Annotated in this window: 55 protein-coding genes and 2 tRNA genes (2 of these 57 only partly in view); 14 read left to right on the plus strand and 43 right to left on the minus strand. The window is 67.5% G+C overall.

The features are described 5' to 3' along the window. A protein-coding gene (locus DW306_RS15425) for a glycine C-acetyltransferase (protein WP_136056468.1) crosses the window boundary here: on the minus strand, positions 1-927 show its 5' portion. Its footprint begins 252 nt before the window's first position; only the first 927 of its 1,179 coding nucleotides appear in the window; it begins with the start codon at positions 925-927; its stop codon lies beyond the left edge, outside the window. Beyond that, positions 927-1,970 carry an L-threonine 3-dehydrogenase gene (tdh, locus tag DW306_RS15430; protein WP_136056469.1) on the minus strand — a complete coding sequence of 348 codons (1,044 nt, stop codon included), beginning with the start codon at positions 1,968-1,970 and terminating at the stop codon, positions 927-929. Before tdh ends, DW306_RS15425 begins: the two co-directional genes overlap by 1 nt. A gap of 82 nt (positions 1,971-2,052) precedes the next feature. Here tdh and DW306_RS15435 point away from each other — a divergent pair, with 82 nt between their 5' ends. Next, positions 2,053-2,970, plus strand: a complete 918-nt coding sequence (locus DW306_RS15435; RefSeq protein ID WP_136056470.1) for a LysR family transcriptional regulator — start codon at positions 2,053-2,055, stop codon at positions 2,968-2,970. Positions 2,971-3,002: 32 nt separating this feature from the next. Beyond that, entirely contained in the window at positions 3,003-5,054 is a 2,052-nt protein-coding gene (locus tag DW306_RS15440; RefSeq protein ID WP_136056471.1) for a M3 family metallopeptidase, read from the plus strand. Between the two features lie 29 nt (positions 5,055-5,083). On the opposite strand, the gene clpX is transcribed toward DW306_RS15440, so the two are convergent. The 11 genes from clpX to DW306_RS15495 form a co-directional block, all read right to left on the minus strand. After that, on the minus strand, positions 5,084-6,352 hold the full coding sequence (gene clpX / locus DW306_RS15445; RefSeq protein WP_136056472.1) for an ATP-dependent Clp protease ATP-binding subunit ClpX: 1,269 nt from the start codon (positions 6,350-6,352) through the stop codon (positions 5,084-5,086). 186 nt (positions 6,353-6,538) lie between these two features. Beyond that, positions 6,539-6,991 (minus strand): DUF4304 domain-containing protein, encoded by a 453-nt coding sequence (locus tag DW306_RS15450; protein WP_136056473.1) that lies wholly within the window; start codon positions 6,989-6,991, stop codon positions 6,539-6,541. A 21-nt stretch (positions 6,992-7,012) separates the two neighbouring features. Further along, the gene (locus tag DW306_RS15455) at positions 7,013-7,864 is read right to left on the minus strand and encodes an aldehyde dehydrogenase family protein (protein WP_136056474.1); all 852 of its coding nucleotides are present in this window, start codon (positions 7,862-7,864) and stop codon (positions 7,013-7,015) included. Beyond that, complete coding sequence (locus tag DW306_RS15460) at positions 7,861-9,303, minus strand: aldehyde dehydrogenase family protein (RefSeq protein ID WP_136056475.1); 1,443 nt, start codon at positions 9,301-9,303, stop codon at positions 7,861-7,863. The genes DW306_RS15455 and DW306_RS15460 overlap by 4 nt, the downstream gene beginning before the upstream one ends. 12 nt (positions 9,304-9,315) lie before the next feature. Next, positions 9,316-10,317, minus strand: coding sequence for a deoxyribose-phosphate aldolase (deoC, locus tag DW306_RS15465; protein WP_136056476.1), 1,002 nt, complete (start codon positions 10,315-10,317; stop codon positions 9,316-9,318). Further along, positions 10,314-11,249, minus strand: coding sequence for a sugar-binding domain-containing protein (locus DW306_RS15470; RefSeq protein WP_240747219.1), 936 nt, complete (start codon positions 11,247-11,249; stop codon positions 10,314-10,316). The genes deoC and DW306_RS15470 overlap by 4 nt, the downstream gene beginning before the upstream one ends. Positions 11,250-11,401: 152 nt before the next feature. After that, entirely contained in the window at positions 11,402-12,043 is a 642-nt protein-coding gene (locus DW306_RS15475; protein ID WP_136056477.1) for an ATP-dependent Clp protease proteolytic subunit, read from the minus strand. Between the two features lie 20 nt (positions 12,044-12,063). Continuing rightward, positions 12,064-12,660: an ATP-dependent Clp protease proteolytic subunit gene (locus DW306_RS15480; RefSeq protein WP_116636734.1), complete on the minus strand. Its 597-nt coding sequence runs from the start codon at positions 12,658-12,660 to the stop codon at positions 12,064-12,066. A gap of 79 nt (positions 12,661-12,739) precedes the next feature. Next, complete coding sequence (locus tag DW306_RS15485; protein WP_342670862.1) at positions 12,740-13,240, minus strand: tetratricopeptide repeat protein; 501 nt, start codon at positions 13,238-13,240, stop codon at positions 12,740-12,742. Between the two features lie 77 nt (positions 13,241-13,317). Next, positions 13,318-14,802 carry a trigger factor gene (gene tig, locus DW306_RS15490; protein ID WP_136056479.1) on the minus strand — a complete coding sequence of 495 codons (1,485 nt, stop codon included), beginning with the start codon at positions 14,800-14,802 and terminating at the stop codon, positions 13,318-13,320. Positions 14,803-14,864: 62 nt separating this feature from the next. Beyond that, positions 14,865-14,938, minus strand: a tRNA-Pro gene (locus DW306_RS15495). A gap of 140 nt (positions 14,939-15,078) precedes the next feature. Between DW306_RS15495 and DW306_RS15500 the strand changes: the two genes are divergently transcribed. After that, positions 15,079-15,149: transfer RNA gene (locus tag DW306_RS15500), tRNA-Gly, on the plus strand. Positions 15,150-15,267: 118 nt separating this feature from the next. Then, positions 15,268-16,500, plus strand: coding sequence for a hypothetical protein (locus DW306_RS15505; RefSeq protein WP_136056480.1), 1,233 nt, complete (start codon positions 15,268-15,270; stop codon positions 16,498-16,500). Positions 16,501-16,571: 71 nt separating this feature from the next. On the opposite strand, the gene DW306_RS15510 is transcribed toward DW306_RS15505, so the two are convergent. The 11 genes from DW306_RS15510 to DW306_RS15560 form a co-directional block, all read right to left on the minus strand. Then, complete coding sequence (locus DW306_RS15510; protein ID WP_116636738.1) at positions 16,572-16,925, minus strand: RNA polymerase-binding protein RbpA; 354 nt, start codon at positions 16,923-16,925, stop codon at positions 16,572-16,574. Next, entirely contained in the window at positions 16,925-17,173 is a 249-nt protein-coding gene (secG, locus tag DW306_RS15515; RefSeq protein WP_029261623.1) for a preprotein translocase subunit SecG, read from the minus strand. The genes DW306_RS15510 and secG overlap by 1 nt, the downstream gene beginning before the upstream one ends. A gap of 81 nt (positions 17,174-17,254) precedes the next feature. Continuing rightward, positions 17,255-18,046, minus strand: coding sequence for a triose-phosphate isomerase (tpiA, locus tag DW306_RS15520; RefSeq protein ID WP_136056481.1), 792 nt, complete (start codon positions 18,044-18,046; stop codon positions 17,255-17,257). After that, entirely contained in the window at positions 18,037-19,251 is a 1,215-nt protein-coding gene (locus tag DW306_RS15525) for a phosphoglycerate kinase (RefSeq protein WP_136056482.1), read from the minus strand. Before DW306_RS15525 ends, tpiA begins: the two co-directional genes overlap by 10 nt. Before the next feature lie 10 nt (positions 19,252-19,261). Further along, positions 19,262-20,272: a type I glyceraldehyde-3-phosphate dehydrogenase gene (gap, locus tag DW306_RS15530; protein ID WP_136056483.1), complete on the minus strand. Its 1,011-nt coding sequence runs from the start codon at positions 20,270-20,272 to the stop codon at positions 19,262-19,264. A 103-nt stretch (positions 20,273-20,375) separates the two neighbouring features. Further along, positions 20,376-21,002: a superoxide dismutase gene (locus DW306_RS15535; protein WP_116636742.1), complete on the minus strand. Its 627-nt coding sequence runs from the start codon at positions 21,000-21,002 to the stop codon at positions 20,376-20,378. 183 nt (positions 21,003-21,185) lie between these two features. Next, the gene (whiA, locus tag DW306_RS15540) at positions 21,186-22,163 is read right to left on the minus strand and encodes a DNA-binding protein WhiA (RefSeq protein ID WP_136056484.1); all 978 of its coding nucleotides are present in this window, start codon (positions 22,161-22,163) and stop codon (positions 21,186-21,188) included. Positions 22,164-22,230: 67 nt separating this feature from the next. Next, a complete protein-coding gene (rapZ, locus tag DW306_RS15545; protein WP_136056485.1) occupies positions 22,231-23,100 on the minus strand; it encodes an RNase adapter RapZ in 870 nt (289 codons plus the stop codon). 34 nt (positions 23,101-23,134) lie between these two features. Further along, entirely contained in the window at positions 23,135-25,039 is a 1,905-nt protein-coding gene (gene uvrC, locus DW306_RS15550) for an excinuclease ABC subunit UvrC (protein ID WP_136056486.1), read from the minus strand. Next, positions 25,039-27,927: an excinuclease ABC subunit UvrA gene (uvrA, locus tag DW306_RS15555; protein WP_136056487.1), complete on the minus strand. Its 2,889-nt coding sequence runs from the start codon at positions 27,925-27,927 to the stop codon at positions 25,039-25,041. Before uvrA ends, uvrC begins: the two co-directional genes overlap by 1 nt. A 220-nt stretch (positions 27,928-28,147) precedes the next feature. Further along, a complete protein-coding gene (locus DW306_RS15560; protein ID WP_240747220.1) occupies positions 28,148-28,591 on the minus strand; it encodes a MarR family transcriptional regulator in 444 nt (147 codons plus the stop codon). Positions 28,592-28,635: 44 nt separating this feature from the next. Here DW306_RS15560 and DW306_RS15565 point away from each other — a divergent pair, with 44 nt between their 5' ends. Further along, positions 28,636-28,878: a hypothetical protein gene (locus DW306_RS15565; protein WP_136056488.1), complete on the plus strand. Its 243-nt coding sequence runs from the start codon at positions 28,636-28,638 to the stop codon at positions 28,876-28,878. Positions 28,879-28,898: 20 nt separating this feature from the next. Here DW306_RS15565 and DW306_RS15570 read toward each other — a convergent pair whose 3' ends face one another. From DW306_RS15570 to DW306_RS15580, 3 genes are read right to left on the minus strand one after another with little or no spacing between them, the layout of a single operon-like run. Continuing rightward, the gene (locus DW306_RS15570) at positions 28,899-29,237 is read right to left on the minus strand and encodes a TfoX/Sxy family protein (RefSeq protein WP_240747221.1); all 339 of its coding nucleotides are present in this window, start codon (positions 29,235-29,237) and stop codon (positions 28,899-28,901) included. Between the two features lie 14 nt (positions 29,238-29,251). Then, on the minus strand, positions 29,252-31,324 hold the full coding sequence (gene uvrB / locus DW306_RS15575; RefSeq protein ID WP_136056489.1) for an excinuclease ABC subunit UvrB: 2,073 nt from the start codon (positions 31,322-31,324) through the stop codon (positions 29,252-29,254). Positions 31,325-31,361: 37 nt separating this feature from the next. Further along, positions 31,362-31,901, minus strand: coding sequence for a hypothetical protein (locus DW306_RS15580; protein ID WP_136056490.1), 540 nt, complete (start codon positions 31,899-31,901; stop codon positions 31,362-31,364). A 106-nt stretch (positions 31,902-32,007) separates the two neighbouring features. Here DW306_RS15580 and DW306_RS15585 point away from each other — a divergent pair, with 106 nt between their 5' ends. Next, on the plus strand, positions 32,008-32,625 hold the full coding sequence (locus DW306_RS15585) for a DUF4126 domain-containing protein (RefSeq protein WP_136056491.1): 618 nt from the start codon (positions 32,008-32,010) through the stop codon (positions 32,623-32,625). Here the strand turns inward: DW306_RS15585 and DW306_RS15590 are convergent. The 10 genes from DW306_RS15590 to rpsA all read right to left on the minus strand — a co-directional run bounded on the left by DW306_RS15590 (position 32,598) and on the right by rpsA (position 43,516). Continuing rightward, positions 32,598-33,386: a GNAT family N-acetyltransferase gene (locus tag DW306_RS15590; protein WP_136056492.1), complete on the minus strand. Its 789-nt coding sequence runs from the start codon at positions 33,384-33,386 to the stop codon at positions 32,598-32,600. The genes DW306_RS15585 and DW306_RS15590 overlap by 28 nt on opposite strands. A gap of 25 nt (positions 33,387-33,411) precedes the next feature. Further along, positions 33,412-34,623 (minus strand): MFS transporter, encoded by a 1,212-nt coding sequence (locus tag DW306_RS15595; protein WP_136056493.1) that lies wholly within the window; start codon positions 34,621-34,623, stop codon positions 33,412-33,414. Next, positions 34,620-35,219 (minus strand): dephospho-CoA kinase, encoded by a 600-nt coding sequence (coaE, locus tag DW306_RS15600; protein WP_136056494.1) that lies wholly within the window; start codon positions 35,217-35,219, stop codon positions 34,620-34,622. The genes DW306_RS15595 and coaE overlap by 4 nt, the downstream gene beginning before the upstream one ends. 32 nt (positions 35,220-35,251) lie before the next feature. Next, on the minus strand, positions 35,252-35,833 hold the full coding sequence (locus DW306_RS15605) for a CoA-binding protein (protein WP_240747222.1): 582 nt from the start codon (positions 35,831-35,833) through the stop codon (positions 35,252-35,254). After that, complete coding sequence (locus DW306_RS15610; protein ID WP_136056495.1) at positions 35,830-37,134, minus strand: O-acetylhomoserine aminocarboxypropyltransferase/cysteine synthase family protein; 1,305 nt, start codon at positions 37,132-37,134, stop codon at positions 35,830-35,832. The genes DW306_RS15605 and DW306_RS15610 overlap by 4 nt, the downstream gene beginning before the upstream one ends. 21 nt (positions 37,135-37,155) lie before the next feature. Further along, the gene (acs, locus tag DW306_RS15615; protein ID WP_136056496.1) at positions 37,156-39,174 is read right to left on the minus strand and encodes an acetate--CoA ligase; all 2,019 of its coding nucleotides are present in this window, start codon (positions 39,172-39,174) and stop codon (positions 37,156-37,158) included. Next, complete coding sequence (locus DW306_RS15620) at positions 39,165-40,025, minus strand: ABC transporter permease (protein ID WP_136056497.1); 861 nt, start codon at positions 40,023-40,025, stop codon at positions 39,165-39,167. Before DW306_RS15620 ends, acs begins: the two co-directional genes overlap by 10 nt. Continuing rightward, entirely contained in the window at positions 40,022-41,068 is a 1,047-nt protein-coding gene (locus DW306_RS15625; protein ID WP_136056498.1) for an aliphatic sulfonate ABC transporter substrate-binding protein, read from the minus strand. The genes DW306_RS15620 and DW306_RS15625 overlap by 4 nt, the downstream gene beginning before the upstream one ends. After that, the gene (locus DW306_RS15630; RefSeq protein ID WP_136056499.1) at positions 41,065-41,916 is read right to left on the minus strand and encodes an ABC transporter ATP-binding protein; all 852 of its coding nucleotides are present in this window, start codon (positions 41,914-41,916) and stop codon (positions 41,065-41,067) included. Before DW306_RS15630 ends, DW306_RS15625 begins: the two co-directional genes overlap by 4 nt. Before the next feature lie 145 nt (positions 41,917-42,061). Next, a complete protein-coding gene (gene rpsA / locus DW306_RS15635; protein ID WP_136056500.1) occupies positions 42,062-43,516 on the minus strand; it encodes a 30S ribosomal protein S1 in 1,455 nt (484 codons plus the stop codon). Positions 43,517-43,753: 237 nt separating this feature from the next. On the opposite strand from rpsA, the gene DW306_RS15640 reads away from it, so the two are divergent. The 3 genes from DW306_RS15640 to DW306_RS15650 all read left to right on the plus strand — a co-directional run bounded on the left by DW306_RS15640 (position 43,754) and on the right by DW306_RS15650 (position 46,070). Further along, the gene (locus tag DW306_RS15640; protein ID WP_136056501.1) at positions 43,754-44,293 is read left to right on the plus strand and encodes a hypothetical protein; all 540 of its coding nucleotides are present in this window, start codon (positions 43,754-43,756) and stop codon (positions 44,291-44,293) included. Positions 44,294-44,700: 407 nt separating this feature from the next. Next, on the plus strand, positions 44,701-45,096 hold the full coding sequence (locus DW306_RS15645; protein WP_136056502.1) for a hypothetical protein: 396 nt from the start codon (positions 44,701-44,703) through the stop codon (positions 45,094-45,096). A gap of 50 nt (positions 45,097-45,146) precedes the next feature. Next, entirely contained in the window at positions 45,147-46,070 is a 924-nt protein-coding gene (locus DW306_RS15650; RefSeq protein WP_136056548.1) for a 5'-3' exonuclease, read from the plus strand. A gap of 13 nt (positions 46,071-46,083) precedes the next feature. Here the strand turns inward: DW306_RS15650 and DW306_RS15655 are convergent, their stop codons facing one another. Both DW306_RS15655 and trpD read right to left on the minus strand, forming a co-directional pair. Further along, positions 46,084-47,070 (minus strand): PHP domain-containing protein, encoded by a 987-nt coding sequence (locus DW306_RS15655; RefSeq protein WP_205814191.1) that lies wholly within the window; start codon positions 47,068-47,070, stop codon positions 46,084-46,086. 2 nt (positions 47,071-47,072) lie between these two features. Beyond that, positions 47,073-48,143: an anthranilate phosphoribosyltransferase gene (trpD, locus tag DW306_RS15660; protein ID WP_136056504.1), complete on the minus strand. Its 1,071-nt coding sequence runs from the start codon at positions 48,141-48,143 to the stop codon at positions 47,073-47,075. Between the two features lie 192 nt (positions 48,144-48,335). On the opposite strand from trpD, the gene DW306_RS15665 reads away from it, so the two are divergent. The 5 genes from DW306_RS15665 (at position 48,336) to DW306_RS15685 (ending at position 53,290) form a co-directional block, all read left to right on the plus strand. Further along, positions 48,336-48,989, plus strand: a complete 654-nt coding sequence (locus DW306_RS15665) for a heme-copper oxidase subunit III (protein WP_136056505.1) — start codon at positions 48,336-48,338, stop codon at positions 48,987-48,989. Positions 48,990-49,009: 20 nt separating this feature from the next. Then, the gene (locus tag DW306_RS15670) at positions 49,010-49,813 is read left to right on the plus strand and encodes a cytochrome c (protein ID WP_136056506.1); all 804 of its coding nucleotides are present in this window, start codon (positions 49,010-49,012) and stop codon (positions 49,811-49,813) included. Between the two features lie 36 nt (positions 49,814-49,849). Beyond that, on the plus strand, positions 49,850-50,926 hold the full coding sequence (locus DW306_RS15675; protein WP_136056507.1) for a Rieske 2Fe-2S domain-containing protein: 1,077 nt from the start codon (positions 49,850-49,852) through the stop codon (positions 50,924-50,926). Next, on the plus strand, positions 50,923-52,737 hold the full coding sequence (locus tag DW306_RS15680; RefSeq protein WP_136056508.1) for a cytochrome bc complex cytochrome b subunit: 1,815 nt from the start codon (positions 50,923-50,925) through the stop codon (positions 52,735-52,737). The genes DW306_RS15675 and DW306_RS15680 overlap by 4 nt, the downstream gene beginning before the upstream one ends. A 133-nt stretch (positions 52,738-52,870) precedes the next feature. Next, positions 52,871-53,290 (plus strand): rhodanese-like domain-containing protein, encoded by a 420-nt coding sequence (locus DW306_RS15685; protein ID WP_136056509.1) that lies wholly within the window; start codon positions 52,871-52,873, stop codon positions 53,288-53,290. A gap of 5 nt (positions 53,291-53,295) precedes the next feature. Here DW306_RS15685 and DW306_RS15690 read toward each other — a convergent pair whose 3' ends face one another. From DW306_RS15690 to coxB, 4 genes are all read right to left on the minus strand, one after another. Then, a complete protein-coding gene (locus tag DW306_RS15690; protein ID WP_136056510.1) occupies positions 53,296-54,762 on the minus strand; it encodes a PQQ-binding-like beta-propeller repeat protein in 1,467 nt (488 codons plus the stop codon). A 138-nt stretch (positions 54,763-54,900) separates the two neighbouring features. Further along, entirely contained in the window at positions 54,901-55,335 is a 435-nt protein-coding gene (locus DW306_RS15695) for a cytochrome c oxidase subunit 4 (protein WP_136056511.1), read from the minus strand. Between the two features lie 3 nt (positions 55,336-55,338). Then, positions 55,339-57,072, minus strand: a complete 1,734-nt coding sequence (ctaD, locus tag DW306_RS15700) for a cytochrome c oxidase subunit I (RefSeq protein ID WP_205814192.1) — start codon at positions 57,070-57,072, stop codon at positions 55,339-55,341. 3 nt (positions 57,073-57,075) lie between these two features. Then, positions 57,076-57,107 carry the 3' portion of a cytochrome c oxidase subunit II gene (coxB, locus tag DW306_RS15705; protein WP_136056513.1) on the minus strand. Its footprint extends 865 nt past the window's final position, so only the last 32 of its 897 coding nucleotides appear in the window; the start codon falls outside the window, past its right edge — the gene reads right to left on this strand; it ends in the stop codon at positions 57,076-57,078.

The raw sequence follows: 57,107 nt of genomic DNA on the forward strand, positions 1-57,107 counted from the left end.
CCGCTCGCGGAACAGCGCGGCGTTCTCGCGCAGCTGGGCGCGCAGGTCGGCAGACCCCTCGACGAGATCGAGAGCGGTCAGCGTGCCGGCGACGATCGCAGGCGCGAGAGTGTTGGAGAACAGGTAGGGCCGCGACCGCTGACGCAGAAGGGCGACGATCTCGGCGTGCGAGGCGACGTATCCCCCGGACGCGCCGCCGAGCGCCTTGCCGAACGTGCCGGTGTAGATGTCGACGCGGTCCGCGACCCCGCAGAACTCGGGGGTGCCGCGTCCGTTCTCTCCGACGAAGCCGACTGCGTGCGAGTCGTCGACGAAGACGAGCGCGTCGTAGCGCTCGGCCAGGTCGCAGATCTCGGCGAGCGGAGCGATGTAGCCGTCCATCGAGAAGACACCGTCCGTCACGACCACGCGGAAGCGGGCATCCGACGCGGAACGCAACTGCTCCTCGAGATCCGCCATGTCGCGGTTGCGGTAGCGCAGCCGCCGGGCCTTCGACAGGCGGATGCCGTCGATGATCGACGCGTGGTTCAGCTCGTCGGAGATGATCGCGTCCTCGGCGCCGAACAGCGTCTCGAACACGCCGCCGTTCGCGTCGAAGCACGACGAGTACAGGATCGCCGCCTCCGTGCCGAGGAAGCCGGAGAGACGTCGCTCCAGTTCCAGGTGCTGCTCCTGCGTGCCGCAGATGAAGCGCACGCTGGCGAGGCCGTACCCCCACTCCTGCAGAGCGGAGGTGGCGGCATCCAGGATCCTGGGGTCGTCGGCGAGGCCCAGGTAGTTGTTCGCGCAGAAGTTCAGCACCTCTGCGCCGTCCGCCGTGATCTCGGCACTCTGCGGACCGCGGATTCCGCGCTCGTGCTTCGTGAGCCCGGCCTCCTCGATTCCGGCGAGCTCCGCTTCCACATGATTCTGGAATGTCCCGTACATCACAGCTCCGTCCAATCGAGGATGATCTTGCCCGTTCCTGCCGACTCCGCCGCGGCGAAGCCCCGCTCCCAGTCGCGCGCCGGGATCACGTCGGCGATCACGCGGCCGATCGCGTCCCGCAGAGGTGCGCTGGTCTGCAGCATCGCCCCCATCGCGTTCCAGGTCTCGAACATCTCGCGACCGTAGATGCCCTTGATCGTGAGCATGTGCGTCACGATCTTGCCCCAGTCGACCTCGAAGCCCGAGCTCGGCAGCCCCAGCATCGCGATGCGACCGCCGTGGTTCATGTTGTCGATCATCGCCGGAAGAGCGGATGCCGAGCCGCTCATCTCGAAGCCGATATCGAAGCCCTCGCGGAGTCCGAGCACGCGCTGCGCATCGCGGATGTCGCGCACCGAGACGTCGACGACCTCGTCGGCGCCCATCAGACGGGCCATCTCCAGGCGCGGGGCGCTGACGTCGGTGGCCGTGATGAAGCGTGCTCCGGCATGCCGGGCGACGGCGATCGCCATCAGTCCGATCGGTCCGCATCCGGTGACGAGCACGTCCTCTCCGACGAGCGGGAACGTGAGCGCGGTGTGCACGGCGTTGCCGAGCGGGTCGAAGATGGCACCCAGCTCCGGGCTCACCTCGGCATGATGGACCCAGACATTCGTGGCGGGCAGGGAGAGGTACTCGGCGAAGGCGCCGTCGCGCTGCAGGCCCAGGCCGACCGTGCGGATGCACATCTGTCGGCGCCCGGCTCGGCAGTTCCGGCACGTGCCGCACACGATGTGCCCCTCGCCGGAGACGCGGTCTCCGACGGCGATGTCGTGCACGAGCGGCCCGACCTCGACGACCTCTCCGTAGAACTCGTGCCCGGGGATGAGCGGCGCCTCGATCGCCGATGCCGCCCAGTCGTCCCAACGGAGGATGTGCAGGTCGGTGCCGCAGATGCCGGTGCGGAGCACCCGGATGATCACCTCGTCCGCGCCGGCGACAGGATCGGGGCGTTCCACGAGATCGAGACCTGCACCGCGTGCGCCTTTGAACAGTGCCTTCATGGTTCTGATCCCACCTCATCCGACCATGAAGAACAATCGCCACCTTCTGCAGTGGTGTTGTAGCCGTCACTAAACTGATCGGGTGGAACTCCATCAGTTGCAGATACTGCGCGAGCTGCGTGCGCTCGGAAGCGTCACCGCCGTGGCCGAGGCCCTGCGTGTGACCCCCTCGGCGGTGTCGCAGCACCTGTCCGCGCTGCAGCGCGGCTTCCGTACGCCGCTCACGCGCAGAGAAGGCAGGACACTCGTGCTCACCCCCGCCGGGGAGGTGCTCGCTGCCGCCGGGGCCGAGGCGATCGATGCGATGGCGGCGGCGAGGAACGCGCTCGACGAGTTCGAGACCACGGTGACCGGTGTCGTGAGCCTCAGCGGGTTCCACAGCGTCGGTCAGGCCCTGTTCGGGCCGCTGCTGCGCGAGCTCTCCGCGACGCCCGACGCCCCGACCGTCCAGCTGACCGACGAAGACGTCGCGCAGAGCGAGTTCCCCGGCCTCACATCCCGCTACGATCTCGTGCTGGCGCACCGGATGGAGCATTCGGATCCGTGGCCCGCGCAGGGCGTGCGCAGTCTGACACTCGTCCGCGAGCCGCTCGACGTCGCCGTTCCGGCATCCCACCCGCTCGCGTCCCGTACGAGCCTCGCTCCGCGCGACGTCGCCGGCGAGCGGTGGGTGACCAGTCGCGTCGGGTACTCCCCCGACGACGTGCTGCGTGCCGTGTCGGCGGTCGCGAGACGTCCCATCGAGGTGCATCACCGCATCAACGACTATGGCGCCGTCTCCGCCGTCGTCGCGGCGGGCGGCGTGCTCGGGATGCTGCCCCGGTTCACGTCCCGAGGAGTCGATGACCGCGACATCGTCCGCGTTCCGCTGCGGGGCGTCAGCACCCATCGGATGATCGACCTGCTCGCCCGGCCCGAGAACCTGCGGCGTCGATCGGTCCGACTCACCGTCGATGCGCTGCAGCGGGTGATGACGCGCCTGAGCGAATCCCCGACCTGATCGCGGCAGCCTCCGATGGCTAGGCTCGGAGCATGACCGACGCCTCGAACCCGCTCCTCCAGCCGTCCTCGCTCCCCTACGGCCTCCCGGACTACAGCGCGATCCGTCCCGAGCACTATCTGCCGGCCTTTCGGGCGGCTTTCGAGGAGCACCTCCGCGAGGTCTCCCGGATCACGATGGTGCGCTCGATGCCGACCTTCGAGAACACCATCGAGGCCCTCGAGCGCTCGGGCGAACTGCTCGATCGGGTGTCGCACGCGTTCTACACCGTCAGCTCCGCAGACGCGACTCCCGCGATCCAGGCCGTCGACGAGCACCTCGCTCCCCTGATGGCCGCCCACCAGGATGCTGTCGCTCTGGACAGTGCGCTGTACTGGCGGGTGCAGCAGGTCCACGATCAGCTCGATCATCTCGACCTCGACGCCGAGCAGCGATACCTCGTGGAACGCCACCATCGTGAGATGACTCACGCCGGCGCGGCGCTCGACGACGAGGCCAAGGCCCGCCTCACGCTCCTCAACCAGCAGCTCTCCACCCTCAGCAACACGTTCGAGCGGAACCTGCTGAACGACACGAACGACCTGGCCGTGGTGTTCGACTCGGCGGCCGAGCTCGAGGGCCTGAGCGCGGGCGAGCTCTCCGCGGCGGCGCGCGCGGCAGAGGATCGCGGGCTGCAGGGCAAGCTCCTGATCGCCCTGCCGCTCTTCACCGGTCACCCGTATCTGGCCCAGCTGCGCGATCGGGAGTCGCGGCGGCGCATCCTGGCAGCATCCCGGGCACGCGCCTCGAGGGACAACGCGAACGACAACCGTCCGGTGCTCGTCGAGATCGTCCGCCTCCGCGCGGAGCGCGCTCGGCTGCTCGGGTACTCGTCGCATGCCGCCTACGTCACCGCCGATGAGACCGCCGGGAGCCCGGAGGCCGTCGAGCGGATGCTGCGCCAGCTCGCTGCCCCCGCTGCACGCAACGCCAGGGCGGAGCGCGAGGCGCTCCAGGCGATCGTCGATGAGACCGAGAAGGCACCGTTCCCGATCGAGGCGCACGACTGGGCGTACTACACCGAGAAGGTCCGCAGCGCCCGCTACGACATCGATTCCGGTGCCCTCCGCCCGTGGTTCGAGGCGGAGCGAGTGCTGCAGGACGGCGTCTTCTTCGCCGCCACCCGGCTCTACGGGGTGACGTTCACCGAACGGGTCGACCTCGTCGCCTACCACCCCGGTGCGCGCGTGTTCGAGGTCAGCAACGCCGATGGCAGCCGCCTCGGCCTGTACATCCTCGACCTCTACACCCGCGACTCGAAGCGCGGCGGGGCCTGGATGAATCCGATCGTCAGCCAGTCGCGCCTGCGGGGAACGGCCCCGGTCGTCGTCAACAACCTGAACGTGCCTCTTCCCGGCGACGGAGAGCCGACACTGCTCACACTCGATGAGGTCACGACGCTGTTCCACGAGTTCGGGCACGCACTGCACGGACTCTTCGCCGAGGTCACCTACCCGCATTTCGCCGGCACCAACGTGTTCCGGGACTTCGTCGAGTTCCCGAGCCAGGTGAACGAGATGTGGATCCTGTGGCCCGAGGTCCTCGACAACTACGCCCGGCACTTCGAGACCGGGGAGCCGCTCGATCCCGCGATCGTGGAACGTCTGCGCGCGACCGAGACGTTCGATCAGGGGCATGCCACGAGCGAGTATCTGGCTGCCGCCTGGCTGGATCAGGCATGGCACCGGATCGACACGCACACGGAGATCGACGACGTGCCCGCCTTCGAGGCAGCGGCTCTGGCCGACATCGGTCTCGACGAACCGGCGGTCCCCACGCGGTACTCGTCGACCTACTTCGCGCACGTGTTCTCGGGCGGATACAGCGCCGGGTACTACTCCTACATCTGGAGCGAGGTGCTCGACGCCGACACGGTCGACTGGTTCCGCGAGAACGACGGCCTCACGCGCGAGAACGGCGACCGTTTCCGGGATCGGCTCCTCGGCGTCGGCGGATCGAAGGACCCGCTCGAGGCCTACCGCGACTTCCGAGGACGCGACGCCGAGATCGCGCCTCTTCTGAAGCGACGCGGCCTCGAGGCCTGAGGCGACACGTCACTCAGTACTGATCCGCGTCACGCGCTCTTGCGCTTGCGCTCCATCACGATGGTGGGCGGCGCACCCTCGTCGACGGCGGCGCGGGTCACGATGACCTTCGCGACGTCTTCGGCGGACGGGATCTCGAACATGATCGGACCGAGCACGTCTTCGAGGATCGCACGGAGCCCACGGGCACCCGTCTTCCGTTCGACGGCGAGGTCGGCGATCGAGCGCAGGGCCTCTTCGTCGAACTCGAGCTGGACGCCGTCGAGCTCGAACATGCGCTGGTACTGCTTCACGAGGGCGTTGCGGGGACCGGTGAGGATCTCCATCAGCGCATCCTGATCCAGCGGCGACACGTTCGTGACGACGGGCAGACGACCGATGAACTCGGGGATCAGTCCGAACTTGTGCAGGTCTTCCGGCAGCACCTCGCTGAAGAGGTCGAGATCCTTGGTCTTGTCGTGGAGCGGAGCGCCGAACCCGACACCGTGCTTGCCGACCCGCGACGAGACGATGTCTTCGAGACCGGCGAACGCTCCGGCGACGATGAACAGCACATTCGTCGTGTCGATCTGAAGGAACTCCTGATGCGGGTGCTTGCGCCCGCCCTGCGGCGGGACCGAGGCGACCGTGCCCTCGATGATCTTCAGCAGCGCCTGCTGCACGCCCTCACCCGACACGTCGCGCGTGATCGACGGGTTCTCGGCCTTGCGGGCGATCTTGTCGACCTCGTCGATGTAGATGATGCCCTGCTCGGCGCGCTTGACGTCGTAGTCGGCGGCCTGGATCAGCTTGAGCAGGATGTTCTCGACGTCTTCACCGACGTACCCGGCCTCGGTGAGCGCCGTGGCGTCGGCGACCGCGAACGGCACATTGAGGCGCTTCGCGAGCGTCTGCGCGAGGTACGTCTTGCCGCAGCCCGTCGGTCCGATGAGGAGAATATTGCTCTTCGCGATCTCCACCTCTTCGGCCTTCTGCTCGGCCGTCTGCAGAGTGCCGTGCGCGCGGACGCGCTTGTAGTGGTTGTACACGGCGACGGCCAGAGCGCGCTTCGCAGGCTCCTGGCCGACCACATACTCCTCGAGGAACGAGAAGATCTCGCGCGGCTTCGGCAGCTCGAACTCGGCGACGCCTTCGGCGGACGACTCCGCCATGCGCTCCTCGATGATCTCGTTGCACAGCTCGACGCACTCGTCGCAGATGTACACACCGGGGCCAGCGATGAGCTGCTGCACCTGCTTCTGGCTCTTTCCGCAGAACGAGCACTTGAACAGGTCAGCGCTTTCACCGATACGGGCCATGCGCGTCCTCCTATGGGGGATCCAGAGATCGTCCTTCGAGCCTAACCTCTGCGTGCGACACAGGGCCGCATTGGCGCGTACCGGTCTGGCAACGAGCCGGAACGGCAAGAGGCCGGGTGCGCAGTCGCCTGCGCACCCGGCCTCCGATGGTCTCGGTTCAGACCATGCTCTTCGTGTGCCAGACGGTTATGACGGGCTCGGCTCGCTCGTCATCCGCGACATCATCGCGGGTAGCACGACGTCTACGATCAGGTCGGTGAGTTCAACCGCCAACTGACGTCGGCGAGTACCACGATTGTCTAGCTCCCACCAATGATGGTCGCCGTCGATCAGTTGCCCTGCGCGCACCTGCCAGAACTGGCCAGCGCGCCCATAGTGAGTATTCGGAGAAGGTTTGGCTGGATACTGCCTCTCCACACGCTCCGCGTTCCACACCGCCTTGGGGATGACCTGAACGTTGATCGTCAGTTTCGAGAGCGTGCTGGTGCTCGCGGTGGACGTCTGAAAACCGATTTGGGCGAACCAATCCGGGTCCGGAATCGCGAATGACCGCTCTGTTCCGCGGAAGCCCGCGGCACGGAGGATCGGAGCGATATCCTCACGGAGCAGACATCGAACCTGGTCCTGAGCAGTCGTCATCGGAGCGTCCTCCAACTCATATCAAACAAGACTCTTCGTGTGCCACACCGTCTTGACCTCGGTGAAGGCACCGATGCGCTCGGGCGAGGCGACGACCTCTCCCGGTGCGATCACGCGCTTCAGCGTCTCCGCCGCGGCGATCTGCATGTCGACCCAGTCCAGGTCGCCGGCACCCGCGAGGTCGAGCGCATTCACATCCTGGTGCGAGGCGAGCCACGGAGCGACCTCCGCCGGCGACCCGGTGAGCACGTTGACGACTCCCCCGGGCACGTCGCTCGTCGCCAGCACCTCGGCGAGGCTGATCGCAGACAGCGGATGCTGCTCGCTGGCGATCACGACGACGGTGTTCCCGGCGACCAGCGCCGGGGCGACCACCGAGACGAGCCCGAGGAGCGCGGAGTCCTGCGGCGCCACGATCGCGACGACGCCGGTCGGCTCCGGCACGGAGATGTTGAAGTACGGTCCTGACACGGGGTTCGCGTTGCCCGCGACCTGCGCGTACTTGTCGCACCACCCGGCGTACCAGACCCAGAGGTCGATCGCCGCGTCGACCTGCGCGGCGGCCGCGGAGGACGAGCCGCCCTCCTGCGACACGATCTCGTCGATGAACTGCGCACGACGGCCCTCGAGCACCTCGGCCACCCGGTACAGCACCTGACCGCGGTTGTACGCGGTCGCTCCTGACCAGCCCTTCACGGCGGCACGTGCGGCGACGACCGCATCGCGGGCATCCTTGCGCGAGCCCTTCGCGGCGTTGGCGAGGAACGCGCCCTTCGGCGAGAACACCTCGTAGGTGCGGCCCGACTCGCTGCGCGGGAACGCCCCGCCGATCGCGAGCTTGTACGTCTTCGGAACGCTCAGACGCTTGCTCATGCTGCTGCTCCCTTGAGGTAGGCGGTGAGACCCTGACGTCCGCCCTCGCGGCCGTATCCGGACTCCTTGTAGCCGCCGAACGGGCTCGACGGGTCGAAGCGGTTGAACGTGTTCGCCCAGATCACCCCGGCGCGGAGGCGGTCGGCGACGGCGAGGATGCGAGACCCCTTGTCCGACCAGATGCCGGCGGAGAGACCGTACGGCGTGTTGTTCGCCTTGGCGATCGCCTCGGCCGGTGTGCGGAAGGTCAGCACCGACAGCACCGGGCCGAAGACCTCGTCGCGGGCGATGCGGTGCGAGGCCTCGACACCGGTGAAGATCGTCGGCGCGAACCAGAACCCCTTCTCCGGAATGACGCAGTCCGCGGTCCAGCGCTCCGCGCCTTCGGCCTCGCCGATGTCGCTGAGCTCACGGATGCGCGCGAGCTGCGCCGCCGAGTTGATCGCGCCGATGTCGGTGTTCTTGTCGAGCGGATCGCCGAGGCGGAGCGTCGACAGGCGGCTCTTGAGGCGATCGATGACCTCGTCATGGATCGACTCCTGCACCAGAAGCCGGCTGCCCGCGCAGCAGACGTGCCCCTGGTTGAAGAAGATGCCGTTCACGATGCCCTCGACCGCCTGGTCGATGGGCGCGTCGTCGAAGACGATGTTCGCCGCCTTGCCGCCGAGCTCGAGCGTGAGCTTCTTCTTCGTGCCCGCGACCGCCTTGGCGATGTCGCGGCCGACACCGGTCGAGCCCGTGAAGGCGACCTTGTCGACGTCGGGGTGCCGCACGAGCGTCGCGCCGGTGGAGCCAGCACCCGTGATGATGTTCACGACGCCCGCAGGAAGGTCGGCCTGCTGGAGGATCTCCGCGAAGATCAGGGCCGTCAGCGGCGTGGTCTCGGCCGGCTTCAGCACGACCGTGTTGCCGGCGGCCAGGGCGGGCGCCAGCTTCCACGCGAGCATCAGGAGCGGGAAGTTCCAGGGGATGATCTGGCCTGCGACGCCGAGCGCACGCGGGTCGGCTCCGAGCCCGGCGTAGTCGAGCTTGTCGGCCCAGCCGGCGTAGTAGAAGAACCAGGAGGCGACGAGCGGAACGTCGACGTCGCGGCTCTCCTTGATCGGCTTGCCGTTGTCGAGGCTCTCAGCGACGGCGAGCTCGCGGGCGCGCTCCTGCACGAGGCGCGCGATGCGGAAGAGGTACTTGCCACGGTCACGGCCCGACATCTTCGACCAGGTCTTCTCGTAGGCGCGGCGGGCGGCAGCGACGGCGCGGTCGACGTCGTCATCGCTCGCGGTGGCGATCTCGGCGATGCGCGACTCGTCGGCGGGTGAGATGGTGCTGAAGCTCTTGCCGGAGCCGTCGACGAACTCGCCGTCGATGAACAGCCCGTAGCTGTCCTTCAGGTTCAGGATCGCCTTCGACTCCGGTGCGGGAGCGTATTCCAGGAATGACATGTTCGATTCCAGTCAGTCGATAGTGACGTAGTCGGGGCCGGAGTAGTGGCCGGAGCTGAGCTTCTGACGCTGCAGGAGCACATCGTTGAGCAGGCTCGATGCGCCGAAGCGGAACAGGTGCGGCTGCAGCCATTCCTCTCCGACGGTCTCGGCGACGGTGACGAGGTATTTGACGGCATCCTTCGATGCGCGGATGCCGCCGGCGGGCTTCACGCCGATCTTCTCACCCGTGCCCCGGTACCAGTCGCGGACCGTCTCGAGCATCAGGAGCGTCGTCGGAAGGGTGGCCGCGGGCTGCACCTTGCCTGTCGAGGTCTTGATGAAGTCGCCGCCGGCGAGGATGCCGAGCCAGGAGGCGCGCTTGATGTTGTCGTAGGTGTTGAGCTCGCCGGTCTCGAGGATGACCTTGAGCGAGGCGTACGATCCGTCCTCACGACGGCAGGCTTCCTTCACCTGCGCGATCTGGTCGAACACGAGACCGTAGCGCCCCGACAGGAATGCTCCGCGATCGATCACCATGTCGATCTCGTCCGCACCCGCTGCGACCGCCTCGGCGGTGTCCGCGAGCTTGATCGCGAGCGACGAGCGACCGCTCGGGAAGGCCGTGGCGACGGCGGCGACCGAGATCAGACCATCATCCGGGTCTCCGTGCAGGGCGCCGAGCGCGGTGACCGCGTCGCCGACCATGTCGCCGTACACGCAGACGGCGGCGACGCGCGGCGTCGACGGGTCGGCGGCATCCGGGTTCTTCGCCTTCGCGACCAGTGAGCGCACCTTGCCCGGGGTGTCTGCACCCTCGAGCGTGGTGAGGTCGATCAGCTTGATGATCGTGTCGAGCGCCCACGCCTTCGACGTGGTCTTGATCGATCGCGTGCCGAGCCCGGCAGCGCGCTGCTCGAGCCCCACCGCGTCGACGCCCGGAAGGCCGTGCAGGAAGCGCCGGAGGGTGGCGTCGTCCGGCTCACCGCCGAGAACGTCCACCGCCGTCCTGCGGCTGAGTTCTTTGGTCGTCACTGTTCCTCCAACAATGCTCGTGCTGTGGTCTCATCGGTCACCAGAACGCCGCACAGGCCGCTGGTCACGACTGTGCGGGCGATGTCGTGCTTGGCCGGGCCCGCGGTGACGAAGATCGCCCGCTTGGCCCCGCGCAGCGTGTCGAGCGAGACGCCGACCGTGCGCGCGTCCAGCTGCGAGTCGACGATGTTGCCCTCGGCGTCGACGTAGCGCCCGAGGACGTCGCCGACGGCGCCGCGACGTGCGAGCTCTTCGACGTCCTCAGCAGTGAGGTAGCCGTTCTCGACATGGGCGGATGTCGCGTCGCAGGGCCCTGCGGTGAACAGGAAGGCCTGCGCCTCTGCGGCCTCTTCGAGGATCGCCGCGACGGTGCGGTCCGCCTCGATGGCCTGCTTCGTCTCGACGCGCTCGAGGATCGCCGGACTCGGCAGCAGCGACACATGGCCGGAGGCCCGTTGCGCGATCGTCACGGCGAGTCCGGCCGCACCGCCGGAGCGGCGGTTGAGGCTGACGCCGCCGTTCAGCTGCACGACGGTGACGCCGTTCGCCCAGCCGTCGGGCAACGCCTCCGCGACCGCCCGCAGCGTGCGCCCCCAGCTCACGCCGAGCGTGCGCGGTGCGGGCCGAAGAGCGGCGAGAAAGTCTGCGGCCGCCTGAGCGACGCGTTCGAGCGTGCCGTCATCGCCATCGGGAGCGGGCACGACGACGGCATCCGCCAGACCGAACCGCTCGACGAGCAGACGCTCGAGTCCCAGCCGTCGGGCGCGCGGATGCACGATCTCGATGCGGACGATGCCGCGTTCGCGCGCTTGGGTCAGCAGACGGCCGACCTTCCAGCGGGAGATCTTGAGGAGTCCGCCGATCTCGTCCTGTGTCTTGTCCTCGTCGTAGTACAGCTCGGCGACGCGGACCATGAGCAGATCGTCTTCCACGGCATCCTCCTTCCTCCTCCAGCGTACGTCGGGATCAGCGTTCGCGCACCCTGTTGCTCATATGCGCAGTCCGGGCAACGCCGGTTGCACATCCGCGGGAATGAGAAAAGGGCGCCCGTCGCGATGACGGGCGCCCTTCGATTCCGACCTGCTCAGACGCGCTTGCGCGTGGTGAGCACCTGGTCGACGATGCCGTACTCCAGTGCCTGTGCGGCCGAGAGGATGTTGTCGCGGTCGATGTCGCGGTTGACCTGCTCGACGGGCCGACCCGTGTGCGCAGCCATCGTCTCTTCGAGCCACGTGCGCATGCGGAGGATCTCCGCGGCCTGGATCTCGATGTCGGATGCCTGCCCCTGGCCGGCCTCGCCCATCGCGGGCTGGTGGATCAGCACGCGGGCGTTCGGCAGCGCGAGGCGCTTGCCCGGCGCGCCGGCTGCGAGCAGCACGGCGGCAGCCGAGGCCGCCTGACCGAGCACGACCGTCTGGATCTGCGGCGCGACGTACTGCATCGTGTCGTAGATCGCCGTCATGGCCGTGAACGAGCCACCGGGCGAGTTGATGTACATCGTGATGTCGCGCTCGGCGTCCTGGCTCTCCAGCACGAGAAGCTGCGCCATCACGTCGTCGGCGGATGCGTCGTCGACCTGCACGCCCAGGAAGATCACGCGGTCTTCGAAGAGCTTGTTGTACGGGTCCTGGCGCTTGAAGCCGTAGGCCGTGCGCTCCTCGAACTGCGGGAGCACGTAACGGCTGGACGGCAGGTTTCCTGCGGATTGGAAAGTGGGGGTGTACATGGTGTCCTCTCGAATCCGGATTACTCTGCGTCGTCCGCGGTGCCGCCGCCGCCGGTCACATCGCTGGCGTGCTCGCGGATGTGGTCGACGAAGCCGTACTCGAGGGCCTCCTCGGCGGTGAACCAGCGGTCGCGGTCACCGTCGGCGTTGATCTGCTCGACCGACTTGCCGGTCTGACCCGCCGTGATCTCGGCGAGGCGCTTCTTCATCGAGAGGATGAGCTGCGCCTGCGTCTGGATGTCGCTCGACGTTCCGCCGAACCCGCCGTGGGGCTGGTGGAGCAGGACGCGCGCGTTCGGGGTGATGTAGCGCTTGCCCTTCGTGCCGCTCGTGAGCAGCAGCTGGCCCATCGACGCGGCCATGCCGATGCCGACGGTGACGATGTCGTTCGGCACGAACTGCATGGTGTCGTAGATCGCCATGCCCGCGGTGATCGAGCCACCGGGCGAGTTGATGTAGAGGTAGATGTCCTTCTCTGAGTCTTCCGCGGCGAGAAGAAGGATCTTCGCGCAGATCTCGTTGGCGTTCTGGTCACGCACCTCTGAACCAAGCCAGATGATGCGATCCTTCAGCAGCCTGTCGAAGACGCTCGTCGCGACAAGGGGTTCTGCAGCCATTTCAGCTCCTGTTTCCGTGTTCGTGCTTCGAATCTACCGGCGACGGCGCGGCACTCAGGCCGTGTTCGCCGTCGGCATATCAGGTGTCGGAGTCCGCGATCTCGTGCGCGTAGGCGGTCATCGACCGGTGGTAGCGCGGGAGGTGCGGCACGAGGGCGAGGAGCGCCACCGAGAGTCCCTGCGCGGGGCGACCGGCGCTGGCGAGGATGAGCGCGTGCACGGTCGCGACCGCATCGCGGTAGGGGCCGTCCGCCGACAGCTCCTCCTCGGCGCGGATCACCTCGAGCGCCTCGTCGTACTCACCCAGGTTCCGCAGGGAGCTGGCCAGCTGGATCACGCACTGCGGACGGTGCTCCTCGTCCAGCCCGAGGGAGAGCGCACGACGATACAGGACCACGGCCTCGGCCGGTCGCCCGGCCGAATCCCGCGCACCCGCCCGCTCGAACTCCGCCCGGGCGTGGTCGGACCCGCGCTCGGCCGCGAGGGCGTCGATGCGCGCGATCGTATCGTCGCCGACCTCGTCGCCGGCGGCATCCGCCCACACGTCTTCGATCCGCTCGTCCCAGGTCTTCATTCTCATCTCTCCTTCGATGCTCGCCCCGATGCGAAAGAGGGCGGATGCCGCAGCATCCGCCCTCTTCACTGGATCGTGTCCGATCACTCGGCCTTGTCAGCCGCCTTCTTGGCCGGAGCCTTCTTGGCAGCCGGCTTCTTCGCGGCGGGCTTCTCCGCAGCGGGCTTCTCCGCAGCCTCGGCGTCGTCGGCCTTCTTGGCCGGAGCCTTCTTGGCAGCGGGCTTCTTCGCTGCGGGCTTCTTGGCGGGCTTCTCCTCGGCCGGAGCCTCGTCGGCTGCCTCTGCCTCGTCGTCGGTGACGATGAAGTCCGACAGATCGACGGTCTTGCCGTTCGTGTCGACGACCTTCACCTTGCCGAGGGCGATCGCGAGGGCCTTGTTACGGGCGACCTCGCCGACGAGCGCCGGCAGCTGGTTCGACGACTGCAGCGCCTCGACGAACTCCTGCGGAGCCATGCCGTACTGCGACGCCGACTGGATGAGGTACTGGCTGAGCTCCTCCTGCGAGACCTGAACGTCGGCCTGCTCGGCGATCGTGTCGAGCAGCACCTGCGTGCGGAACTGCTTCTCGCTCGCCTCGGTGACCTCGGCGCGGTGCACGTCGTCCTCGAGACGGCCTTCGCCCTCGAGGTGGTTGTGCACCTCGTCCTCGATCAGCTGCGGCGGAACCGGGATATCGATCTGCTCGAGCAGCGTCTCGACGAGCTTGTCGCGCGCGGCGGAGCCCTGCGTGAAGACGCCCTGCTGAGCGACGCGCTCGGCGAGGCTCTCGCGGAGCTCGGCGATCGTGTCGAACTCGCTGGCGATCTGAGCGAAGTCGTCGTCGGCCTCGGGAAGCTCGCGCTCCTTGACCGCCTTGACCGTCACAGAGACCTCGGCCTCGGAGCCGGCGTGGTCGCCGCCGACCAGAGCGGAGCGGAACGTCGTGTCCTCACCCGCCGTGAGCGACTCGATCGCGTCATCGATGCCCTCGAGCAGCTCGCCGGAGCCGATCTCGTAGGAGACGCCCTCGGCGCGGTCGATCTCGGTGCCGTCGATCGTGGCGACGAGGTCGAGGTCGACGAAGTCGCCCTTCGCGGCCGGACGGTCGACCGGGACGAGCGTGCCGAAGCGGGCCCGCATGTTCTCGAGCTCGGCGTCGAGTGCGGCCTCATCGGCCTCGACGGCGTCGACCGTCACGGTGATGCCCTCGTAGGAGGGAATCTCGATGTCGGGACGCACGTCGACCTCGACGTCGACGAGCAGGTCGCCGGAGAAGTCCTTCTCGTTCGGCCACTGCGTGATGTCGGCCGCCGGACGACCGACGACGCGCAGCTTGTGCTCGGCGCTCGCCTCGCGGAAGAACTTGTCGAGGCCCTCGTTGACGGCGTGCTCGATGACCGCGCCGCGACCGATGCGCTGGTCGATGATCGGGGCCGGGACCTTGCCCTTGCGGAAGCCGGGGATCTGGACGTCCTGAGCGATGTGCTCATACGCGTGAGCGATGCTCGGCTTGAGGTCGTCGGGGGTGACCGTGATGCTGAGCTTGACCCGGGTCGGGGTCAGCTTCTCGACGGTGCTGTTCGCCATGCTGGTGTGTTCTCCTTGTTGTCTCCGCGAGTGAACGCGGCTGTCAGGCTGAAGATGCCGTGTCGGGGCGACAGGAGTTGAACCTGCGACCTCCCGCTCCCAAAGCGGGCGCTCTACCAAGCTGAGCTACGCCCCGGGGAATCCGCGCGCAGATTCAGCCCCATCGAGTCTAACGGACAGGAGCACCCCTCACCGTCCGGTATGATCGATGACGCCGGAGTTCCGACTCCGGTCCGATCCCCGGGTCACTGAGACTGTCGACGTGCACCGGGATTCGGGGCTGTAGCTTAGTGGTAAAGCCTTAGTCTTCCAAACTAATGATGCGGGTTCGATTCCCGTCAGCCCCTCCCCTTTCAGAAGGCCCCCACCGCACGGTGGGGGCCTTCTCGCATACTCTGGCAGTGCCGACGCATGCAGTGCCGACGCATGCAGCACCGACCGTGAGGCCGATCGAATGAGGACGACGTGACCGCTCTCCCCCCGCCAGGGCCCGACACTCCGGCATTCCTGCCCCTGGGCGGACACGAGCTGTCCGCACGCTTTTCCGGCGGCGGAGCGTCGACGGCTCCCCCGCGGAAGCCGCGGAGGAAGCGCACGGGCCTCGTCCTCGGCCTCGTCGGCGGAGCCGCTGTGATCGCCGCGCTGTCCATCACCCAGGTCTCGGCCAGCCTCGGCTATGACACCGCCGCCGAGAATCATGCGGATGCTATCGCCGCCGCGAACAGTGAGAAGTCGCAGCTCCGCACCGAGAACACCGATCTGCAGACCCTCATCGACTCTGCGGGGCTGATCCTGGCCAGCGAGAACGAGGCCATCGTCGCCCCGCCCGAGACCGAAGAGGCGCTTGCGAGCGCGGTGACGGATGCGCAGGATGCTGCGGCGGAGGCCGACGAGCTGATCGCGGCCGACGTTCCCGCGGCCGGCGAGAAACCCACCTGGTTCTGGGAGCTCTTCGGCGCGAGCTCGGAACTCGAGAAGGACGGCGACGACGCCCGTGCGCTGGCCGACGCCCTTCTCGCCGAGGCCGCCGACGTCCTCACGGCCTCCGACGCCGTCACCGAGAGCGGAGTCGCTCTGCTGACCTCGGCAGGCGAGGCCGCGACCGCGTTCGAGGCCGCTCACCTCTCCGCGCGCAACGACGCCGTGATCGGACTGCGCGAAGCGGCGACCGCGGCGATCGCCACGACGACCATCGACGACGTCGCGGTCACCACCTACAGCACTCTGCAGAGCGCCGCGGCGCTGGTCGTGTCGACCGAGGCGGAGGAGCTCGCCGAGAAGTCCGGGCCCCTGATGAACGCCCGGCTCGAGATCGAGGCCTTCGCACGGGCGCTCGCTCCCGGCGTGCTGCTGGAGTTCGACTGGGCCCCGGTCGTCAACGGCGCGGGGTACAACGGCAGCATGGGCGGTTACACGACCTGGTGGTGGGACGATCCCGGCCGTTCGGTCATCCAGCTGTCGAACTCCGTCGCCGAGCAGTGGCCGGCCGACCGCAGCAAGGCGCTCGTCGCGCACGAGGTCGGACACGCGATCAGCGTCAAGTGCGAGGACATGTACGACTCGTCGACGCAAGACAGCATCGAGAAGTGGGCGACTGCCTGGGCCATCAGCATGGGATACACCGACGACGCGAACGGCGTCTGGGCCTACGGCTACCCGCCGCAGAACTACATCGACGCCGCCGCCGGATGCCGGTGAGTCGGCGCCCGTGAAACGAAGAAGCCGCCGCGATCACTCGCGGCGGCTTCGTCGATGTCAGATCGGTGCGGTCACTGGCCCCGGCGTTCGCGGAGCTGCGTGAGTGCGTCCTCGAGGAGCTGGACGGCTTCCTCGTCGGTGCGACGCTCCTTCACGTAGGCGAGGTGCGTCTTGTACGGCTCCGCCTTCGCGAGCGCGGGCGGGTTCTCCTTGTCACGACCAGCCGGCAGACCCGACTGCGGGTGATCGATCGTCTCCGGGATCTCCTCTTCGGGGAGACCGGCGGCGAAGTAGCGCACCGTCTCGTTGCCGAGGCCGTCCCAATAAGAGACCGCGATGCGGTCGGCATGGTAGCCGTGGTCCTGCTCCCCCATGGGGCCGGAACCGACACGGGTTCCGCGAATGGCGTTACCACCGGTAGCCATCAGATCACCTCGAACTTCGTGATGAGTCCCAGCGCGACGATGGCGACGAACCAGGTCAGCGCGAGGACGACGGTGAAGCGGTTCAGGTTCCGCTCCGCGAGACCGGAGGATCCGACCGCAGAGGTCATTCCTCCGCCGAACATGTCGGAGAGGCCGCCACCGCGACCCTTGTGCAAGAGGATGAGGAGGGTCAGCAGGACGCTGGTGATACCCAGCACGACCTGCAGAACGAACTCGAGAATTGCCACGAGAAAGCGCCTTTCGATGGGGCAGGTGCGCCCCCGTAACGGTCAAGTATACGGTGCAGCGGGGCCGGAGCCCCGCCGCACTCACACGCCGACGTGCTTCTCGAAGCGGATGATCGCGGCGAACTCGTCGACGACGAGGCTCGCGCCGCCGACCAGGGCACCGTCCACATCGGGCTCGCGCATGAAGCTGGCGATGTTCGCCGACTTCACCGAACCGCCGTAGAGGATCCGGGTGCGCGCGGCGGCCTCGTCACCGAGGACTTTCGCGATCACGGTGCGGAGCGCCGCGCAGACATCCTGCGCCTGCTGCGGCGTCGCGGCCTGGCCGGAGCCGATGGCCCAGACGGGCTCGTACGCGACCACGATGTCGGCCGTCGGCGAGACGCCTTGAAGCGCCGCCTCGAGCTGACCGGCCGGAACCGCGCTGGCGCCGAACTTCTCCAGGTCCTCTGCCGTCTCTCCGACGCAGATCACCGGAACGAGTCCGTGCTTGAGAGCGGCCTGCACCTTGGCCGCGACGACCTCATCGGACTCGGCGTGGTACTCACGGCGCTCCGAGTGGCCGATGATGACGTACTTCGCGTCGAGCTTCGCCAGGAACGCGCCGGAGATCTCGCCCGTGTACGCACCGGAATCGTGCGCCGAGACGTCCTGCGCGCCGAGGGCGAACGGGATCTTGTCGGCGTCGATGAGCGTCTGAACGCTGCGGATGTCGGTGAACGGCGGGAAGACCGCCACCTCGACGGACCCGTCCTCGTGCTTGGCGTCCTTCAGCGTCCAGTGCAGCTTCTGCACGAACGCCACCGCCTGCAGGTGATCCAGGTTCATCTTCCAGTTGCCCGCGATCAGCGGGGTACGGGTTGTTATGCCCATCCGAGCACCTCCAGGCCGGGTAGTTTCTTTCCCTCGAGGAACTCGAGGCTTGCGCCGCCACCGGTCGAGATGTGACCGAACTGGTCGTCGGTGAAGCCGAGCTGACGCACTGCTGCTGCCGAGTCCCCGCCGCCGACGACGCTGAGGCCGTCGACCTCGGTGAGAGCCTGCGCGACGGTCTTGGTACCCGCGGCGAAAGCCGGGAACTCGAACACGCCCATGGGACCGTTCCAGAACACGGTCTTCGACCCGCGGATGACCTCGGCGAACCGAGCCGCCGTCTCCGGGCCGATGTCGAGACCGATCCCGGAGGTGCCGAAGGCCGTCGACTCGATCGCGTCGGCGGAGACCGTCTCGTGCGCGGCATCCGCACTGAACGACGCCGCGACAACCACATCGGTCGGGAGCACGAACTCCACGCCCCGCTCCGCCGCCTCCGCGATGTAGCCGCGCACGGTCTCGAGCTGGTCCTCTTCCAGGAGGCTCGAGGCCACGGCATGACCCTGCGCCTTGAGGAACGTGAACAGCATGCCGCCGCCGACCAGAATCCGGTCGACGCGAGGCAGCAGGTGCGAGATGACGCCGAGCTTGTCGCTGACCTTGGAGCCGCCGAGCACGACCGCGTAGGGGCGCTCGGGCTTCTCGGTGAGACGGTCGAGAACGTCGAGCTCGGTCTCGATCAGGAGCCCTGCCGCCGACGGCAGCAGCTCTGCGAGTTCGTACACGCTGGCCTGCTTGCGGTGCACGACACCGAAGCCGTCCGAGACGAGCACGTCTCCGAGCGTCGCGAGCTCTTCGGCGAAGGCGGCGCGGGTGGCGTCGTCCTTCGCGGTCTCCCCCGCGTTGAACCGCAGGTTCTCGATGACCACGACGCCGCCGTCTTCGAGCGACGCCACGGCATCCTGCGCGGACTCGCCGACGGTGTCACGGGCGAACGCGACCGGGACGCCGAGCAGTTCGGAGAGCCGCTGAGCCACCGGCTCGAGGCTGTACTGGGGGTCGGGCGCGCCGTCGGGGCGGCCGAGATGGGAGCAGACGACCACGCGGGCACCCGCGTTGATCAGTGCGTTGAGAGTCGGCAACGAGGCGCGTACACGGCCATCGTCCGTTATGACCCCATCCCGCAGGGGGACGTTCAGATCACAACGGACGATGACGCGCTTGCCCTCGAGCGAACCCAGTGAGTCCAGGGTGCGCAGAGTCATGTGTCAGAGCTCAGAGACGCTCGGCGACGTACTCGGTCAGGTCGACGAGACGGTTGGAGTAGCCCCACTCGTTGTCGTACCAGCTCGAGACCTTCACCAGGTTGCCGCTGACGTTGGTCAGCGTGGAGTCGAAGATCGACGAGTGCGGGTTGTGCACGATGTCGCTCGACACGATCTGGTCGGCGTTGTACTGGAGGTAGCCGGCGAGACGACCGTCTGCTGCCGCCGCCTTGTACGCCTCGTTGACCTCGTCGACCGTGAGGTCCTCGCGGTCGGTGATGAGCGTGAGGTCGACGATCGAGCCGGTGGGAACCGGCACGCGGTACGACGAGCCGCTGAGCTTGCCCTGCAGCTCCGGGAGCACCTCGCCGATGGCCTTGGCGGCACCGGTCGACGCCGGCGTGATGTTGATCGCGGCGGCGCGCGCACGACGGAGGTCGCTGTGCGGGCCGTCCTGCAGGTTCTGGTCGGCGGTGTATGCGTGCGCGGTCATCATGAAGCCGCGGTCGATGCCGAACGCGTCGTTGAAGACCTTGGCCAGCGGCGCGAGGCAGTTCGTGGTGCAGGACGCGTTGGAGATGATGTGGTCGGTCTCGGGGTTGTACGTGTCCTCGTTCACGCCCATGACGAACGTGCCGTCGACGCCGGTGCCCGGAGCCGAGATGAGGACCTTCTTCGCACCCGCATCGATGTGCTTCTTGGCGGCCTCGGCCTTGGTGAAGAAACCGGTCGACTCGATGACGATGTCGACGCCCAGCTCTCCCCACGGGAGGTTGGCGGGGTCGCGCTCGGCGAAAGCCTTGATCTGCTTGCCGTTGACCGTGATGCTGTCGTCGTCGTAGCTGATCTCGGCATCGAGGACGCCGCCGACCGAGTCGTACTTCAGCAGGTGCGCGAGGGTCTTGTTGTCGGTGAGGTCGTTGACCGCGACGATCTCGAGGTCTGCTCCCTGCGCGAGAGCCGCGCGGAAGTAGTTGCGTCCGATGCGGCCGAAGCCGTTGATACCGATCTTGACAGACACTAAGGTCTCCTGATTTCTCGTGCGCATACGCGCGGTTTCAACTAGACAAGCATGGACAACGGCGTCCCGACGGGCGAGATGTCCGTCGGGACACCCGTCTTGATTACGACAGTACCAGCAGGCCGTTCGTCTGCTTGCGGGCGACCTCGAGGCGCTGGGCGACGTTCTCCCAGTTGGCGATGTTCCACGCCGCCTTGACGTAGTCCGCCTTGACGTTGAGGTAGTCCAGGTAGAAGGCGTGCTCCCACATGTCGAGCTGGAACAGCGGGATGGTGCCCTGCGCCGTGTTCGACTGCTGGTCGAACAGCTGCTGGATGATCAGGCGCGAGCCGATCGAGTCCCAGCTGAGGACGGCCCATCCGGAACCCTGGATGCCGGTGGCAGCTGCGGTGAAGTGCGCCTGGAACTTCTCGAAAGAACCGAAGTACTCGTCGATCGCGGCCTTGAGCTCACCCTCGGGCTGACCGCCGCCGTTCGGCGACAGGTTGGTCCAGAAGATCGAGTGATTGACGTGGCCGCCGAGGTTGAAGGCGAGGTCCTTCTCGAGCTTGTTGACGTTGGCGAGGTTGCCGCTCTCGCGTGCCTCGGCCAGCTGCTCGAGAGCCGTGTTCGCGCCGGCGACGTAGGTCGCGTGGTGCTTGTCATGGTGGAGTTCCATGATCTTGCCGCTGATGTGCGGCTCCAGGGCTGCGAAGTCGTAGGGAAGGTCGGGGAGCGTGTAAATCGCCATATCGCATTCATCCAATCCGCGCCGCGCCGCGGCGCTTGCCGATCCTCCGCGCCACCGATGTGCGGCGTAGAGCGGACGTAACTCATCCTACTGACGACAACGCGAGCCGGGACCAGAACCTTCCGCCATATGACGAAAGACCCGCCTCCGGGAGCACCGGAGGCGGGTCTTCGAAAGTCAGGGTCAGACGTCGAGTCCGACGGGCACCGCGGCCTCTGTGCCCGGGATGCCCTCCTGCTGCGCACGCTTGTCGGCCATCGCCAGCAGACGACGGATACGGCCGGCGACGGCATCCTTCGTCAGCGGCGGATCGGCGTGATGCCCGAGTTCGTCGAGGCTCGCATCTCGGTGCGCCAGACGCAGCTCGCCGGCCACCTTGAGGTGATCGGGAACCTCGTCCGCCAGGATCTCGAGCGCCCGCTCGACACGTGCGCACGCGGCGACGGCAGCCTGTGCCGAGCGTCGCAGGTTGGCATCGTCGAAGTTGACGAGGCGGTTGACCCCGGCGCGCACCTCGCGGCGCTGACGGAGCTCCTCCCACGTGACGGCGGTCTTCTTCGCGCCCATCTCGTTGAGGATCGTGCGGATCGCCTCGCCCTCACGCACGACGACGCGCGGCATGCCCCGAACCTCGCGGGCTTTCGCGGCGACACCGAGACGGTGGGCGGCGCCGACGAGGGCCATCGCCGCCTCCGACGACGGGCACACGACCTCGAGCATCGCGGATCGTCCGGGCTCGCTGAGCGTTCCGGCGGCGAGGAAGGCGCCGCGCCAGAGGCCGGCCACCTCGGCACGGGATCCGGTCGTCAGGCGGTTGGGCAGGCCGCGCACGGGGCGGCGGCGCTGGTCGAGGAGCCCGGTCTGGCGGGCCAGAGTCTCTCCCTGCGAGATCACGCGCACGGCCCACCGTGCGCCGTCGTTCGCGGTGCTGGACTGCACCTGGGCGATCTCGGGGCGCACACCGTAGATCTCGGCGAGGTCTCGGGCGACGCGACGAGCAAGCGTCTCGGCATCGACTTCGGCTTCCACAGCCACCCGGCCGGCGATCGAATGCAGGCCACCGGCGAACCGGAGGATCGCGGTCACTTCCGAGACACGCACCGTCGGGGGTGCGTTGCGGATGCTGACCAGCTCGGCCTTGACGTCGGTGGTTAGTGCCACGACACTCCTTTACGTTCACGCGCCGGATCGCGACGCAAACGTCCAGCTTACTCGGCCGGGCGACCGGCTACTCTCTGCCGAGGTCTCGATGACGCACATTGACGGCCACGCCGGGAATGGCCGCGAGCCGCCGCGCGAGCTCTTCCGACATCGCGACGGAGCGGTGCTTGCCGCCGGTGCAGCCGATCGCGATGGTGGAGTGGCTCTTGTTCTCGCGTTGATACCCCTCCAGGACGGGAACCAGCGCTGCGGAGTACGACTCGAGGAACTCCGTCGCACCCTCGCGGGAGAGAACGTACTCGCGCACCGTCTCGTCTTGACCCGTGAGGCCGCGCAGCTCTTCGTTCCAGAACGGGTTCGGCAGGAACCGCATATCGGCGACGATGTCGACGTCGGTCGGCAGCCCGTACTTGAAGCCGAAGCTGAGCAGAGTCACCCGGTGACGGGCCTCGCCCTCCTCGGAGAAGATGTCGGACACCTGCGTCGCCAGCTGGTGGATGTTCAGCGCCGACGTGTCGATCACGAGGTCGGCGGCCTCCCGGATCGGCGCGAGCCTGGTGCGCTCGATGCGGATGCCGTCGAGCAGCGTGCCGTCGCCCTGGAGCGGATGCGGTCGCCGCACGGACTCGAACCGCCGCACGAGCACGTCGTCGGAGGCGTCGAGGAAGAGCACGCGCACGGAGCCGCGCGAACGGAGGGCTCGGGCCACCCCGGGGAAGTCGTCGAACAGGTTGCGGCCGCGGACGTCGACGACGGCGGCGACCTTCGGCAGCGCATTGCCGCCCATGTCGGTGAGATCGAGGAGCGGTCGCAGGATCTGCGGGGGCAGGTTGTCGACGACGTACCATCCGAGATCTTCGAGGGCGTTGGCCACCGTCGTGCGGCCGGCGCCCGACATCCCCGTGACGATGAGAAACTCGCCCTTATCCCCAGTCATTGCTCCGCGCTCCCTCTCCCCCGTGCGTTCCAGCCTAGCGAGTGGAGAGGTGCGTGTGGATATTCTGCGCGAGCACCGGCCCGATTCCCTGGACCTCGAGGATCTCGTCGGGTTGCGCTGCGCGCAGGGCGGTCACGGAGCCGAAGTGCTTGAGCAGCACCTTGATGCGCGAGGCGCCGAGACCGGGGACTTCGGAGAGGACCGTGGAGATGTCACCGCGGCGCTTCTTGCGCTGATGGGTGATCGCGAAGCGGTGCGCTTCGTCACGCAGACGCTGCAGCAGGTAGAGCGCCTCGCTGGTGCGCGGCAGGATCACCGGGAAGTCGTCGCCGGGCAGCCACACCTCCTCCAGACGCTTGGCGATGCCGCAGACGGCGATCTCGGTGTGTCCGGCATCGCGGAGAGCGCGAGCGGCGGCCTCGACCTGCGGCTGGCCTCCGTCGACGAGCAGCAGCTGCGGCGGGTACGCGAACCGCGGCTTGCGCCGCACCGTCGCCTCTCCCACGTCTTCCCCCACGACCTCATCGGTCGTCGGATCGATGGTTTCCGGCTCTTCGGGACGGTCGAGGTAGGCCAACCGGCGCCGGAGCACCTGGTACATGGAGTCGGTGTCGTCGGTCGTGTCGGTGATGTTGAACGAGCGGTACTGATCCTTGCGGGGCAGGCCGTCTTCGAACACGACCATCGACGCGACGACGTTCGTGCCGCCGAGGTGCGAGATGTCGAAGCACTCGATGCGCAGCGGCGCCTCGCTCATGCCGAGGGCGTTCTGCAGATCGGTCAGAGCCTGGGTGCGCGCGACGTAGTCGCTCGTGCGCCTCGTCTTGTGGCGGATGAGGGCCTGCTGGGCGTTCAACGTGGCGGTGCGCATGAGGTCGGCGCGCTGACCTCGCTGCGCCACGGCGATCTCGGTCTTCTTGCCTCGGCGCTCCCGCAGCCACACTTCGAGCTCGGCGGCATCGTCGGGAAGGGTCGGCACCAGGATGCGCCTCGGCACGTCCTGCGCGTCGCCGTATGCGCGCTGCAGCACCTGGTCGACGAGTTCGCCCGTCGTGATGTCGATCTCCTTCTCGATCGTCATCGCGCGCACACCGCGCACCCGGCCGCCGCGGATCACGAAGTGCTGCACGGCCGCCGCGAGCTCGTCTTCGGCGATGCCGAACAGGTCGGCATCCTCGTCGGGCGCGAGCACCAGTGCGCTCTTGCCGAGGACGGCCTCGATCGCGCTGAGCTTGTCGCGGTACTTCGCGGCCGCTTCGTAGTCCATGGCCGCGGACGCCGCCAGCATCCGCGCGGTGAGCTCCTTCGTGAACCGCTCGTCTCCCCCGGCCATGAAGGCGACGAAGTCGTCGACCATGGCGCGGTGCTCCTCGATCGTCACGGTCATCGAGCACGGTCCGCCGCACTTGCCGATCTGACCCGGGAAGCACGGGCGCCCCGTCTGCATCGCCCGCTTGTAGCTGGCATCGCTGCAGGTGCGGATCGGGAACGCCTTGATCATCAGGTCGATGGTCTCGTGCACCGCCCAGACCTTGGGGAACGGGCCGAAGTAGCGCGCTCCGGGGATCTTGCGGTTGCGGGTGACGATGACCCTCGGAGCCTCGTCGGCGAGCGTCACGGCCATGAACGGATAGGACTTGTCGTCCTTATAGCGCACGTTGAAAGGCGGATCGAACTCCTTGATCCACATGTACTCGAGCTGCAGCGAGTCCACGTCGGTCGGCACGACAGTCCATTCGACCGATGCCGCCGTGGTGACCATGCGCCGCGTGCGCTCATGCAGCGTGCGCAGCGGAGCGAAGTAGTTCGACAGCCGCTGACGCAGGTTCTTCGCCTTGCCGACGTACAGCACGCGCCCGTCCGCATCGCGGAACCGGTACACGCCGGGGTCGGTGGGAATCTCCCCCGTCCGCGGCTTGTACGGCAGGACGTCGGCCATCAGCTGGCCTTCCGCGCTGAGCGCCCCTCACCCAGGATCTCGCCGAGGAACAGGCCGGTGTGGCTCTCTTCGACGCGTGCGATCTGCTCGGGAGTGCCGGTGGCGATGATCTGACCGCCGCCGGAGCCTCCCTCGGGTCCGAGGTCGATGACCCAGTCGGCCGACTTGATGACATCGAGATTGTGCTCGATGACGATCACCGTGTTGCCCTTGTCGACGAGACCGTTCAGCACCTCGAGGAGCTTGCGGACGTCTTCGAAGTGCAATCCGGTGGTCGGCTCGTCGAGCACGTAGATGCTGCGGCCATTGCTGCGACGCTGGAGCTCGGTGGCGAGCTTGACGCGCTGCGCCTCACCGCCGGAGAGCGTCGTCGCGGATTGGCCGAGTCGCACGTATCCGAGCCCCACGTCGACCAGGGTCTTCATGTAACGGTGGATCGCCTGGATCGGCTCGAAGAACTCGGCGGCCTCTTCGATGGGCATCTCGAGGACCTCGGCGATGTTCTTGCCCTTGTAGTGCACGGCGAGAGTGTCGCGGTTGTACCGCTTGCCGTGGCACACCTCGCAGTCGACGTAGACGTCGGGCAGGAAGTTCATCTCGATCTTGATCGTTCCGTCGCCCGAGCACGCCTCGCAGCGGCCACCCTTGACGTTGAAGCTGAACCGGCCGGGCAGGTAGCCGCGGACCTTCGCCTCGGGAGTCTCGCTGAAGAGCGTGCGGATGCGGTCGAACACGCCCGTGTACGTCGCCGGGTTCGATCGCGGCGTGCGCCCGATCGGGGCCTGGTCGACGTGCACGACCTTGTCGAGGTTGTCGAGCCCGGTCACGCGCGTGTGCTTGCCCGGAACCGTGCGCGCCCCGTTGAGCTTGGAGGCGAGCACCTGGTAGAGGATGTCGTTCACGAGCGACGACTTGCCCGAGCCGCTCACGCCGGTGACGGCCGTGAGCACGCCGAGCGGGAAGTCGGCGGTGACGTTGCGGAGGTTGTTGGCCCGGGCGCCGACGACGCTCAGCATGCGCTTCTTGTCGATCTTGCGACGCTTCGCCGGCATCGGGATCTCGCGACGTCCGGACAGGTACTGCCCCGTCATCGACTCGCTGTCGCCCAGGAGGGCGGAGTACGGCCCCGAGTGCACGACCGCACCGCCGTTCACACCGGCACCGGGACCGATGTCGACGACCCAGTCGGCCGCTTCGATGGTCTCTTCGTCGTGCTCCACGACGATCAGCGTGTTGCCGAGGTCGCGCAGCTTGATGAGGGTGTTGATGAGACGGCGGTTGTCGCGCTGGTGGAGGCCGATCGACGGTTCGTCGAGCACGTAGAGGACGCCGGTGAGCCCGGAGCCGATCTGCGTCGCGAGACGGATGCGCTGGGCCTCGCCGCCCGAGAGGGAACCTGCCGAACGACTGAGGTTGAGGTACGAGAGCCCGACCTGCAGCAGGAAGTCGAGGCGCAGGCGGATCTCGCGGAGCACCTGCGCGGCGATCTGAGCTTCACGTTCGGTGAGCGTGAGCGTCTCCATGAAGGCCCGGGCATCGGACAGGCTGAGGTGCGAGACCTCCGCGATGGAGTGGCCGTGCACCTGAACCGCCAGCACCTCCGGCTTGAGCCGGTTGCCGTCGCAGACGGGGCAGGGCACCTCGCGGAGGTACTCGCCCCAGCGGCTGCGCTGGGTGTCGGACTCGGCCTGCAGATACTGCCGCTCGATGTACGGCACGACGCCCTCGAAGCCGGACGCGTAACGCATCTCGCGCCCGTACCGGTTCTTCCACTTGACGGTCACCTTGTAGTTCTCGCCGCGGAGCACCGCATCCTGCACGTCGGAGTGGAGCTTGTGCCAGGGAGTGTCGAGCGAGAAGTCGAGGTCGCGGGAAAGCCCTTCGAGCAGTCGCTCGTAGTACTGGAACAGCCCCTTGCCCTGCGTCGTCCACGGGATGATGACACCCTCGCGGATCGAGAGGTCGGTGTCGCCGAGCATGAGGTCGACGTCGACCGACATGCGCGTGCCGAGCCCCGAGCAGGCGGGGCAGGCGCCGAACGGCGCGTTGAACGAGAAGGTACGCGGCTCGATCTCGGTGAGAGTCAGCTCGTGGCCGTTGGGGCACGCGAGCTTCTCGGAGAACGTCTGCCAGGCGTCGTCGCCCTCGCCGTCGACGAAGTTGACCTGGACGACTCCGCCGGCGAGGCCGAGCGCGGTCTCGACCGAATCGGTGACCCGTCCGAGGATGTCGTCGGACGCGACGAGCCGGTCGACCACCACGGCGATGTCGTGCTTGTAGCTCTTCTTGAGCTTCGGCGGCTCGGCGAGCTGGATGAGGTCTCCGTCGACGATCGCGCGCGAGTAACCCTTCGCTCCGAGCTCGCGGAAGAGGTCGACGAACTCGCCCTTCTTCTGCGAGACGATCGGGGCGACGATCTGGTAGCGCGTGCGCTCGGGCAGCTCCATCAGCTGGTCGGCGATCTGCTGCACGGTCTGGCGCTGGATCTTCTCACCGCACTCGGGGCAATGCGGAATGCCGATGCGCGCCCAGAGCAGACGCATGTAGTCGTAGATCTCGGTGATCGTGCCGACGGTCGACCGCGGGTTGCGGTTCGTGGACTTCTGATCGATCGAGACGGCAGGGCTCAGCCCCTCGATGAAGTCGACGTCGGGGCGATCGACCTGGCCGAGGAACTGGCGCGCGTAGGCGCTCAGCGATTCGACGTAACGACGCTGGCCCTCGGCGAAGATCGTGTCGAACGCGAGGCTCGACTTCCCCGAGCCGGACAGGCCGGTGAACACGACCAGCGAGTCGCGGGGGATGTCGATGTCGACGTTCTTCAGATTGTGGACGCGGGCACCGCGAACGCTGAGTTTTCCTGGGGTGGCAACGGGGACAATGGGCACCGGATAAGTCTACGAGGGGCCACGGACATCGGCTCCGTGAAGGCTCTCAGGAGCGGATCTCACACTGTTCTCCAAGGCCGAGGCGGAGGCGGCATCCACTGTCCTCACCGCATGCAGGGCGAAGGTGAGCGCCACGAGCAGCACGGCGGGAGTGAGGGCGAGCGAACCGAGGAGGTGGACCGCGGGGACAAGGAGGACCGCGTGGGCGGGCGGTGTCGCCTCATCCGAATTCGGGACGACGTCCGGCGAAAGGGCTGAGTCCGTCACGGAGAGCGGAGATCTCGGACACGTCCATCCCGACGGCCGCCATGACCTGCCGGGGGACGTCCAGGGCTCTTTCCCGCAGAGCGGCTCCCGCCTCGGTCAGCGTGATCTCGAGTCGGCGCTCGTCCTCGCTGCTCCGCTGACGGACGACGAGTCCCTCCGTCTCCAGCCGCTTCACGAGGGGCGAGGCCGTGGCGGGTTCGAGCGCGAGATCGACGGCGAGGTCGTTCAGGGTGCGCGGAGCGAGCTCCCAGAGAGCGAGCATCACGAGGTACTGCGGGTGCGTGAGCCCGAGAGGTTCGAGGATCGGCCGGTAGATCGCGACCACGTTGCGTGCCGCAGTCACCAGTGCGAAGCAGAGCTGGTTCTCCAGTCGGAGCAGTTCGTCGGTAGCCGTCACACCGCGACTATACATTGGCACTAATGGTTAGTACACTAATTAACATGGCACGCAACCCGGATCAGGCCCCTCTACGCACGCGCATCCGCGAAGCGGGAGGACTGTACGCCTGGGTGAACACCAACCTCATCCGCTTCGCAGGACCGGCGTCGGTCGGGCCCTACGAGAAGACTCCCCCGCCCAGCGCGGCTGAGCGGGCCGAGCGTGCCTGCCCGTTGTGCGGCGCCCCGATGACGGAGCACGAGATCGACCGCAGCGGTCCGCGGACGCTCGTGCACTGCCCGTAGCACTGCCGGGCGCGCCGGGATCAGGTGCTTCTGGACACCTCGTTCGCCTCGCGTGCAGCGTCGATCCAGAACATCAGGGCATCGTCATCGGTCAGCACACCCGACGACACGTCGAGCCAGCTGTTGCCCATCGTCTTGGCTCCCATCACCGCGACCGCGACGCCCGGCTGGGTCAGAAGTGCGGCGCCGCTCTCTTCGTCGACGCGCACCAGAAGGACGCCGTTCTTCCGCGCCCCCACGAGGATTCGCCCGCCGAGCAGGAACGCCCGCGTGCCGAACATGCGCTTCTCCTCGACGTCGCCCCCGACGTGCAGCAGAGCTCTCACACGATCAGCGAGCTCTTCGCCTGCAGCGTCCATCGGTCAGTCTCCGCTCAGGCGTGCCCGGCGCGTTCCATCGCGCGGAGCTCTTTCTTGAGGTCTTGCACCTCGTCGCGCAAGCGGCCGGCGAGCTCGAACTTGAGCTCGGCTGCCGCAGCGAGCATCTGGTTCGACAGATCCTGGATCGTCGCCTCGAGCTGCTGGGCACCCTCGGCCGCGATCCCGGTGCGGCGCAGGTTCGGCGTCGGAGATTTGCCCTTGCCGGACTGACGACCGCGCCCCGAGAGCATGTCGGCCGTATCGGCTCCCTCGCGTGCCAGCACCTCGGTGATGTCGGCGATGCGCTTGCGCAGCGGCGTCGGATCGATGCCGTGCTCGAGGTTGTACGCGACCTGCTTCTCACGTCGACGATCGGTCTCTTCGATCGCCTTCGCCATCGAGTCGGTGATCTTGTCGGCGTACATGTGGACTTCACCGGAGACGTTTCGCGCCGCACGACCGATCGTCTGGATGAGCGATGTGCCCGATCGCAGGAAGCCCTCCTTGTCGGCGTCGAGGATCGCCACCAGCGAGACCTCGGGAAGGTCGAGGCCCTCTCGCAGCAGGTTGATTCCCACGAGCACGTCGTACACACCCGCGCGAAGCTCGCTCAGCAGCTCGACGCGTCGGAGCGTGTCGACGTCGGAATGCAGGTACCGCACACGCACGCCGTGCTCGCCCAGGAAGTCGGTGAGCTCTTCGGACATCTTCTTCGTGAGCGTCGTCACGAGGACGCGCTCGTCGCGCTCGACACGCAGTCGGATCTCTTCGAGGAGATCGTCGATCTGCCCCTTCGACGGCTTCACCACGATGTGCGGGTCGACCAGACCCGTCGGGCGGATGATCTGCTCGACGACGCCGTCGGCGATGCCCATCTCGTACTTGCCCGGGGTCGCCGACAGGTAGACCGTCTGTCCGATGCGGTTCTTGAACTCATCCCACCTCAGCGGACGGTTGTCCATGGCGCTGGGCAGACGGAACCCGTGGTCGACCAGCGTGCGCTTGCGCGACGCGTCGCCCTCGTACATGGCGCCGATCTGGGGAACCGTGACATGCGACTCGTCGATGACGAGGAGGAAGTCGTCGGGGAAGAAGTCGAGCAGCGTGTGCGGGGGCTCGCCGGGCATGCGGCCGTCCATGTGACGCGAGTAGTTCTCGATGCCGGAGCAGAACCCGAGCTGCTGCAGCATCTCGAGATCGAACGACGTGCGCATGCGCAGACGCTGCGCCTCGAGCAGCTTGCCCTGGCGCTCGAACTCGGCGAGACGCTCTTCGAGCTCGTGCTCGATCGTGCCGATGGACCGCTGGATGACATCGGTGCCGGCGACGTAGTGCGACGCGGGGAAGATCGGCACGGAGTCGAGCTTCTCGATCACCTCGCCGGTCAGCGGGTGGAGCGAATACAGGCCTTCGATCTCGTCGCCGAACAGCTCGATGCGGATCGCGTGCTCTTCGTAGACGGGGATGATCTCGATCGTGTCACCGCGCACACGGAAGTTGCCGCGCGAGAAGTCGACGTCGTTGCGGTTGTACTGCATGGCGATGAACTGGCGGATGAGCGCGTCGCGGTCGTACCGCTCCCCCACCTGCAGCGCGACCATCGCCCGGAGGTACTCCTCCGGCGCGCCGAGGCCGTAGATGCAGGACACGGTCGAGACGACGATCACGTCGCGCCGGCTCAGCAGCGAGTTGGTCGTCGAGTGGCGCAGCCGCTCGACCTCGGCGTTGATCGAGGAGTCCTTCTCGATGAAGGTGTCGGTCTGCGGAACGTAGGCCTCGGGCTGGTAGTAGTCGTAGTACGAGACGAAGTACTCGACGGCGTTGTTCGGCATGAGCTCGCGGAACTCGTTCGCCAGCTGAGCGGCCAGCGTCTTGTTGTGCGCGAGCACGAGCGTCGGACGCTGCACCTGCTCGACCAGCCATGCTGTCGTCGCCGACTTTCCGGTACCCGTCGCCCCGAGCAGCACCACGTCGGTCTCGCCCGCGTTGATGCGCCCCGCGAGATCGGCGATCGCCTGCGGCTGATCACCGGCGGGCGCGTACTCGCTGATGACCTCGAAGGGGCGGACGCTGCGCGTGGTTTGCATACCTCCAGCGTATGCCGCCCCTCCGACATCGAGGCCGTCAGGCGTTGAGAGTGGCCGTCTCGGCCGATGGTTCCTGCGCCCAGGTGGTCGTTCCCCCGTTGACGAGGCTCATCGTCGCGGTGGATGTGAGCGCCCCGGCCGCCGAGCCGACGATGTTGAACGTGAGCGCACCCCCGAACCCCGAGGGCGTGGCGACGAACGTGAACGAGCTCGCCGTGCTGCCCAGGCTCGGCGTTGCGGTCCACCCGCCGATCGACGAACCGGCATCGAGCGTGACGGGGGAACTGAAGCTGACGACGACCACGAGCGACGCGTCGGCCGGCGGATTCACCCACGGGTCCGCCCGGTAGCTGATCTGCGTGCTGAACGTCGCGCGCAACCCGTCCTGCGCCGCGACGAGGGTCGTGAAATCGCCCTGCGCCTCGGCATCCCAGTAGTAGTTCGCCTCGCTGTTGACCGTTCCCCCTGTGCTGGCCGCAGCGAGCGGCAATGCTGCCGCGACCGCGATCACGGGCACCGACCAGGCCGCGCCCTTGATGATGGTGCGGCGCGAGATCTCTTGCTCTTCCTGCTCCATGGTCTGCCTCCCCCGACGCGAGAAGCATCACCAGCAGACCGTCCCCTGGGCGTCCCCACGCCTCATCCCAGAATATCAGCCGCCTCTCGAAGCCTAGAGTGGGCGCGTGATCGAGTTCATCATCGGCTCCAGCCTCGCGGCCGCCGCGGGGCTGAACGCGTGGATGCCGTTGTTCCTGCTCGGACTCGCCGACCGCCTGCTTCCGCCGTTCGCGCTTCCTTCCGGGTGGTCGTGGCTGTCGAGCGACCTCGCTCTCTGGATCATCGGTGCGCTCCTCGTGCTCGAGATCGTCGCCGACAAGGTGCCGGCGCTCGACTCCGTGAACGATGTCATCCAGAGCATCATCCGTCCCGCGGCCGGCGGCATCGCGTTCGGTGCGGGTGCCGGTTCCCAGACGCTCGCGGTCGAAGACCCGGGGTCCTTCTTCACGGGCGACACCTGGGTTCCTGTGGTCGCGGGCGTGGTGATCGCCCTCGTCGTGCACGTTTTCAAGGCGACAGCCCGCCTCGGCGCGAACGTGACGACGGGAGGTCTCGCGGCGCCGGTGCTGAGCACGCTCGAGGACGGGACCTCCTTCGCCCTCGCCGCCGCGGCGATCGTGGTGCCGATCGTGGCCGGCATCCTGCTGCTCGGGCTGATCGCGATCGCGATCCTGGTGCTCAGGCGGCGCCGTCAGCGCCGGAGGCACGACACCCCTCAACCCGGGACCGGGCTCCAGACGTAGGGCGTCGTCGTCGAGACCTTGACGAGCCCCGACCGCTCGAGGATCGGACGCGAGAACTCCGTCGAGTCGGACTGCAGGTAGCGGAAGCCGGCCGCCCGTGCAGATCGCGCCCGTTCGGCGGTGAGCGCGCGATAGATGCCACGGCCCCTCCATTCCGGCAGGGTCGCACCGCCCCACAACCCCGCGAAGCCGGTACCGGCGACCGGTTCGAGCCGACCGGCACTCACGACCACGCCCTCGGCGACCGCGATCCACAGCTCGACCGCCTCGCCGGCGCGGAGTCTGCCGATCAGGGCCTCGGCCCGAGAACGCCACGCGGCGTCGCCGAACACCTGGCCCTGCATCTCGCCCGCGGCGAGCACATCGTCATCGGTCCGCGCCCGCCTGATCTCCACGCCGTCGGGGATGTCGGCATGCTGAGCCAGCGCGGCCGCCTCGCCGATCATGATCGATTCCGGTTCCTCCGGTACGAAGCCGTGCGCCAGGAGGCTCTCATGAAGACCCGGCGCCCGGTCATGACCGCGGGTCTTCCACTCCACCGAGCCCACTCCCAGATCACGGAAGTACGCCACAGCTTCATCGATCAGCTCGGCGATGCCCTCGGCATCCGCTCCCCCCAGGTCCGCGTACGTGATGAATCCGAAGCCACCGGCCAGAACCGCGAGATGCAGGGGGCCATGCTGCACCACGCTGACGGCGTTCGCGATCTCCGCGCCGGCGCGCAGCTCACGGTCGTAGGCCTCGAGGTACTCGTGGATCATGCGTCGATCCTCCCAGATCGAGGCGTCATCCCTGAGCGGTCGCGGCCCCCCGCAGGGCCGACCACGCGGCGAGGGCGGCCGCGGCGCACATCGCCACGACGGCAGCCACGAACCAGGTCCAACTGCCACCGCCGAACACGAGACCGAGCGCCCAGCCGAAGAGGCTCGAACCCGCGTAGTACGCGAAGTAGTACAGCGACGACGCCTGCGCCCTGCTGGCGGGCCCGGCAGCGACCGGCGTCCAGCCCGAAGCGACGGCATGCGCCCCGAAGAATCCCGCCGTGAAGAGCAGCAGCCCTACGAGCACGACCGCGGCGATCGGCACCAGCAGCAGCCCGGCGCCGAGCGCCATGACACCGATCGATCCGATCAGCACCGGGAACCGGCCGATCCGCGAGGCGAGACCACCGGCCCACGGCGACGACACCGTGCCGGCGAGATAGGCCAGGAACAGCAGGGTCACGAGCCACGACGGCAGATCGAACGGCGCTGCGGAGAGGTGGAAACCGAGGTAGTTGTAGACGGCGACGAACGCCCCCATCAGAAGGAACCCCTGCGCGTAGAGCGCCCACTGCAGCGGCGACCGCAGCGGGGCTCGCAGCCTCTCCAGGATGCCGGGACCGCGATCGGCACGCAGACGCCCCGGAACGAAGCCCCTCGCCCTCGGGGTGAGCCAGAGGAACAGCCCGGCGGCGGCCGCGCAGAACGCCGCGACCGAGAGGATTCCGGCCTGCCACCCGCCGATCTCGCCGACGATCCCCGACACGATGCGACCGAGCAGTCCGCCGACCGTGGTGCCGGCGATGTAGCTGCCCGCCGCCGTGGCGGCGTGCCGCCCCTCCACCTCCTCGCTGAGATACGCGAGCGCCACCGCAGGCACCGCCCCCAGCGCCACGCCCTCGGCGAACCGCAGGGTGAGGAGCACGGCGATCTCGCCGCTCAACGGGGCGGCCAGACCGATCACCGTGGCCGTCAGCACCCCGGTGGCCATCGCCGGCACGCGCCCGATGCGATCCGCGACGACCGACCACGGGATGACGGCGAGGGCGAGCCCGAGCGTCGCGGCCGACACGCTGAGCGCCGCGGTCGCCGGCCCGACCGACAGGTCGGCCGAGATCTGCGGCAGCACGGCCTGCGCCGAGTACAGCTGAGCGAACGTCGCGATCCCGGCGAAGAACAGGCCGATGATCAGGCGCCGATACTCCCGTGATCCTGGCGCATGGCCGGAGAAGCTCACTGCGGGCGGATCCGCTCCCAGAGCGCATCCGTCTGGCGATGCGTCTCCGCGAGCTCGCCGGCCGTGTCGATGACGACATCCGCGATCGCCAGGCGCTTGTCGTCGGGGACCTGCGCGTCGATCCGCTCCTGCGCGGCGCGCTCGTCCATCCCGCGCAGCTCGACCAGGCGACGGAGACGTTCGGATGCCGGCGCATGCGCCACGACGATCGTGTCCCACGGGTCGTCGACCCTCGCCTCGACGAGCAGGGGCACGTCGTACACGACCACGGCGTGCGGGTCGTCGGCGACGGCCTGCTCGAATCGGCGCTGCGACTCGATGCGGACCGCCGGGTGCACGATCGCGTTCAGCTGCTTCAGGAGATCCGCATCACCGAAGACCTTTGCTCCGAGTGCGGCGCGGTCGAGCGCACCGTCCGGGGCGATGACGTCGGCGCCGAACGTCTCCGCGATCTTCGCCAGCACGGGAGCGCCGGGAGCCTGCACATCGCGCACGATCTGATCGGCGTCGACGATGATGGCGCCGTGCTCCGCCAGTCTCCGGGCGATGGTCGACTTCCCCGACGCGATGCCGCCGGTGAGTGCGATGAGAGGCATACGGCCAGTCTAGAGTTCGCGGCCCGGGGCGCTCACCGCGACAGGAGCTGGCGACGGGAGCTGATCACGCCGGTGTCGAATCCCGCGAGGTGGAGGCCGCCGTGGAAGCGCGCGTGCTCGATCTTGATGCAGCGGTCCATCACGACCGACAGTCCCGCGGCCTCCGCGAGAGCCGCGGCGTCCTCGTTCCAGGAGCCGAGCTGGAGCCATAGTGCGCTGGCGCCGACGTCGATGGCCTCCTGCGCGACCCCCGGGAGGTCGTCGTGCCGACGGAAGACGTCGACGACGTCCGGCACGACCGGGAGGTCGGCCAGCGAGGCGTACACGGGCTGCCCGAGGATCTCCTTCTCCCGCGGGTTGACGAGGTACACGTCGTAGGCGGTGCTGGAGAGCAGATAGGTCGCCACGAAGAACGAGGCGCGCGCCGGGTTGTTCGACGCGCCGACGATCGCGACCGACTTCGCGCGGCGGAGCAGGCCGAAGCGCTCCTGCTGGTTCGGACCGACCCAGGTCCGCCCGGGGGCGGCCGGGGCGGCACCGGGCAGTGCGCAGGCGGCGGCGTCCGTCACCGCCGGAATCTCGCATGCGTCTGCCGGAGGGTTCGTCCCGCTCATCGGTTGGCTCCTGTCGCGAGGGTGAGGGCCTGGTCGAGGTCCCAGATGATGTCGTCCGCGTCCTCGAGACCCACCGAGATGCGGATGAGGTCGGGGCGCACGCCGGCAGCCACGAGCTGCTCCTCGGTGAGCTGACGGTGCGTCGTCGATGCGGGGTGGATGACGAGCGTGCGCGCATCGCCGATGTTCGCCAGGTGCGAGGCGAGCTGCAGATTCTCGATCAGCGCCTCCCCCGCGGCGCGTCCGTCGACGGCCGCGACACCGAAGGCGAAGACCGAACCGGGTCCGAGCGGCAGGTACTTCGCCGCGCGTTCTCGGTGCGGGTGTCCCTCGAGTCCGGCCCAGGTGACGTACGCCACGCGAGGGTCGGACGCCAGCCATTCGGCGACGACCCGGGCGTTCGCGAGATGCGCGTCGATGCGCTGCGGGAGGGTCTCCACACCCTGGAGCAGGTTGAACGCGGACTGCGGGCTGAGCGCCGGGCCGATATCGCGCAGCTGCTCGGAGCGCAGCTTCGTGAGGAAGCCGTACTCGCCGAAGTTGTCCCACCACTTGATGCCGCCGTAAGAGTCGACGGGCTCGGTCATCTGCGGGAACTTGCCATTGCCCCAGTCGAACGTGCCCTTCTCGATGACAACGCCCCCGAGGGTCGTGCCGTGCCCGCCGAGGAACTTCGTCACCGAGTGGATCACGATGTCGGCGCCGTGCTCGAGCGGGCGGGCCAGGTACGGGGTCGCCAGGGTCGCGTCGACGACGAGCGGCACTCCGGCCTCGTGCGCGACCGCAGCCAGTCCCTCGATGTCGGCGATCTCCCCCGAGGGGTTGCCGATCATCTCGACGTAGACGACCTTCGTCTCGGGACGGATCGCAGCGGCGTAGTCGGCGGGGTCGGTCGACGCGACGAAGGTGGTCTCGACGCCGAAGCGCCGGAGGGTCACGTCGAGCTGCGTCACCGTGCCGCCGTAGAGCTGTGCAGCCGCGACCACGTGATCGCCGGCGCCGACGAGGGCCGCGAACGTGATGAACTCCGCACTCATGCCGGATGCCGTGGCCACGGCTCCGATGCCACCCTCGAGGGAGGCCAGACGCTCTTCCAGTGCCGCGACGGTGGGGTTGCCGATGCGGGAGTAGATGTTGCCGTACTTCTGCAGGGCGAAGAGGTTTCCGGCATCCGCCGCGTCGTCGAAGACGAACGACGTCGTCTGGTAGATCGGCACCGCGCGGGCACCGGTCGACGCGTCGGGAGTGCCGCCGGCGTGGAGGGCTCGGGTGCGGAACCCGAAGCGATGTTCTTCCGTCATGATGTCCTCGGTTCGGGGTGGTCAGGGAGACCGTGGTGAGAGTTCGGCGGCCGCGAGCACTTCGGCGATGTCGTCGACGGCCCAGGGGTTCTGGAGCGAGGTGGTGTCTCCGAGCGCCTGCGGGTCGCGGCCGGCTCGGCGGTCCTGTTCAGCTTCCCAGAGTTGTGCGAGCAGTCGGCGCATGATCTTGCCCGAGCGCGTCTTCGGAAGGTCGGGCACGACGACGACATGCTTCGGCTTCGCGACCGGTCCGATGGCTCGGGCGACCTCCGCGCGGAGGTCCGACGGCGTCACTTCGGACCGGCCCGACGGTGTCACGAAGGCGACGACGGCCTGACCGGTCACCACATCCGACACCCCGGCGGAGCCTGCCTCGCCGACGGTGTCGTGCGCGACCAGAGCGGATTCGATCTCGATCGTCGAGAGCCGGTGCCCGGAGACGTTCACGACGTCGTCGAGGCGCCCGAGGATCCAGATGTACCCGTCGACGTCGCGCGTCGCACCGTCTCCGGCGACGTAGTAGCCGCCGAAGTCTCCGTGTCCCGCGTACGCCGACCAGTATGCGTCGCGGTACCGCTGCGGGTTCCCCCACACGGTGCGCGCCATGCCCGGCCACGGCCGACGCACGACCAGCGTTCCCGAACGACCCGGTTCGACCTCGCGGCCCTGCTCGTCGACCACCGCGACGTCGATGCCCGGCAGCGGCACGGTCGCCGAGCCGGGCTTGAGGCTCGTCACGCCGGGCAGCGGCGCGATCATCGCGGCGCCGGTCTCGGACTGCCACCAGGTGTCGACGATGGGCAGCTCGTCGCGGCCGAAGTTCCGTCGGAACCAGATCCAGGCCTCGGGATTGATCGCCTCGCCGACCGTGCCCAGCAGACGCAGCGTCGACAGGTCGTGTCCCGATGGCAGATCGGCGCCGAACCAGGTCATGAAGGTGCGGATCAGTGTGGGAGCCGTGTAGTACACCGTCACCCCGTAGCGCTCGATGATCTCGAGATGCCGCTCGCGGTGCGGAGTATCGGGCGTTCCCTCGTAGATCACCTGGGTGAGCCCGTTCGACAGTGGACCGTAGATCTCGTATGTGTGCGCCGTGACCCAGGCGAGGTCCGCTGTGCACCAGTGCACGTCGTCAGGCTTCGCATCGAAATGCGCCCAGTGCGCCCAGCTCGCATGCGTCAGGTATCCGCCGGAGGTGTGGACGAGGCCCTTCGGCTTCCCCGTCGTGCCCGACGTATAGATGATGAAGAGCGGATGCTCGGCGTCGAACGGCTGCGCCTCGTGTTCGGTCGAGGCCGTGTCGACGACGTCGTGCCACCAGACGTCGCGGCCCTCTGTCCACGGCACGTCCTGACCGGTGCGGCGCAGCACCAGCACGTGCTCGAGGTCGGGCAGGTCGGCGGCGGCGACGTCGGCGGTCGACTTGACCTCGGTCGCGGTGCCGCGGCGGAACTGCCCGTCGCTCGTGACGAGCAGCTTCGCGCCGGTGTCCTCGAGCCGGAACCGCACGGCCTCGGCCGAGAAGCCGCCGAAGACGAGCGAGTGCACGGCGCCGATGCGGGCGCAGGCGAGCGTGATCACCACGGTCTCCACGAGCACCGGGAGGTAGATGACGACCCGATCGCCCGGACGGATGCCGAGAGCGATGAGGGCGTTCGCGGCCTGCGCGACGCGGCGCTGCAGGTCGGCGTATGTGACCGAGAGCCGGTCCCCCGGCTCTCCCTCGAAATGCAGCGCGACTTTGTCTCCGCGTCCCGCACGCACGTGCCGATCGACGCAGTTCTCCGCGACATTGAGCGTGCCGCCGAGGAACCAGCGCGCGGCCGGCACGGCCTCGCCGGTCGGCGGATCCCACTCGTGCGCGGTGTGCCACGGCTCCGCCCAGTCGAGCCGCCGGGCGGCTTCCTCCCAGAAGGCCGTCGGGTCTGCGGCTGCCCGCGCGTACGCCTCCGCACCGATGTTCGCCTGCGCGGTGAAGCCGGCAGGAGGCGCGTAGACCCGCGACTCCTGCAGTCGAGCCTCGGCCACGGTCAGGTCCACCGTTTCAGCAGGTACTTCTCCGCCAGCGCGAGGACGCCGTTGGTGATCGTGCCGAGCACCGCCAGCAGCACGATCGAGAGCAGGATGCGATCGACGCGGCCGCTGTTCTGCGAGTCGGTCAGCAGGAAGCCCAGACCCATCGACGAGGCGATGAGCTCGGCGGCGACGAGGAACAGCCACGCCTGCGCCAGGGCGAGACGCAGACCCGACACGACCGACGGGATCACGGCGGGCAGCTGCACCGTGCGGAACAGCGACCAGCCGTGCAGGCTGAACGACCGGCCCGCCTCGACGAGGTGCGGGTCGACGTGCCGGAGCGCCGAGGCGACGGTCGTGTACACGGGGAAGAACGCGCCGATCGCGATCAGCGTGACCTTCGACTCCTCACCGATCTGCATCCAGAGGATGAGCAGCGGCACCCACGCGAGCGACGGCACCGCGCGCACGGCGGCGAGGGTCGGGCTGAGGAGGACATCGCCGAGCCGCGACAGCCCGACGATCCCGGCAGCCGCGAGTCCGATGACCGAACCGATCGCGAAGCCGAGCAGCACGCGCTGCACCGAGATGGCGATATGCGTGTAGAGCTGGCCGCTCTCGGCGAGCTCGACGCCGGCGAGGAACACCGAGGCTGGCGTCGGCAGCCTGTACGGCTCCACGAGACCCGACGTCGTCACGATCTGCCAGGCCAGCACGATGATGACGGGCAGCACCAGGCCGGCGAGGATCCGCACGACCGGTCGATCCCAGGCACGGCGAGCACCGGCATCCGCGTGCCGGTACTCCCCCTTGGCTGCGTCGAGCGCGTCCCGCGAATCCGCAGGGACGACGACTCGCAGATCGGCTTCGGTCACTCGCCGTCGACCGCCTTCTTCGCGAACGTGTCGTTGACGATCGAGGACAGTGCCTTGTCGACGGAGTCCTTCCCACCCTGCACGTCACCGGATTCGACGAGAACGGGTGCGATCTTCTCGAGCACGGCGAGCTGGTCGTCACCCGGGATGCCGCTGACGTCGAGGTTCGAGCGCTCTTCGATGACGGTGGTCGCCACGTCGATGTCGATTCCGGCGACCTCGGCGAGCAGCGCCGCGGTCTCTTCGGGGTTCTCGAGGGCCCACTCGCGAGCCTGCTCGTAGGCGTCGACGACGGCCTGGGCGAGGTCGGGGTGGTTCGTGATGAAGTCCTCGGTGGCGTTGAGGAAGCCGTAGGTGTTGAAGTCGACATTGCGGTAGATCAGCTTGTCGCCCGACTCCGCCTCTGCCGCGGCCATGATCGGGTCGAGACCGGCCCACGCGGCGACGGATCCGCCGTCGAGGGCGGCGCGGCCGTCGGCGTGCTGCAGGTTCTGCACCTCGACGTCGGAGAGCGAGAGGCCCTCCTCCTCGAGCGCCTGGAGCAGGAAGAAGTAGGGGTCGGTGCCCTTGGTCGCCGCGACGGACTTGCCCTTGAGGTCGGCGACGGAGGTGATGTCGCTGTCGGGTCCGACGACGATCGCCGACCACTCCGGCTGCGAGAAGACGTCGATGACCTGGATCGGCGAGCCGTTGGAGCGCGCGAGCAGGGCGGCGGAGCCGGCGGTAGAGCCCACGTCGACCGAGCCGGAGCGCAGCAGCTCGTTGGCCTTGTTCGAGCCGGCGGACTGGATCCACTCGACCGCGACGTCGTCGCCGAGGATCTCCTCGAGGATGCCCTGGTCCTTGATGACGAGGCTCAGCGGGTTGTACGTCGCGAAGTCGATCGAAAGGGTGTCGGACGACCATTCGGTCGCTCCCGCGGTGCTCTCGGTCTGAGGGGCATCGGCTTCGGCGTTCTCGCCGGCGACGCAACCGGTCGCGACGAGCATCATCGTGCCGGCGATCGCGATCGCAGGGATGATTCGGCGGGTGATGGTGCTCATCGGGTCTCCTCGGTGATGCGGTGGTGGGTGTCGACGCCGAGTCCTTCGAGGAGCTCGGCGCGCAGGTCGGCGAGACCGCGATCGGCGCGGTCTCGGGGACGGATGCCGGGGACGGCGACGGTGCGCGCGATGGAGGTCGCGTTGTCGCCGCGGTCGTCGCTGAGCGTGCGCAGCAACAGCACGCGATCGGCGAGGTACAGGGCTTCCTCGACGTCGTGCGTGACGAGGAGGATCGTGGTGGGCTCGGCCGCGTGGATCTTCAGCAGCAGATCGTGCATGCGGAGGCGGGTGAGCGCGTCGAGGGCGCCGAACGGCTCGTCGAGCAGAAGCACGCCGGGGTTGCGGGCCAGAGCGCGAGCCAGAGAGGCGCGCTGCGCCATGCCGCCGGACACTTCGCGCGGACGCTGGTCGGCCGCATGCTCGAGTCCGACGAGGTGCAGCAGTTCGCTCACACGCTCGCGTCCTGCTCGCCGGGCGGTGCCCCGCGGCAGGCCGATCTCGACGTTCTGTGCCAGGGTGCGCCAGGGCAGGAGCCGCGGCTCCTGGAAGGCGACGGCAGTGCGCTCGTCGACATCGGCCACGCCGGTGCCGTCGAGGCGGATGCTGCCGCGTGTCGGTGCGTCCAACCCGCCGACGAGACGCAGGAGCGTGGACTTGCCGCATCCGGATGGGCCGACGACGGCGACGATCTCGCCGGGGGTGATGTCGACGTCGACGCCGCGCAGCACGTCACGTCGCCCCTGCGGAAGGGCGAAGGAGCGGTCGATGTTCTCGAGCCGTACAGCCTGCGCCAGACCCGCCGATCTCGAGGCGTCCGCGGTGCGCGACACAGGGAGGAGGGCGGTCATACCCCCATGCTGTCCGAGGGAGGGAAATGTTACGAATGCGGTCGTAATGTTCCGTCACGCAGGGTCTGCCGGGTGCGGGGACATGCGAAACGGGCCGCCACGCCCTCCCGAAGGAGAGGTGACGGCCCGTTCCAGAGCGTGATGCTTACGCGTTGCCGCCCGACAGCTTCTCGCGGAGAGCCGCGAGTGCCTCGTCGTCGGCGAGGGTGCCTGCACCGGTCGCCTCGCTCGAGAAGACCTGGCCGCCGAAGTCGGCGCCGGCCTCTGCCTCGGCCTCTGCGGCCTTGGTGACCTGAGCCTTGTGGGCCTCCCAGCGAGCCTGGGCTGCAGCGTACTCCTGCTCCCATGCCTCGCGCTGGGCGTCGAAGCCTTCCTTCCACGCACCGGTCTCGGCGTCAAAGCCCTCCGGGTACTTGTACTCGCCGTTCTCGTCGTACTCCGCGACCATGCCGTAGAGGGCCGGGTCGAACTCGGTGCCGTTGGGGTCGACCGACTCGTTGGCCTGCTTGAGCGACAGCGAGATGCGGCGACGCTCCAGGTCGATGTCGATGACCTTGACGAAGACCTCTTCGCCGACGGAGACGACCTGCTCGGCCAGCTCGACGTGCTTGCTGGAGAGCTCGGAGATGTGGACGAGGCCCTCGATGCCGTCTGCGACGCGCACGAACGCACCGAACGGAACGAGCTTGGTGACCTTACCCGGCGTGACCTGTCCGATCGCGTGGGTGCGGGCGAAGACCTGCCACGGGTCCTCCTGCGTCGCCTTAAGCGACAGGGAGACGCGCTCGCGGTCGAGGTCGACCTCGAGGATCTCGACGGTGACCTCCTGGCCCACCTCGACGACCTCGGAGGCGTGCTCGATGTGCTTCCAGGACAGCTCGGAGACGTGCACGAGGCCGTCCACGCCGCCCAGGTCGACGAACGCACCGAAGTTGACGATCGACGACACGACACCCTTGCGGACCTGACCCTTGTGCAGGTTGTTCAGGAACGTGGTGCGCGACTCCGACTGCGTCTGCTCGAGCAGCGCGCGGCGGCTGAGCACGACGTTGTTGCGGTTCTTGTCGAGCTCAAGGATCTTGGCCTCGATCTCCTGGCCGAGGTACGGCGTGAGGTCGCGGACGCGGCGCAGCTCGATGAGCGAGGCCGGCAGGAAGCCGCGAAGGCCGATGTCGACGATGAGTCCACCCTTGACGACCTCGATGACCGTACCGGTGACGACGCCGTCGTTCTCCTTGATCTTCTCGACGTCTCCCCAGGCACGCTCGTACTGAGCGCGCTTCTTGGAGAGGATCAGACGGCCTTCCTTGTCCTCCTTCTGGAGAACGAGAGCCTCGACCTCGTCGCCGACCTTGACGACCTCGTTGGGGTCGACGTCGTGCTTGATGGAGAGTTCGCGCGAGGGGATGACACCCTCGGTCTTGTATCCGACGTCGAGCAGAACCTCATCGCGGTCGATCTTGACGATCGTGCCTTCGATGATGTCGCCGTCGTTGAAGAACTTCAGGGTCTTCTCGACCGCGGCCAGGAAGTCCTCAGCAGATCCGATGTCGTTGATGGCGACCTGCTTGGTGGCCGGGGCGGTCGTTGCGGTAGTCATGTAGTGGGTTGTCCTTGTTGGATGGAGTCTCAGGCTGAGACGCAAAGGCCGCGCACGGCCGACAGCATGCTTCACAGCGGTTGGATTTTGGTGTTCTGGCACGAGGGCATGCGTAGGCACGCCACGAGTGACATCTCAGGTTATCAGAAGTACGGATGCCGGTGGGATTCGGATTTCGCGGTGTGTGCCTGTGGATAACTTCTGCGCGCGGTTCCTGCGTCGGGCTACCGTGACCGGGTGAATCTCCCCCGCCCCGCGTCTGTTCCGATCATCGCGCTTGCGTTGGTGTGCGCCGCGCTCGTCGGGTGCTCCCCCACGCCGGCACCGAAACCCACGCCGACTCCGGCGTTCGCGTCTGAGGAAGAGGCGTTCGCTGCCGCGGAGGAGACGTATAGGGAGTACAACGAGGCCAGTAATGCGGATCTCGCTGGCAATTCAACAAAAGACCCCCAGGACTATCTCATCGGGAGCGCTCTCGAAGGGTTCCTCGACGGCCGAGAGTATCTGAGGACCAACGGCCTTGCTCTGCAGGGAGAAACCCATGTCATCAATTTTCAAGGCGAGTCTGCGACGATCTCCCTAGGCTCCACCGAAGTCTCCATGCTCGTCTGCCTTGACATCTCCGCGACAACGCTGATCGACGTATCTGGTCGGGATGTCACGCCCGCGACTCGGCCGGGCACCGTGGGGCAGAGAGTGACCTTGATCGCCGATACCTCGGCATTTCGGATCTCCCAAGAGTCCGAGGCGGAGGCGGGCGCATGCTTGCTCGGTTGATCACCATTGTCGCTACTGCGACTGCGTTGCTGGCGATAGCGCCGCAGTCGAGTTCATCTTCTTGCCCTCGAGACGTTCTGGCATCCTTTGGATTCTGCCCAACGATCAGCAACGACGGCTCCGCCGCGAGAGTGGGCGGCTCTAAGCCCATTCCCGGCAGGAATCCGATCTCATCTCCGATCGGGAACGACTCTCCCCGCGATCAGGGACCTCCTCCCCCGCCTCCGTTCAAGCTGTGCGAGAGGTCTGTCACCCACCTCCGCGTCTGCCCTAAGGAGTCCGAACCGGCAGATCCGACGGCGCCGCCGGCTCCCGGCATCCCCGGGATCACGCTCACCGACCTCGCGCAGTTCGCCCCGAATCCCGTCGCTGCCACGGGCGAACCCGACAACCTCGGGGTCGCCGGCATGCCGACGAACTTCGTCGCCGCGGCATCCGCTCACACGCGCGCCGGAGCACTGTTCGGCATCCCGGTGACCGTGCGATTCACTCCGGTCGGCTTCGACTTCCGCTACGGCGACGGCGACACGACGACCACGACCACCGGCGGTCAGACCTGGTCGGCGCTCGGTCAGGCGACCTTCACCCCCACGGCCACCAGCCACATCTACCGCGAGCGGGGCACCTACGATGCGAGCGTCACAGTCCGCTACACGGCAGAAGTCGACCTGGGCACCGGCTGGTTCCCCGTCGAAGGACAGCTCTCGATCGACGGCCCGACTCAACAGATCCGCATCTTCGAGGCGCACACCGCCCTGGTCGCGCGGACCTGCGTAGAGCAGCCCGCAGCACCCGGGTGCTGAACGTCGCCGGTCGTCGTTACTCTGAGTCCATGCCTCGCGCCGACCGCCTCATGCTGCTCGACACCGCCAGCCTCTACTTCCGCGCCTTCTACGGCGTGCCCGACAAGGTGACGGCGCCGGACGGCTCCCCCATCAACGCGGCGCGCGGTCTGCTCGACATCATCGCGAAGCTCGTCACCCTGTACGAGCCCACCCATGTGATCGCCTGCTGGGACGACGACTGGCGCCCGCAGTGGCGCGTCGACCTCATCCCGAGCTACAAGGCGCACCGGGTCGTCGAGGTCGTCCCGGCCGGACCTGACGTCGAAGAGGTGCCCGATCCGCTCGAGGCGCAGATCCCTCTCATCCGCGAGACGCTCGGGGCCATCGGCATCCCGATCATCGGCGTCGCCGAGCACGAGGCCGACGACGTCATCGGAACCCTCGCCACGAGCTCCGCGATCCCGGTCGACATCGTCACCGGCGACCGCGACCTCTTTCAGCTCGTCGACGATGCGAGCGATGTGCGGGTCATCTATACGGCCAAGGGCATGAGCAACCTCGAGATCGTCACCGATGCGAGCGTCGTCGCCAAATACGGTGTGCTCCCCTCCCAGTACGCGGACTTCGCCACGATGCGCGGCGACGCCTCCGACGGCCTGCCCGGCGTCGCCGGCGTCGGAGACAAGACCGCCGCCACACTGCTGCAGGCCCACGCCGACCTCGAAGGCATCCGTGCCGCCGCGGAGGCCGGCGAAGGCATGAGCGCCGGGGTGCGGGCGAAGATCCTCGCGTCGACCGCCTACCTCGACGTCGCACCGACCGTCGTCGCCGTCGCGAAATCGCTGCCCATCACCGATCCGGGCATCCCGCTGCACGCGCTCGATCCTGAGGAGGCAGACGCCGCGACAGCCCTCTCCGACAAGTGGAACCTCGGCGGGTCGATGACGCGCGCCGTTGCGGCCGTCTCGAACGCGGCCCTCGCAGCAGGCTGACCTCAGCCGCGCGTCACTCCGCCCAGGACAGCAGGCGCTCAAGGCCCCAGGTCGTGACGATGCGCGATGCCGGCACTCCGGCCCGCTCCGCACGCTCGGCACCGTGGTCGAGGAGTGACAGCTGCCCGGGAGCATGCGCGTCCGAGTCGATCGAGAACAGGCATCCGGCCTCGAGGGCGATCGCGATCAGTTCATCCGGAGGATCCTGCCGCTCCGGCCGCGAGTTGATCTCCACCGCGACGCCGTTCTCCGCGCAGGCGGCGAACACGGCGGCCGCATCGAACTCCGACTGCGGACGCGTCCCCCGATCACCTTGGACCAGGCGTCCGGTGCAGTGCCCGAGCACGTTGACCCTGGGGTGCGACACCGCGGCGATCATCCGCGCGGTCATCGGCCGCCGGTCCATGCGCAGTTTGGAATGCACCGAGGCGACGACGATGTCGAGTTCGCCGAGCAGCGAATCCTCCTGGTCCAGCGCACCGTCCTCGAGGATGTCGACCTCGATCCCGGCGAGCAGCGTGAAGCCGTCTCCGGATTCCGCCCGCACCAGCGGCATCTGCTCGCGCAGCCGCTCGGCCGACAGCCCCCGCGCCACCCGCAGCCGCGGCGAATGGTCGGTGATCGCCTGATACTCATGACCCTGCGCCCGCGCGGCCGCCGCCATCACCGGGATCGACGTCGTCCCATCGGACCAGTCGGTGTGCGCGTGCAGGTCACCGCGAAGCTTCCCGCGCAGCTCCGAGACGATCTCCGGTTCGACATCACCTCGGAGCTCGACGAGATAGTCGGGTACCTGACCGGACTGGGCCTGGCGGATGACGGCGAACGTCGACTCGCCGATGCCGCGGGCCGCGCGCAGCCGGGTAGGGTCCGCCTGCACGTCGTCGGGGAGATCCTGCAGGGTCTGCGCCGCCTGGCGGAACGCCTTGGCCCGGTACCGCGACGCGCGCTCGCGCTCCAGCAGAGAAGCGATCTCGAGCAGCGCGTCGACGGGATCCATGATCACTCCGCCGCAGAAGCCAACTCGCGGCTCACGCCGATCCACTCGTCGAGCTTCGCGAGCGCCCGACCGTCATCGACCGCAGCGGCAGCACGCTCGTATCCTTCGCGAAGACGCTCGAGGATCGGGCGCTGCACCTGCCCGGCATCCTGCGACAGCTCGAACGCGACGATGCCGGCCGCGGCGTTGAGCAGGACGATGTCGCGCACCGCCCCGGACTCGCCGGCGAGGGTGCGTCGGAGGATCTCGGCGTTGTGCTGCGGTGAGCCGCCGATCAGATCGGCGAGCTCCGCGAGCGGGATGTCGAGATCGCGCGGATCGAGATCGTGCTCGTGGATGTCACCGCGGGTGACCTCCCAGATGCGGCTGTGGCCTGTGGTGGTGAGCTCGTCGAGCCCATCGTCTCCGCGGAAGACCAGCGCCGTCGCACCACGGGTGCGGAAGACGCCGGTGATCAGCGGCACGCGTTCGATCTGTGCGACTCCGACCGCGTTCGCCTCGGCGCGCGCCGGGTTGCAGAGCGGTCCGAGCATGTTGAAGACCGTGGGCACGCCGAGCTGGGCGCGCACGGCCCCCGCGTGCTTGAAGCCGGGGTGGAACGCGCCGGCCCACGCGAACGTGATCCCGGTGCGATCGAGGATGGATGCCACGGCGGCGGGGTCGAGAGACAGCTCCAGCCCCAGGGCTCCGAGAACGTCGGAGGCACCCGACGCCGAGCTCGCGGCGCGGTTGCCGTGCTTGACGACCGGGATGCCCGCGGAGCCGACGACGATGGCGGCGGTCGTCGACACGTTCACCGTGCCAACACGGTCTCCGCCGGTGCCGACGATGTCGAGGACGTTCGGCGAGACGGGGAGCGGAACGGCGGCTTCGAGGATCGCGTCGCGGAACCCGACGATCTCATCGATCGTCTCGCCCTTCGCACGGAGCGCGACGAGGAAACCGGCGAGCTGAGCCTCGGTGACGCTCCCCTGCATGATCTGACGCATGGCCCAGGTGGACTCCCAGACGGTGAGGTCGCGGCGCTCCAGCAGAGAGGTGAGCACATCGGACCAGGTCAGGGAATCAGCCATGTGTGCGATCCTATCGGCGCCGAGAAAACGTGCAGACGGATCATCACGCGCGCCCTTTGCGCGGGCATCCGCCGTTTCCCGCGTATTCACCGAGGATTCGCAGTGTTTTCTTAGGGTCCCCTAAGTCGCTGAAGGGCGAAACCGGTGCCCCCAGTGCAAGAATCACCCCCGAGGATCGGCCATAATGGAAGGGTGACGACCTCAGCGACGTATGCCCCGGCGGCGAGAACGATCAAGCGGCCCAACCCGGTAGCTGTCGGCACCATTGTGTGGCTCGGCAGCGAGGTGATGTTCTTCGCGGGACTCTTCGCGATCTACTTCACTCTCCGCAGCACTTCACCCGAGCTCTGGGCCGACCGCACCGAGCTGCTGAACGTTCCGTTCGCGGCCGTGAACACCGCGATCCTGGTGCTCTCCTCCTTCACGTGCCAGATGGGCGTCTTCGCCGCCGAAGACCTTCAGCCGTACCGGCTCGCCAAGGGCCAGAAGAACGGGGCAGGCCGTCGTCGCCTGTTCGGCTGGGGCATGGTCGAGTGGTTCTTCCTCACCTTCGCTCTCGGAGCGATCTTCGTCTCCGGCCAGGTGTGGGAGTACGCGCAGCTGGTCGCTGAGGGCATGCCCATCAGCGCCGACTCGTACGCGTCCGCGTTCTACCTGACCACCGGCTTCCACGCCCTTCACGTCACCGGCGGGCTCATCGCCTTCCTGCTCGTGATCGGCCGTGCGTATGCCGTCAAGAACTTCCGGCACAAGGAGGCGACCTCCTCGATCGTGGTGTCCTACTACTGGCACTTCGTCGACGTCGTCTGGATCGTGCTGTTCCTCGTTATCTACTTCCTGAAATAAGAGCGGAGCTGATCCCCGAGATGGCACGAGAGAAGAAGCGCCGTTCCGGCGGTCGTCGCAGCCCTTTGGCGGCTGCCGCGCTCATCGGAGCAGGCCTCATGATCACCGGCGCCGTGTACGCCGGCGCCTCCGCCGCGTTCGCGGCCACCGACACGCAGGCCGCTGCATCGACCCAGTTGACGGTCGAGGACGGCGAGAAGCTGTTCACGGCGAACTGCGCCACCTGCCACGGGCTCGACCTGCAGGGAACGGCCGACGGCCCGAGCCTCTACGGCGTCGGCGAGCTGGCGGCTGAGTTCCAGCTCTCCACCGGCCGCATGCCGCTGCAGATGCAGGGTCCGCAGGCCCCGCAGAAGGAGCCGCAGTTCACGGAGGAGCAGATCCGCGCGATCGCCTCCTACGTGCAGTCCGTGGCCCCCGGCCCGACCTACCCGAGCGACCACACGATCGACGGCGAGGGCGATGTCGCGAAGGGCGCGGAGCTGTTCCGCGTCAACTGCGCGATGTGCCACAACGTCTCGGCTGCCGGTGGCGCCCTCACCGAGGGCAAGTACGCCCCCGCCCTGACCGAGACCAGCGCGCTGCACATGTACGCGGCCATGGTCACCGGCCCGCAGAACATGCCGGTCTTCGGCGACATGAACCTGTCCGACGAGGACAAGCGCGACATCATCTCGGCCCTGCTCTTCCAGCAGAAGGCCGTGCCGGTCGGCGGCTTCACCCTCGGCAACCTGGGGCCCGTGTCCGAGGGACTGTTCGTGTGGATCTTCGGGATCGGCGCGCTCGTCGCCATCACCGTGTGGATCACGGCGAAGTCCAACTGACGCTTATTCATCGAAGAGGAACGTACGAGGAGCACCATGGCACACGACGACGACTCGCAGGCTCTTGACAGGGCCTACCAGCCCTCTCCGGGGCTGGGTGTCGCAGTCAGCGATCCCGTGCAGAACCCGGGGCTGCCGCCGCATCGCGAGCGGATGACCGACAAGGATCCTCGCGCGGAGAAGGCTGCGGACCGCACGGTCTACACCCTGTTCTACCTCTCGCTCGCCGGCAGCATCTGGGCGGTCGCCGCGTACATGCTGTTCCCGATCGAGAGCGGCGCTCTCATCGACATCCGGCAGAACAACCTCTTCATCGGTCTGGGCATCGCACTCGCGCTGCTCTCCATCGGCATCGGCGCGATCCACTGGTCCAAGGCTCTGATGTCCGACAAGGAGCACATCGAGTACCGTCACCCCACTCGCGGCAAGGACTCGACCCGCGAAGCGGCCATCCAGGCGTTCTCCGACGCGAACGAGGAGTCCGGCTTCGGACGTCGCACGATGATCCGCAACTCGCTGTTCGCCGCGGTCGTCGCCTCGATCATCCCGGGTGTCACCCTGTTCCGCGGACTGGCCCCGCACTCCACTCCCGACGACCCCACTGCGGGCGACCCGGTGGCGCTGCTGAAGCACACGATGTGGGAAGAGGGCTCGCGCCTCGTCCGGGACCCCGACGGCACGCCCATCCGGGCGGCGGACGTCACTCTCGGCTCCGCGTTCCACGTGATCCCCGAAGAGCTCGCCGACCTCAGCCACCACGACGGCTACCTCGAGGAGAAGGCCAAGGCGATCGTCCTCATGATGCGTCTGCGCCCCGAGCAGCTCATCGAGGCCGAGGACCGCAAGGACTGGTCCTACGACGGCATCGTCGCCTACTCCAAGGTCTGCACCCACGTCGGCTGCCCGGTGGCCCTGTACGAGCAGCAGACGCACCACCTGCTGTGCCCGTGCCACCAGTCGCAGTTCGACGTCACGGACCACGCCAAGGTCATCTTCGGCCCGGCGGCTCGTCCGCTGCCGCAGCTGCCCATCACCGTCGATGACGAGGGCTACCTGGTCGCACGCAGCGACTTCACGGAGCCTGTCGGCCCGAGCTTCTGGGAGCGCCATTGAGCACCGCAACGCTGTCCAAAGACGACAAGGACACGAAGGCGCCCCTCGGCGGTCGCTTCGTCGGCGCCGCGTCGAACTACATCGATGAGCGCACCAGCCTCTCGGGCTTCGTCAAGGAGCTCGGTCGCAAGATCTTCCCGGACCACTGGTCCTTCATGCTCGGCGAGATCGCGCTGTGGAGCTTCGTGGTCGTGTTCCTCTCCGGAACCTTCCTGACGTTCTTCTTCCAGGCCTCCATGGTCGAGACCCACTACACGGGCGCCTATGCCCCGATGCGCGGCATCGAGATGTCGGCGGCCCTCGAGTCGTCGCTGCACATCTCCTTCGATCTGCGCGGTGGCCTCCTCGTCCGTCAGATCCACCACTGGGCCGCGCTCGTGTTCATCGCCGGCATCGGCGTGCACATGCTCCGCATCTTCTTCACGGGTGCGTTCCGCAAGCCGCGCGAGCTCAACTGGGTGATCGGCTTCGTGCTGTTCATCCTGGCTCTGGCCGAGGGCTTCACGGGTTACTCCCTCCCCGACGACCTTCTGTCGGGTAACGGTCTTCGCATCATCGACGGCATGGTCAAGGGCATCCCGCTGATCGGCACCTGGACGTCGTTCATCGTCTTCGGTGGCGAGTTCCCGGGAACCGACATCGTGGGACGCCTCTACACGCTGCACATCCTGCTGCTGCCGCTGCTGGTCATCGGCCTGATCGTGGTGCACCTGATGCTCATGATCGTCAACAAGCACACGCAGTTCGCCGGCCCCGGCCGCACGAACGACAACGTCGTGGGCTACCCGATGATGCCGGTGTACATGTCGAAGATGGGCGGCTACCTATTCATCGTGTTCGGCACGATCGTGCTGATCGCGACGTTCTTCCAGATCAACCCGATCTGGGCCTACGGACCGTATGACCCCTCCCCCGTGTCGGCAGGTACGCAGCCCGACTGGTACATCGGATTCGCGGACGGCGCTCTGCGTCTGGCTCCGTCGAACCTCGATCTGGTGCTGTTCGACCGCACCTGGTCCTTCGGCATCCTGTTGCCGATCGCGGTGCTGGGTCTGTTCATCGTCATCGTGGCGATCTACCCCTTCCTCGAGGCGTGGATCACGGGTGACAAGCGCGAGCACCACATCGCTCAGCGTCCCCGCAATGCCGCGACCCGCACGGCCATCGGCGTCGCCGGCGTCATCTTCTACGCCGTGCTCTGGGCTGCAGCCTCGTCCGACCTCATCGCGACGCACTTCATGCTCACGATGGAAGGCGTGATCCACACGCTGCAGGCGATGCTGTTCGTCGGGCCGGTGCTCGGGTACTTCATCGCCAAGCGCATCTGCATCGCGCTGCAGAAGAAGGACCGCGAGATCGTGCTGCACGGCTTCGAGTCGGGTCGCATCGTCCGCCTCCCCGGTGGCGAGTTCATCGAGGTGCACCAGCCGGTCGATCAGTACGACCGCTGGAAGCTCATCGACGTCGACGGCTACGAGCCCCTGGTGGTCCGCCCGAACGCCAAGGGTCGCATCCCGTGGACCGAGAACCTCCGCTCGTCCATCTCGCGCTGGTTCTTCGAGGACCGTCTCGCTCCGCTCACGCAGGCCGAGATCGAGGAAGCGGATGCTCACCAGCACCACGTCACCGCGCAGAACGAGGAGACCGAGGCCGCAGAGATCCAGGGCGCTCACGAGCGTGCCGGAGTCCCCGACGCGCCGCTGTCCGTCAGCGAGACGCACGTCGCAGAGACCGCGAACACTCCGAGCACGGTGATCTCCACGCAGCCCGTGAAGAAGCAGCGGAAGAAGAAGTCGGAGGACGGCGAGTAGTCGCCGCTCCCCCATCGATGAAGGCCTCGTCCGATCCGGACGGGGCCTTCTTCGTTGTTTGCTGTCCGGAATCGGCCGACGGACGGCGGTAATGCGCTGATGGCGCGAGACATCCCACGAATAGGCTGGCCACATGATCGATCGTGCTGACTTCTTCGCCGCCAAGCTCGCCTATGAGACCGACGCCAGCGACGTCCACGCGGCTCTGAAAGCCGGGGACGAGCTGATCGTGATCGACGTGCGCTCCGACGAGGCGTGGGCACAGGGACGCGTCGCCGGCGCCGTGCACATGCACTACAGCGAGATCGCGACCAGAGCCCCTCTGGAGATCTCCGCGGATGCCGACGTCGTCGTGTACTGCTGGAGTCCCGGATGCAACGCGGGAGCCAAGGGCGCGCTCGAGTTCGCGAGGCTCGGCTACCGTGTACGCGAGATGATCGGCGGCTTCGAGTACTGGGTCCGCGAGGGCTATCCCGTTCAGGATGCCGACGGCATCCACCACCGCCCAGTCGATCCGCTCACCGGCGTCGCCCGCGTCCGCACGCGCGCCTGAACCCGTCACTCCTGCGGCAGGTAGACGGATATAGACCCGTTGACCAGTAGGGCAAGCGGCTCATCCAAGTCCACCCCGAGGAGATCCATTGTCCCGACTGACATAGAGCCGTCGGAAACCACCTCACCCGTCGGCGAACAGAACCTCATGCCCTCTGCTGCCGGGTAATCGGCCACGGCACCTCCGTAATCCAGTTCGACGTCCCGTTTCGGGGCCGAGCACAGGAGAACGGCCTCTGATCCGATGCGCGCAGTGGTTCCCGTCTGGGGTTCGACCGTGTGCGCAAGACCGTCGATACTAACGACGAGGCGCTCGCCCGAGATCAGATCGGGTCGCTCGTCCCAGGGGTCAGCGGCGGCCGCGGCGTCTCCCCGGAGAGCAACCGTCCACCGTTTCTCACCACTGACGATGTCAACTCCCACCAGGTCCAGATCGACGCCGTCATATCTGAAGTTCGTTGCATATTCGCCCGTCCAGTCGCTGGTCACCGTTCCACTCCGGAAGACGCAGAGAATGGCAATTCCATCGTGGACCAAGGGACCTCCCGTGCATTGCCGCGCTCCATCCACGGCCCAGATCGTTCGCCCCGACTCGCGATCAAGACCGACCACGCGCCCGTCCGTGAGCGGCTCGGTATGCGCGCCGGGGTCACCGAATGGATGCCATCCGCGGCCAGCACCGATCAAGCGTGCCTCTTCGTCCTCGGGCTCATTCCAAGAGAACCCGGCATACGACGCAGTGTCCGGACCGAAGATCCCCGCAAAACTGCGTGTCCAGCGGAGTTCCCCGTCCGCGCCGTACCGCACCCAGTCATCATCGGTCAGTGCAACGCCGGCACCGAGGTACGCGGCACCGTCGACATCTGGTGCACCCTCCGCTGCCTCCACCGCGAACTCGGAGTCACCAGGCACGTACGAAAATGTCTCGTCATGCTTCGCAGAGGAGCTTTCGAGGATTCCGGTGATGCAGAAGGCGTCACCGGAATCGCAGGTTCTCGGACGCTGCGCCGCCAATGTTCGCGCCTCCAGCGCGTCATCCGCGAAATCGCCCGTTGCTGCCGCTACAACGCGAAACTCCGAAACGAGCTCGCCGGATTGATCCTCCGGGAGCGGAGCCAAGAACGCCACGTACCAGTCGTCCTGGACCTGCAGCGCTGCAACCGAGTGCTCGACGCCCGCGTGTCCGTTTCCCGGCATCGCTTCAAGACTCCAGAGGACCTTGCCGTCATCCAGGTTCCACGCAGTGAGGAACTCGCGATATGGAGCTCCCCGATCACGACCCGTCACGTACGCGACGACGACATCATCCAGCACGATTGGATGGCTCACAGCGCTCACAGAACGCGTCCACGCCGGAGTCAACTCTTCGTCCCACCCTGGGTCCGCTGAGCACGCTGACAAGGCGAGCGTGGCCGCGATAACGAGAAGAACGACCAGCCGACGCATCGTGAAGCCCTTTCCGCCGCCGGTCATTCGGCGAACGCACCGATAGTAGGCCGGATGACGGATCCGCCGATTTGCCCCTGTGGATAAACAATCAGACCAAGGAGTCCATGACGCACGAAGAAGGCCCCCGGACGAATCCGGGGGCCTTCTCGGTGCAGCTGAACGTCAGCGGGCGAAGTGCCCGCGGTAGTACTCGTAGACCCAGCCGACGATCGCGACGACGAAGATCGCCAGTCCGATCGGGAGCAGGAAATGACCGACCGCGAGACCGACGACGAACACCGCGGCCGAAGCGGCCAGCACCATCGGCCACCAGGACCACGGGCTGAACTCGCCGAGCTCGGGGTCACCGTCGTCGATGTCTGCCGTCAGGATGTCTTCGGGCAGCTCACCCTGCTGAGCCTGGTGCGTGCGGTCGAGGTAGAACGCGATCATCGCACCCATGAAGGCGGCGAAGAAGAGGGCGACTGTGCCGACCCACTCGATCCGCATCGCGAAGTTCTCGTTCGGGGTGGCAAGGATGTGCCACCCCGTGTAGACGACGCCGACGAGAGCGAAGAAGGCGGTCAGGATCCACCAGAGAATGACGTTGTCGCGCATGACTTAGTGGGCCTCTCGCTCGCCGGGCGCGGTGGTCGCGAACTCGGCTGCCTCGGGGTGGTTCAGGTCGAAGGCCGGGCGCTCGCTGCGGATGCGCGGAATCGACGTGAAGTTGTGACGCGGCGGCGGGCAGGACGTCGCCCACTCGAGCGATGCGCCATAGCCCCACGGGTCGTTGACCGTGACCTTCGGAGCCTTGCGGGCCGTGATCCACACGTTCAGGAAGAACGGCAGCATCGAGGCGCCGAGGATGATCGCACCGATCGTGGAGACCTGGTTCTGCCAGGTCCAGCCGTCAGCCGCCGAGTAGTCCGCGTAGCGGCGCACCATGCCGTCGACGCCCAGCCAGTGCTGGATGAGGAACGTCATGTGGAAGCCGATGAACAGCATCCAGAAGTGCACGTAGCCGAGGCGCTCGTTGAGCATGCGCCCGGTCCACTTCGGCCACCAGAAGTAGAAGCCGGCGAACATCGCGAACACCACGGTGCCGAAGACGACGTAGTGGAAGTGTGCGACGACGAAGTACGAGTCGGAGAGCGCGAAGTCGAGCGGCGGGGCCGCGAGGATGACGCCGGTCAGGCCACCGAAGACGAACGAGACCAGGAAGCCGAGAGCGAAGACCATCGGCGTCTCGAACGTCACGGAGCCTCGCCAGAGCGTGCCGATCCAGTTGAAGATCTTCACACCCGTCGGCACCGCGATGAGCATCGTCATCAGGGCGAAGAACGGCAGCAGCACCGAGCCGGTGACGTACATGTGGTGAGCCCACACGGCGACGGAGAGGGCGGCGATCGCGATCGTCGCGTAGACCAGCGTCTTGTACCCGAAGATCGGCTTGCGGCTGAAGACCGGGAAGATCTCGGACACGATGCCGAAGAACGGCAGCGCGATGATGTACACCTCGGGGTGACCGAAGAACCAGAACAGGTGCTGCCAGAGCAGGACGCCGCCGTTGGCCGGGTCGTAGATGTGGGCGCCGAGGATGCGGTCGGCCGCCGCAGCGAAGATCGCCGCAGCGAGCACGGGGAACGCCATCAGCACCAGCAGGCTCGTGATGAGCGTGTTCCACGAGAAGATCGGCATGCGCCACATGGTCATACCGGGGGCGCGCATCGTGATGATCGTGGTGATGAAGTTCACCGCACCGAGGATCGTTCCGAAACCGGAGATACCCAGTCCGACCATCCACAGGTTTCCGCCGACACCCGGCGTGAACGAGGCGCTCGCGAGCGGCTGATACGCGAACCAGCCGAACGACGCCGCACCCTGCGGGGTCAGGAAGCCGGCGACCGCGATGGTCGAGCCGAAGAGGAAGAGCCAGAAGGCGAAGGCGTTCAGACGCGGGAACGCGACGTCAGGAGCACCCAGCTGCAGCGGCAGGATCGCGTTGGCGAAACCGGCGAAGAGCGGCGTCGCGAACATCAGCAGCATGATCGTGCCGTGCATCGTGAACAGCTGGTTGTACTGCTCCTTCGTCGGGATGATCTGCATTCCCGGCGCGAACAGCTCGGCGCGGATGACGAGGGCCATCACGCCGCCGAGGAGGAAGAACAGCACGGACGCGATCAGGTACATGTACCCGATGGTCTTGTGGTCGGTGGAGGTGATCCACTTGACGACGATGTTGCCCTTCTGCTCGACGCGCGAGGAGCTCATCAGAGCAGCCTGGCGGGCGGGCAGAGTCGTGGGTCGGGAGCGAGGGGCCTCATCGGTGCGGGGGGCTTCAGTGGTCGACATGGCTTACTCCTCTCCTTCCTCGGAGTCGTTCGCGG

This window comes from Microbacterium sp. K24, assembly GCF_004794465.1.
In the GTDB taxonomy this organism is placed as follows: domain Bacteria; phylum Actinomycetota; class Actinomycetes; order Actinomycetales; family Microbacteriaceae; genus Microbacterium.

What these genes read in the sequence shown, in the direction of transcription:
- DW306_RS15485 (WP_342670862.1), bottom strand. Translation starts at nt 13,240, where the DNA reads ATGAGAATGAAGACCTGGGACGAGCGGATCGAAGACGTGTGGGCGGAT.
- DW306_RS15480 (WP_116636734.1), bottom strand. Translation starts at nt 12,660, where the DNA reads ATGGCTGCAGAACCCCTTGTCGCGACGAGCGTCTTCGACAGGCTGCTG.
- uvrB (WP_136056489.1), bottom strand. Translation starts at nt 31,324, where the DNA reads ATGCAAACCACGCGCAGCGTCCGCCCCTTCGAGGTCATCAGCGAGTAC.
- DW306_RS15650 (WP_136056548.1), top strand. Translation starts at nt 45,147, where the DNA reads ATGCTGCTCGACACCGCCAGCCTCTACTTCCGCGCCTTCTACGGCGTG.
- DW306_RS15605 (WP_240747222.1), bottom strand. Translation starts at nt 35,833, where the DNA reads ATGAGCGGGACGAACCCTCCGGCAGACGCATGCGAGATTCCGGCGGTG.
- DW306_RS15675 (WP_136056507.1), top strand. Translation starts at nt 49,850, where the DNA reads ATGGCACACGACGACGACTCGCAGGCTCTTGACAGGGCCTACCAGCCC.
- DW306_RS15440 (WP_136056471.1), top strand. Translation starts at nt 3,003, where the DNA reads ATGACCGACGCCTCGAACCCGCTCCTCCAGCCGTCCTCGCTCCCCTAC.
- DW306_RS15475 (WP_136056477.1), bottom strand. Translation starts at nt 12,043, where the DNA reads ATGTACACCCCCACTTTCCAATCCGCAGGAAACCTGCCGTCCAGCCGT.
- DW306_RS15565 (WP_136056488.1), top strand. Translation starts at nt 28,636, where the DNA reads ATGGCACGCAACCCGGATCAGGCCCCTCTACGCACGCGCATCCGCGAA.
- DW306_RS15690 (WP_136056510.1), bottom strand. Translation starts at nt 54,762, where the DNA reads ATGACCGGCGGCGGAAAGGGCTTCACGATGCGTCGGCTGGTCGTTCTT.
- rapZ (WP_136056485.1), bottom strand. Translation starts at nt 23,100, where the DNA reads ATGACTGGGGATAAGGGCGAGTTTCTCATCGTCACGGGGATGTCGGGC.
- trpD (WP_136056504.1), bottom strand. Translation starts at nt 48,143, where the DNA reads ATGGCTGATTCCCTGACCTGGTCCGATGTGCTCACCTCTCTGCTGGAG.
- DW306_RS15510 (WP_116636738.1), bottom strand. Translation starts at nt 16,925, where the DNA reads ATGGCTACCGGTGGTAACGCCATTCGCGGAACCCGTGTCGGTTCCGGC.
- DW306_RS15625 (WP_136056498.1), bottom strand. Translation starts at nt 41,068, where the DNA reads ATGAGCACCATCACCCGCCGAATCATCCCTGCGATCGCGATCGCCGGC.
- rpsA (WP_136056500.1), bottom strand. Translation starts at nt 43,516, where the DNA reads ATGACTACCGCAACGACCGCCCCGGCCACCAAGCAGGTCGCCATCAAC.
- tdh (WP_136056469.1), bottom strand. Translation starts at nt 1,970, where the DNA reads ATGAAGGCACTGTTCAAAGGCGCACGCGGTGCAGGTCTCGATCTCGTG.
- clpX (WP_136056472.1), bottom strand. Translation starts at nt 6,352, where the DNA reads ATGGCCCGTATCGGTGAAAGCGCTGACCTGTTCAAGTGCTCGTTCTGC.
- DW306_RS15685 (WP_136056509.1), top strand. Translation starts at nt 52,871, where the DNA reads ATGATCGATCGTGCTGACTTCTTCGCCGCCAAGCTCGCCTATGAGACC.
- tpiA (WP_136056481.1), bottom strand. Translation starts at nt 18,046, where the DNA reads ATGGGCATAACAACCCGTACCCCGCTGATCGCGGGCAACTGGAAGATG.
- tig (WP_136056479.1), bottom strand. Translation starts at nt 14,802, where the DNA reads ATGGCGAACAGCACCGTCGAGAAGCTGACCCCGACCCGGGTCAAGCTC.
- DW306_RS15455 (WP_136056474.1), bottom strand. Translation starts at nt 7,864, where the DNA reads ATGAGCAAGCGTCTGAGCGTTCCGAAGACGTACAAGCTCGCGATCGGC.
- DW306_RS15580 (WP_136056490.1), bottom strand. Translation starts at nt 31,901, where the DNA reads ATGGAGCAGGAAGAGCAAGAGATCTCGCGCCGCACCATCATCAAGGGC.
- DW306_RS15645 (WP_136056502.1), top strand. Translation starts at nt 44,701, where the DNA reads ATGCCGACGAACTTCGTCGCCGCGGCATCCGCTCACACGCGCGCCGGA.
- DW306_RS15695 (WP_136056511.1), bottom strand. Translation starts at nt 55,335, where the DNA reads ATGCGCGACAACGTCATTCTCTGGTGGATCCTGACCGCCTTCTTCGCT.
- DW306_RS15610 (WP_136056495.1), bottom strand. Translation starts at nt 37,134, where the DNA reads ATGACGGAAGAACATCGCTTCGGGTTCCGCACCCGAGCCCTCCACGCC.
- uvrC (WP_136056486.1), bottom strand. Translation starts at nt 25,039, where the DNA reads ATGGCCGACGTCCTGCCGTACAAGCCGCGGACGGGGGAGATTCCCACC.
- DW306_RS15450 (WP_136056473.1), bottom strand. Translation starts at nt 6,991, where the DNA reads ATGACGACTGCTCAGGACCAGGTTCGATGTCTGCTCCGTGAGGATATC.
- DW306_RS15655 (WP_205814191.1), bottom strand. Translation starts at nt 47,070, where the DNA reads ATGGATCCCGTCGACGCGCTGCTCGAGATCGCTTCTCTGCTGGAGCGC.
- DW306_RS15535 (WP_116636742.1), bottom strand. Translation starts at nt 21,002, where the DNA reads ATGGCGATTTACACGCTCCCCGACCTTCCCTACGACTTCGCAGCCCTG.
- DW306_RS15630 (WP_136056499.1), bottom strand. Translation starts at nt 41,916, where the DNA reads ATGACCGCCCTCCTCCCTGTGTCGCGCACCGCGGACGCCTCGAGATCG.
- coaE (WP_136056494.1), bottom strand. Translation starts at nt 35,219, where the DNA reads ATGCCTCTCATCGCACTCACCGGCGGCATCGCGTCGGGGAAGTCGACC.
- ctaD (WP_205814192.1), bottom strand. Translation starts at nt 57,072, where the DNA reads ATGTCGACCACTGAAGCCCCCCGCACCGATGAGGCCCCTCGCTCCCGA.
- DW306_RS15670 (WP_136056506.1), top strand. Translation starts at nt 49,010, where the DNA reads ATGGCACGAGAGAAGAAGCGCCGTTCCGGCGGTCGTCGCAGCCCTTTG.
- DW306_RS15590 (WP_136056492.1), bottom strand. Translation starts at nt 33,386, where the DNA reads ATGATCCACGAGTACCTCGAGGCCTACGACCGTGAGCTGCGCGCCGGC.
- DW306_RS15570 (WP_240747221.1), bottom strand. Translation starts at nt 29,237, where the DNA reads ATGGACGCTGCAGGCGAAGAGCTCGCTGATCGTGTGAGAGCTCTGCTG.
- DW306_RS15525 (WP_136056482.1), bottom strand. Translation starts at nt 19,251, where the DNA reads ATGACTCTGCGCACCCTGGACTCACTGGGTTCGCTCGAGGGCAAGCGC.
- DW306_RS15460 (WP_136056475.1), bottom strand. Translation starts at nt 9,303, where the DNA reads ATGTCATTCCTGGAATACGCTCCCGCACCGGAGTCGAAGGCGATCCTG.